56 protein-coding genes (1 of these 56 running past the window's edge) are annotated in these 56,213 nt (G+C 71.9%); 31 read left to right on the top strand and 25 right to left on the bottom strand.

Annotated elements, in window-relative coordinates; genetic code table 11:
• Window positions 1-9 carry the 3' portion of a hypothetical protein gene (locus ABD292_RS03425; RefSeq protein WP_344205109.1) on the top strand. It extends 315 nt beyond the left edge of the window, so 9 of the gene's 324 nt are visible here — the last part of the coding sequence; its start codon lies beyond the left edge, outside the window; its stop codon occupies window positions 7-9.
• Here the strand turns inward: ABD292_RS03425 and ABD292_RS03420 are convergent, their stop codons facing one another.
• Complete coding sequence (locus tag ABD292_RS03420) at window positions 10-672, bottom strand: NIPSNAP family protein (RefSeq protein WP_344205107.1); 663 nt, start codon at window positions 670-672, stop codon at window positions 10-12.
• Window positions 673-822: 150 nt separating this feature from the next.
• Between ABD292_RS03420 and ABD292_RS03415 the strand changes: the two genes are divergently transcribed.
• The 3 genes from ABD292_RS03415 to ABD292_RS03405 all read left to right on the top strand — a co-directional run bounded on the left by ABD292_RS03415 (window position 823) and on the right by ABD292_RS03405 (window position 2,261).
• The gene (locus ABD292_RS03415; RefSeq protein ID WP_344205105.1) at window positions 823-1,110 is read left to right on the top strand and encodes a hypothetical protein; all 288 of its coding nucleotides are present in this window, start codon (window positions 823-825) and stop codon (window positions 1,108-1,110) included.
• A 19-nt stretch (window positions 1,111-1,129) separates the two neighbouring features.
• Window positions 1,130-1,390: a hypothetical protein gene (locus tag ABD292_RS03410; protein WP_344205104.1), complete on the top strand. Its 261-nt coding sequence runs from the start codon at window positions 1,130-1,132 to the stop codon at window positions 1,388-1,390.
• A 70-nt stretch (window positions 1,391-1,460) separates the two neighbouring features.
• Complete coding sequence (locus ABD292_RS03405; protein WP_344205103.1) at window positions 1,461-2,261, top strand: ATP-grasp domain-containing protein; 801 nt, start codon at window positions 1,461-1,463, stop codon at window positions 2,259-2,261.
• Between the two features lie 26 nt (window positions 2,262-2,287).
• Here ABD292_RS03405 and ABD292_RS03400 read toward each other — a convergent pair whose 3' ends face one another.
• The 5 genes from ABD292_RS03400 to ABD292_RS03380 are packed head-to-tail and all read right to left on the bottom strand — an operon-like array spanning window position 2,288 to window position 6,855.
• Window positions 2,288-3,034, bottom strand: a complete 747-nt coding sequence (locus tag ABD292_RS03400; protein WP_344205102.1) for an SDR family oxidoreductase — start codon at window positions 3,032-3,034, stop codon at window positions 2,288-2,290.
• Window positions 3,035-3,065: 31 nt separating this feature from the next.
• A complete protein-coding gene (locus ABD292_RS03395; protein WP_344205101.1) occupies window positions 3,066-4,373 on the bottom strand; it encodes a DUF2252 domain-containing protein in 1,308 nt (435 codons plus the stop codon).
• Between the two features lie 45 nt (window positions 4,374-4,418).
• The gene (locus ABD292_RS03390) at window positions 4,419-5,192 is read right to left on the bottom strand and encodes an SDR family oxidoreductase (RefSeq protein WP_344205100.1); all 774 of its coding nucleotides are present in this window, start codon (window positions 5,190-5,192) and stop codon (window positions 4,419-4,421) included.
• Window positions 5,193-5,203: 11 nt separating this feature from the next.
• Window positions 5,204-6,352, bottom strand: a complete 1,149-nt coding sequence (locus ABD292_RS03385) for an acyl-CoA dehydrogenase family protein (RefSeq protein WP_344205098.1) — start codon at window positions 6,350-6,352, stop codon at window positions 5,204-5,206.
• Window positions 6,349-6,855 carry a flavin reductase family protein gene (locus tag ABD292_RS03380; RefSeq protein ID WP_344205096.1) on the bottom strand — a complete coding sequence of 169 codons (507 nt, stop codon included), beginning with the start codon at window positions 6,853-6,855 and terminating at the stop codon, window positions 6,349-6,351. The genes ABD292_RS03385 and ABD292_RS03380 overlap by 4 nt, the downstream gene beginning before the upstream one ends.
• A 243-nt stretch (window positions 6,856-7,098) precedes the next feature.
• On the opposite strand from ABD292_RS03380, the gene ABD292_RS03375 reads away from it, so the two are divergent.
• From ABD292_RS03375 to ABD292_RS03355, 5 genes are all read left to right on the top strand, one after another.
• Window positions 7,099-8,262, top strand: coding sequence for a thiolase C-terminal domain-containing protein (locus ABD292_RS03375; RefSeq protein WP_344205095.1), 1,164 nt, complete (start codon window positions 7,099-7,101; stop codon window positions 8,260-8,262).
• Window positions 8,262-8,657, top strand: a complete 396-nt coding sequence (locus ABD292_RS03370; protein WP_344205094.1) for a Zn-ribbon domain-containing OB-fold protein — start codon at window positions 8,262-8,264, stop codon at window positions 8,655-8,657. Before ABD292_RS03375 ends, ABD292_RS03370 begins: the two co-directional genes overlap by 1 nt.
• Window positions 8,658-9,498: 841 nt before the next feature.
• On the top strand, window positions 9,499-10,254 hold the full coding sequence (locus ABD292_RS03365) for a GntR family transcriptional regulator (RefSeq protein WP_344205093.1): 756 nt from the start codon (window positions 9,499-9,501) through the stop codon (window positions 10,252-10,254).
• 208 nt (window positions 10,255-10,462) lie between these two features.
• Entirely contained in the window at window positions 10,463-11,068 is a 606-nt protein-coding gene (locus ABD292_RS03360; RefSeq protein ID WP_344205091.1) for a GNAT family N-acetyltransferase, read from the top strand.
• Window positions 11,069-11,179: 111 nt separating this feature from the next.
• Window positions 11,180-11,860 (top strand): copper homeostasis protein CutC, encoded by a 681-nt coding sequence (locus ABD292_RS03355; protein ID WP_344205089.1) that lies wholly within the window; start codon window positions 11,180-11,182, stop codon window positions 11,858-11,860.
• Between the two features lie 120 nt (window positions 11,861-11,980).
• Here ABD292_RS03355 and ABD292_RS03350 read toward each other — a convergent pair whose 3' ends face one another.
• From ABD292_RS03350 to ABD292_RS03330, 5 genes are all read right to left on the bottom strand, one after another.
• Window positions 11,981-13,135: a DUF6986 family protein gene (locus ABD292_RS03350; protein WP_344205088.1), complete on the bottom strand. Its 1,155-nt coding sequence runs from the start codon at window positions 13,133-13,135 to the stop codon at window positions 11,981-11,983.
• Complete coding sequence (locus ABD292_RS03345) at window positions 13,119-14,423, bottom strand: FAD-dependent oxidoreductase (protein ID WP_344205087.1); 1,305 nt, start codon at window positions 14,421-14,423, stop codon at window positions 13,119-13,121. The genes ABD292_RS03350 and ABD292_RS03345 overlap by 17 nt, the downstream gene beginning before the upstream one ends.
• A 187-nt stretch (window positions 14,424-14,610) precedes the next feature.
• Window positions 14,611-16,113 carry an AMP-binding protein gene (locus ABD292_RS03340; RefSeq protein ID WP_344205086.1) on the bottom strand — a complete coding sequence of 501 codons (1,503 nt, stop codon included), beginning with the start codon at window positions 16,111-16,113 and terminating at the stop codon, window positions 14,611-14,613.
• Window positions 16,114-16,187: 74 nt separating this feature from the next.
• Window positions 16,188-17,243, bottom strand: coding sequence for a hypothetical protein (locus tag ABD292_RS03335; protein WP_344205085.1), 1,056 nt, complete (start codon window positions 17,241-17,243; stop codon window positions 16,188-16,190).
• The gene (locus ABD292_RS03330; RefSeq protein ID WP_344205084.1) at window positions 17,243-18,310 is read right to left on the bottom strand and encodes an LLM class flavin-dependent oxidoreductase; all 1,068 of its coding nucleotides are present in this window, start codon (window positions 18,308-18,310) and stop codon (window positions 17,243-17,245) included. Before ABD292_RS03330 ends, ABD292_RS03335 begins: the two co-directional genes overlap by 1 nt.
• A gap of 94 nt (window positions 18,311-18,404) precedes the next feature.
• Between ABD292_RS03330 and ABD292_RS03325 the strand changes: the two genes are divergently transcribed.
• Window positions 18,405-18,890, top strand: coding sequence for a hypothetical protein (locus ABD292_RS03325; RefSeq protein ID WP_344205083.1), 486 nt, complete (start codon window positions 18,405-18,407; stop codon window positions 18,888-18,890).
• Window positions 18,891-18,898: 8 nt separating this feature from the next.
• Here ABD292_RS03325 and ABD292_RS03320 read toward each other — a convergent pair whose 3' ends face one another.
• Entirely contained in the window at window positions 18,899-19,837 is a 939-nt protein-coding gene (locus ABD292_RS03320; RefSeq protein WP_344205082.1) for an acyl-CoA dehydrogenase family protein, read from the bottom strand.
• 135 nt (window positions 19,838-19,972) lie between these two features.
• Between ABD292_RS03320 and ABD292_RS03315 the strand changes: the two genes are divergently transcribed.
• Together ABD292_RS03315 and ABD292_RS03310 are read left to right on the top strand one after the other, a co-directional pair.
• On the top strand, window positions 19,973-20,647 hold the full coding sequence (locus ABD292_RS03315) for a hypothetical protein (protein WP_344205080.1): 675 nt from the start codon (window positions 19,973-19,975) through the stop codon (window positions 20,645-20,647).
• Between the two features lie 86 nt (window positions 20,648-20,733).
• Entirely contained in the window at window positions 20,734-22,479 is a 1,746-nt protein-coding gene (locus ABD292_RS03310) for a proline--tRNA ligase (RefSeq protein WP_344205079.1), read from the top strand.
• 37 nt (window positions 22,480-22,516) lie between these two features.
• On the opposite strand, the gene ABD292_RS03305 is transcribed toward ABD292_RS03310, so the two are convergent.
• Window positions 22,517-22,975: a ferritin-like domain-containing protein gene (locus ABD292_RS03305; protein ID WP_344205078.1), complete on the bottom strand. Its 459-nt coding sequence runs from the start codon at window positions 22,973-22,975 to the stop codon at window positions 22,517-22,519.
• Window positions 22,976-23,001: 26 nt separating this feature from the next.
• A complete protein-coding gene (locus ABD292_RS03300; protein ID WP_344205076.1) occupies window positions 23,002-23,505 on the bottom strand; it encodes a hypothetical protein in 504 nt (167 codons plus the stop codon).
• A gap of 222 nt (window positions 23,506-23,727) precedes the next feature.
• On the opposite strand from ABD292_RS03300, the gene rimP reads away from it, so the two are divergent.
• From rimP to truB, 8 genes are all read left to right on the top strand, one after another.
• Window positions 23,728-24,213, top strand: coding sequence for a ribosome maturation factor RimP (gene rimP / locus ABD292_RS03295; protein WP_344205075.1), 486 nt, complete (start codon window positions 23,728-23,730; stop codon window positions 24,211-24,213).
• Window positions 24,214-24,225: 12 nt separating this feature from the next.
• Window positions 24,226-25,230 carry a transcription termination factor NusA gene (nusA, locus tag ABD292_RS03290; protein WP_091092351.1) on the top strand — a complete coding sequence of 335 codons (1,005 nt, stop codon included), beginning with the start codon at window positions 24,226-24,228 and terminating at the stop codon, window positions 25,228-25,230.
• Window positions 25,214-25,522: a YlxR family protein gene (locus ABD292_RS03285; protein WP_344205074.1), complete on the top strand. Its 309-nt coding sequence runs from the start codon at window positions 25,214-25,216 to the stop codon at window positions 25,520-25,522. Before nusA ends, ABD292_RS03285 begins: the two co-directional genes overlap by 17 nt.
• A 112-nt stretch (window positions 25,523-25,634) precedes the next feature.
• Entirely contained in the window at window positions 25,635-28,766 is a 3,132-nt protein-coding gene (gene infB, locus ABD292_RS03280; protein ID WP_344205073.1) for a translation initiation factor IF-2, read from the top strand.
• A gap of 120 nt (window positions 28,767-28,886) precedes the next feature.
• Complete coding sequence (locus ABD292_RS03275) at window positions 28,887-29,183, top strand: DUF503 domain-containing protein (RefSeq protein WP_329583269.1); 297 nt, start codon at window positions 28,887-28,889, stop codon at window positions 29,181-29,183.
• 40 nt (window positions 29,184-29,223) lie between these two features.
• Entirely contained in the window at window positions 29,224-29,709 is a 486-nt protein-coding gene (gene rbfA, locus ABD292_RS03270; RefSeq protein ID WP_344205071.1) for a 30S ribosome-binding factor RbfA, read from the top strand.
• On the top strand, window positions 29,706-30,737 hold the full coding sequence (locus ABD292_RS03265; protein WP_344205070.1) for a DHH family phosphoesterase: 1,032 nt from the start codon (window positions 29,706-29,708) through the stop codon (window positions 30,735-30,737). Before rbfA ends, ABD292_RS03265 begins: the two co-directional genes overlap by 4 nt.
• Window positions 30,738-31,607 (top strand): tRNA pseudouridine(55) synthase TruB, encoded by an 870-nt coding sequence (truB, locus tag ABD292_RS03260; protein ID WP_344205068.1) that lies wholly within the window; start codon window positions 30,738-30,740, stop codon window positions 31,605-31,607.
• Window positions 31,608-31,618: 11 nt separating this feature from the next.
• On the opposite strand, the gene ABD292_RS03255 is transcribed toward truB, so the two are convergent.
• On the bottom strand, window positions 31,619-32,650 hold the full coding sequence (locus ABD292_RS03255) for a TRM11 family SAM-dependent methyltransferase (protein WP_344205066.1): 1,032 nt from the start codon (window positions 32,648-32,650) through the stop codon (window positions 31,619-31,621).
• A gap of 81 nt (window positions 32,651-32,731) precedes the next feature.
• On the opposite strand from ABD292_RS03255, the gene ABD292_RS03250 reads away from it, so the two are divergent.
• From ABD292_RS03250 to ABD292_RS03225, 6 genes are all read left to right on the top strand, one after another.
• A complete protein-coding gene (locus ABD292_RS03250) occupies window positions 32,732-33,658 on the top strand; it encodes a bifunctional riboflavin kinase/FAD synthetase (RefSeq protein WP_344205065.1) in 927 nt (308 codons plus the stop codon).
• 180 nt (window positions 33,659-33,838) lie between these two features.
• Window positions 33,839-34,108, top strand: a complete 270-nt coding sequence (gene rpsO, locus ABD292_RS03245) for a 30S ribosomal protein S15 (RefSeq protein ID WP_091092336.1) — start codon at window positions 33,839-33,841, stop codon at window positions 34,106-34,108.
• 292 nt (window positions 34,109-34,400) lie between these two features.
• The gene (locus tag ABD292_RS03240) at window positions 34,401-36,749 is read left to right on the top strand and encodes a polyribonucleotide nucleotidyltransferase (protein ID WP_344205063.1); all 2,349 of its coding nucleotides are present in this window, start codon (window positions 34,401-34,403) and stop codon (window positions 36,747-36,749) included.
• On the top strand, window positions 36,746-38,056 hold the full coding sequence (locus ABD292_RS03235; protein ID WP_344205061.1) for a M16 family metallopeptidase: 1,311 nt from the start codon (window positions 36,746-36,748) through the stop codon (window positions 38,054-38,056). The genes ABD292_RS03240 and ABD292_RS03235 overlap by 4 nt, the downstream gene beginning before the upstream one ends.
• Before the next feature lie 88 nt (window positions 38,057-38,144).
• Window positions 38,145-38,882, top strand: a complete 738-nt coding sequence (dapB, locus tag ABD292_RS03230; protein ID WP_344205060.1) for a 4-hydroxy-tetrahydrodipicolinate reductase — start codon at window positions 38,145-38,147, stop codon at window positions 38,880-38,882.
• A gap of 180 nt (window positions 38,883-39,062) precedes the next feature.
• On the top strand, window positions 39,063-39,545 hold the full coding sequence (locus ABD292_RS03225) for a GNAT family N-acetyltransferase (protein WP_344205059.1): 483 nt from the start codon (window positions 39,063-39,065) through the stop codon (window positions 39,543-39,545).
• Between the two features lie 271 nt (window positions 39,546-39,816).
• Here the strand turns inward: ABD292_RS03225 and ABD292_RS03220 are convergent, their stop codons facing one another.
• Window positions 39,817-40,539 carry an AAC(3) family N-acetyltransferase gene (locus ABD292_RS03220; RefSeq protein WP_344205058.1) on the bottom strand — a complete coding sequence of 241 codons (723 nt, stop codon included), beginning with the start codon at window positions 40,537-40,539 and terminating at the stop codon, window positions 39,817-39,819.
• Between the two features lie 410 nt (window positions 40,540-40,949).
• Between ABD292_RS03220 and ABD292_RS03215 the strand changes: the two genes are divergently transcribed.
• Window positions 40,950-42,233, top strand: a complete 1,284-nt coding sequence (locus ABD292_RS03215; RefSeq protein ID WP_344205056.1) for an MFS transporter — start codon at window positions 40,950-40,952, stop codon at window positions 42,231-42,233.
• Between the two features lie 51 nt (window positions 42,234-42,284).
• On the opposite strand, the gene fxsA is transcribed toward ABD292_RS03215, so the two are convergent.
• Window positions 42,285-42,470, bottom strand: a complete 186-nt coding sequence (fxsA, locus tag ABD292_RS03210; RefSeq protein WP_344205055.1) for an FxSxx-COOH cyclophane-containing RiPP peptide — start codon at window positions 42,468-42,470, stop codon at window positions 42,285-42,287.
• A gap of 162 nt (window positions 42,471-42,632) precedes the next feature.
• Here fxsA and fxsT point away from each other — a divergent pair, with 162 nt between their 5' ends.
• Window positions 42,633-45,146 carry an FxSxx-COOH system tetratricopeptide repeat protein gene (fxsT, locus tag ABD292_RS03205; RefSeq protein ID WP_344205053.1) on the top strand — a complete coding sequence of 838 codons (2,514 nt, stop codon included), beginning with the start codon at window positions 42,633-42,635 and terminating at the stop codon, window positions 45,144-45,146.
• 6 nt (window positions 45,147-45,152) lie between these two features.
• Here the strand turns inward: fxsT and ABD292_RS03200 are convergent, their stop codons facing one another.
• The 8 genes from ABD292_RS03200 to ABD292_RS03165 all read right to left on the bottom strand — a co-directional run bounded on the left by ABD292_RS03200 (window position 45,153) and on the right by ABD292_RS03165 (window position 53,151).
• Window positions 45,153-46,397 carry an aKG-HExxH-type peptide beta-hydroxylase gene (locus ABD292_RS03200; RefSeq protein ID WP_344205052.1) on the bottom strand — a complete coding sequence of 415 codons (1,245 nt, stop codon included), beginning with the start codon at window positions 46,395-46,397 and terminating at the stop codon, window positions 45,153-45,155.
• Window positions 46,394-47,626: an FxsB family cyclophane-forming radical SAM/SPASM peptide maturase gene (locus ABD292_RS03195; RefSeq protein ID WP_344205050.1), complete on the bottom strand. Its 1,233-nt coding sequence runs from the start codon at window positions 47,624-47,626 to the stop codon at window positions 46,394-46,396. Before ABD292_RS03195 ends, ABD292_RS03200 begins: the two co-directional genes overlap by 4 nt.
• A gap of 157 nt (window positions 47,627-47,783) precedes the next feature.
• Window positions 47,784-48,479, bottom strand: a complete 696-nt coding sequence (locus tag ABD292_RS03190; RefSeq protein ID WP_344205049.1) for a GAF and ANTAR domain-containing protein — start codon at window positions 48,477-48,479, stop codon at window positions 47,784-47,786.
• A gap of 99 nt (window positions 48,480-48,578) precedes the next feature.
• Window positions 48,579-49,589, bottom strand: a complete 1,011-nt coding sequence (locus tag ABD292_RS03185) for an adenosine deaminase (RefSeq protein ID WP_344205047.1) — start codon at window positions 49,587-49,589, stop codon at window positions 48,579-48,581.
• 23 nt (window positions 49,590-49,612) lie between these two features.
• A complete protein-coding gene (locus ABD292_RS03180) occupies window positions 49,613-50,488 on the bottom strand; it encodes a 1,4-dihydroxy-2-naphthoate polyprenyltransferase (RefSeq protein ID WP_344205046.1) in 876 nt (291 codons plus the stop codon).
• A gap of 21 nt (window positions 50,489-50,509) precedes the next feature.
• Entirely contained in the window at window positions 50,510-50,998 is a 489-nt protein-coding gene (locus tag ABD292_RS03175) for a GNAT family N-acetyltransferase (protein ID WP_020545748.1), read from the bottom strand.
• Between the two features lie 164 nt (window positions 50,999-51,162).
• Entirely contained in the window at window positions 51,163-51,678 is a 516-nt protein-coding gene (locus ABD292_RS03170; RefSeq protein WP_091092310.1) for a CGNR zinc finger domain-containing protein, read from the bottom strand.
• Window positions 51,679-51,744: 66 nt separating this feature from the next.
• Entirely contained in the window at window positions 51,745-53,151 is a 1,407-nt protein-coding gene (locus tag ABD292_RS03165; RefSeq protein WP_344205044.1) for an aminotransferase-like domain-containing protein, read from the bottom strand.
• A 181-nt stretch (window positions 53,152-53,332) separates the two neighbouring features.
• Here ABD292_RS03165 and ABD292_RS03160 point away from each other — a divergent pair, with 181 nt between their 5' ends.
• Genes ABD292_RS03160 through ABD292_RS03150 form a run of 3 tightly spaced genes read left to right on the top strand, consistent with a single transcriptional unit; the run spans window position 53,333 to window position 55,807 of the window.
• Entirely contained in the window at window positions 53,333-54,307 is a 975-nt protein-coding gene (locus tag ABD292_RS03160; RefSeq protein ID WP_344205042.1) for a DMT family transporter, read from the top strand.
• A 48-nt stretch (window positions 54,308-54,355) separates the two neighbouring features.
• Window positions 54,356-55,378 (top strand): hypothetical protein, encoded by a 1,023-nt coding sequence (locus tag ABD292_RS03155; RefSeq protein ID WP_344205040.1) that lies wholly within the window; start codon window positions 54,356-54,358, stop codon window positions 55,376-55,378.
• 27 nt (window positions 55,379-55,405) lie between these two features.
• Window positions 55,406-55,807 (top strand): ASCH domain-containing protein, encoded by a 402-nt coding sequence (locus ABD292_RS03150; RefSeq protein WP_344205039.1) that lies wholly within the window; start codon window positions 55,406-55,408, stop codon window positions 55,805-55,807.
• The last annotated feature ends 406 nt before the right edge of the window (window positions 55,808-56,213 follow it).

Raw genomic sequence — 56,213 nt, 5'->3', positions numbered from 1 at the left:
CGAGGATGATCAGCGCATGGCGGAGCGTGCCGTGGGGCGCAGCCGGAGCCGCTGGGGCGCCGCCGTCAGCCGCGACTCCACCAGCGGCAGGTCCACGGCCGCGAGGTCCGGCACGTCCGCGTCCCGCTCCCACCGGGCGAGCCACACCAGGACGTTCTCCCCGCTCCGCACCGGCAGCCGGGGGAAGGTGTTCTCGGCGTGCTCGGTGACGAACGACGCGACCGGCGGCGCCCCGGCCTCCGTCAGCGCGGGCGCGACCACGGTGGCGAAATGCGCGGCGAGGTCGCCGTCCACGGGGTAGATCGTGGCGACGTACGCGGCCGGAGGCGGCGCGACGGCCCCCACCGGCGGCCGTGACCCCGGCGCGGGCTCGGTGAGCGCCCGCAGCAGCAGCACGTCGTCGGAGTCGAGCATCGTGGCGTTGGCCTCCTCCCGGTGGGCGAGCCACACCGGCCCCGAGTAGAAGGTCTCCAGCGCCGTCCTCCTCGCCGTCATGTCGGGAAAGCCGCGCAGCCAGGTGAAGGTGTCGGGCGCGTCCGGGTCGCGGAAGGTGCCGGACACGCGCATGCCGGCGGCCTCCTGCGGCTCGACGAACTCCCGCTCGAACAGCTCGATGAGGGCGTCGCGCCGCCCGGGGCGCAGGGTGTAGCGCCGCAGTTCGTAGATCGTCATGGCAGGCGACGGTAGGGCCGGGTCACTGACAGCCCATGTCAGTGACCCGTCTGCCCCGAACAAAATTCTGACTACTTTCAGCTACTCTTCGGCAACTGTGAGTTATAGGGTCGCCAGGAGAACGCTTCCCCCAACGGTGAAGGAGCCGAGTTGATCCGAAGATGGTGCGCCGCCGCGGCAGTGGTGACAGCGGTCGCCGGCGGCGCTTTCCTTGCTCTCACCGCGGCTGTCCCCGCGCACGCCGACGTCTGGCCCGGCGGCTGGTCCTGGGTCAGGAACGGCAGCGCCAACAGTGACTCCTCCCAGTCCGGCAACACCTTCGGCGACGTCGCCACGGCCAACCGCGGCCAGGGCGCCTCGACGAACGTCAACAACGTCAACGGCATCGCCTCGACGGCCGCGCACGGCGGCATCGTCGTCACCTACGTCTTCGACTGATCGAAAGGACCTCCACCCGATGAAGAAGCTCTGCGTGACCGGTGTCCTCGTGGCGGCCGCGGCGGGTGCCGCCTTCCTGTCGGCCCCCGCCCACGCCGACACCAACGCCGGCAACGCCAGCAGGAACACCAACGCCTCCCAGTCCGGCAACAACTTCGGCAACGTGGGCAACCGCAACGTCGCCGGCGCGAGCGCCACCAGCGTCAACGCCGTCAACGGCAACGCCGTGACGACGGCCCACCGCAGCGGCGCCTACGTCGACGACGTCGTCGACTGGTAGTCGGCGCTCACCCCGTCACGCACGAGCCAGGCCGGAAACGGCCTGGCTCGTGCCGTATTAGCATCTCTGGGTGACTATCTGTGCGTATGCCACTTTTGACGGCCTGGACAGCGACGACGAGCTCGACCTGGTCCTCGCGGCCTGGCGCGCGGCCGGCGTCGAGGGCCGCGCCGAGCGCTGGGACGACCCCGCCGCCGACTGGAGCGCCTACGACGCGGTCGTCGTCCGCTCGGTGTGGGACTACGTGCCCCGGCGCGCGGAGTTCCTGGCCTGGGCCCGCCACGTGGAGTCGGTCAGCCGGCTGCTCAACCCGGCCGCCGTGATCGCCGCCAACACCGACAAGACCTACCTGCGCGACCTGCCGTCGGTGCCCACGCACTGGTCGTCCGAGGACCTGCCGCACTGGCCCGAATACGTCGTCAAGCCCGCGATCTCGGCGGGCGCCCGCGACACCGTACGCACCCGCGACCGCGGCGAGGCCGTCGCCTTGGCCGCCGCGCTGGAGGCCGACGGGCGCACGCCGATGGTGCAGCCCTACCTCGACATGGTGGAGACCGAGGGCGAGACCTCGCTGCTCTACTTCAACCGCCGCCTCAGCCACGCCGTGCGCCGCAACCCGATGCTGGCGGGCGGCGCCGCCGACGCCTCGCTGGCCGAGGCCCGCACGCCCGCCGCAGACCAGGTCGAGCTGGCCGAGCGGGTGCTCGCCACGGTGCAGGGCCCGCTGCTGTACGCCCGCGTGGACCTGGTCCGGCTGCCCGGCGGCGAGCCCGCGGTCATCGAGCTGGAGCTGACCGAGCCCTACCTGTTCCTGCGCCACGACCCCGGCGCTCCGCAGGCGTTCGCCAAGGCCCTGGTCGAGCTGCTGTAGTCAGGCGGTGTGGTCAGGCGGTGCAGTCAGGCGGTGATCCCGCCGTCCACCGGGATGACCGTCCCCGTCAGATACGCCCCCGCCCGCGAGGCCAGGAAGATCGCCGTGCCCGCCATGTCGTCGGGCCGGCCGATGCGCCCGAGCGGCACACTGGTCTCGATGGACTCCCGGGTGCCGGGGTCGTCGAGGGCGAAGGCCATCATCTTCGACTCGAACGGCCCCGGCGCGATGGCGTTGACCGTGATGTGCTCCTTCGCCAGGTGCCGGGCCAGATGCCGGGTGAGCATGTGCACCGCCGACTTGGTGGAGGAGTAGGCGTACGTCGGCAGCACCGGCACCCGGATGCCGTCCACCGAGCCCACGTTGATCACCCGGGCCGGGTCGTCAGGCCCTGCGGCCTGCCTGAGCTGCGGCAGGAACCGCTGGGTCAGCGCGAACACGCCCTTGACGTTGATGTTCCAGAGCTTGTCGAAGGCGGACTCGGGATATTCCTCCAGCGGCGCGCCCCAGGTCGCGCCAGCGTTGTTGATCAGCACGTGCAGCGGCCCGTCCACGGCCGCGGCGAGGCTCTCGCGCCCCTCGGCCGTGGACAGGTCGGCGGGCACGGCCCGGCAGCCCAGTTCGGCGGCCGTCTTCTCGACCTCGGCCGTCTTGCGCGCCGAGATGTAGACGTTCGCGCCCGCCGCCACGAACCCCGCCGCGATCATCCGGCCGATGCCCCGCGAGCCGCCGGTCACCACGACCGTCTTGCCTTCCACCGAGAACAGAGTCATGTTCCGGAGCATGCCATACCGGCCGGTCGGTTCACACCCCGGGCAGGAGGCCGTTGCGGAACACGTCCACGAACCGCTGGTGGTCGCCGCGGGCCTGGGCGCCGTACCGGTGGGCGAACTCCACGAGCATCGCCGTGAACCCCGCCCTGTCCTCGCCGATCACCGCCACGATCGCCTCCTCCGTCGAGAAGTCGACCAGGTCGTGGCTGGACTCGTCGTCGGCCACCGAGTGCATGCGCGCCACCGCGCGCCCCAGGTCGCGCATGATCGAGCGCAGCTCGCCCGGCTCGTTGACGTCGTCCCAGTCCAGGTCCGCCGAGTACGGCGACACCTCGGCGACGAGCTGCCCGATCCCGTACAGCGTGGTGTAACCGAGCCACGGATCGGCGTACGCCTGCAGCGCCCGCTGCGACTCGGCCGTGCGGTGCCCCTGGTGCAGGAAGTACGACGCCACCTTCTCGTCGGCGACGTGCCTGGCCACCGCCGGCGCCGCCGCCTGCTTCATGTAGAGGATCACGTCGTTCTCCAGCGCCTGCGAACGCCCCTCCAGCAGCAGGTTGTACGACGGCAGCCCCGCCGACCCGATGCCCACGCCCTTGCGCAGCGCCACGTCCTTGACCACGTGCTCGACCGCCCGCTCGGCCGATGCGTCGTGGCCGGGCAGCGTCGTCAGGTAACCGGCGAACGCGGCCAGCACCGCCTCCCGCGTGTCCCCGTCCACCGGCTCGCGCCCGTCCATGAGCGCGAAGCGGCGGTCGTAGTCGTCGATCACGGTCTCCACGTCCAGCAGCGCCACCCGCGTGCTGAGCCGGGCGGTCTGGAGCACCCGGTGCAGCACGCCCGTGGTGGTGCCCAGGGTGAGCGAGCCGATCGCGTCGTCGCCGCCCGCCGCGATCGCGGTCAGCTCCTCCACGTACGCGCCCGCGAAGTCGGCCACCAGCCCGCCGATCGCCTCGTCCGACAGCGCCTTGGCGTAGCCGAGCAGCGCCACGCTGGCCGCGAAGCGCTTGAGGTCCCAGACGTACGGCCCCACGTACGCCTCGTCGAAGTCGTTGACGTTGAACACCAGCTCGCCGGAGGCGTTCATGTACGTGCCGAAGTTCTCGGCGTGCAGGTCGCCGTGGATCCAGACGCGCCCGGTCGGCTCGTCGAGATAGGCGTCGTCGGCGTACGGACCGGTCATGTCCGCGTAGAACAGGCACGCGCTGCCCCGGTAGAAGGCGAACGGCGAGGCCGCCATCTTGCGGAACTTGCGGCGGAAGGCGGCCGGATCGCGGGCGATCGAGTCGCCGAACTCGGTCATGAGGACGTCGAGCAGGAAGGTGGTGCGTGAGCCCATGCCACGGACGGTAACCCCGCGAGCCCCTCGCCGCCTACCCCGGGCTCAGGGATGCTGCGACGACACCGACACGACCTCGCCCGTCATGTACGAGGAGTAGTCGCTGGCCAGGAAGACGATCACGTTGGCCACCTCCCACGGCTCCGCCGACCGCCCGAACGCCTCCCGTGCCGCCAGCTCCGCCAGCAGCTCCTCGCCGGTGACCTTGGCCAGGAACGGGTGCACCGCCAGCGACGGCGCCACGGCGTTGACCCGAACCCCGTGCTCGGCCGCCTCCAGCGCCACGCACCGGGTGAGCGCCATCACCCCGGCCTTGGCCGCGGCGTAGTGCGCCTGGCCGCGCTGCGCCCGCCAGCCGACCACGGAGGCGTTGTTGACGATGACGCCGGAGCCCTGGGCGTACATCTGCCGCAGGGCGGCCCTGGTGCAGCGCATGGTGCCGTTGAGCGTGACGTCGAGGACCGCGTGCCACTGCTCGTCGGTCATCCCGGCCAGCTGCGCCGTGCCGCCGAGCCCGGCGTTGTTGACCACCACGTCGAGCCGGCCGTGCGCCTCGGCCACCGCGTCGAACAGCGCCAGCACCTGCGGCTCGGACGTCACGTCGCACGGCACGGCGAGCGGCCTGACGCCGGTGAGGTCGGTCAGCGCGTCGGCGGCGGCGGCGAGGCGGCGCTCGTGCCGGTCGGACAGGACGATCGTGGCGCCCTCCTCGGCGCAGCGGCGCGCGGTCGCGTAGCCGATGCCCGCGCCCGCGGCGGCCGTCACCAGCGTCACCTTGCCGTCGAGCAGTCCGTGTGCCTTGGGGGGCGGCGGGAGCATCGGTTCTCCAATCAGCGGGGGAGCCCCAGGGTGCGCTCGGCGATGATGTTGCGCTGGATCTCGCTGGAGCCGGCGTAGATCGTGTCGGCCCGGCTGAACAGGTAGAGCCGCTGGAGCTCGTTCAGCTCGCCCACCGGCCCGGCCTTCACCAGTCCCGCCTTCCCCTGGACGGCCTGGGCCAGCTCGCCGAGCCGCCGGTGCCACTCCGACCAGTACAGCTTGGCGATCGACGCCTCGGGCCCCGGGTCAGGGCCCAGCATGCGCAGCGCGTTGAGCCGCATGACCTCCAGCTCCAGCCAGGCCCGTACCAGCCGGTCGCGCAGGACCGGGTCGCCGGCGGCGCCGGTCCGGCGGGCGGTCTCGACGACCGCGGCCAGCTCGCGGCGGAAGCCGAGCTGCTGGCCGAGCGTGGACGCGCCGCGCTCGTGCCGCAGGGTGGCCATCGCGACCCGCCAGCCGTCGCCGGGCGCGCCCAGCACGTTCCCCGCCGCGGTGCGCGCGCCGTCGAAGAACACCTCGTTGAACTCCGACGTCCCGGTGAGCTGGGTGATCGGCCGGACCGTGACGCCCGGCCCGCGCATCGGGACCAGCAGGTACGACAGCCCGTGATGCCGCCGCGACCCCGGCTCGGTGCGGCACAGGACGAAGCACCAGTCGGCGACGTGCGCGAGCGACGTCCACACCTTCTGCCCGGTGACCACCCAGTCGCCGCCCTCCAGCCGGGCGCTGGTCCGGACGGCGGCGAGATCGGAGCCGGCGTCCGGCTCGGAGTAGCCCTGGCACCACAGCTCCTCGCCCCGGCGGATCGGGGGCAGGAAGCGCTCCTTCTGCTCCTCGCTGCCGAACTCCAGGACGGTGGGGCCGACCAGGGTCTCACCGATGTGGCCGACCCTGGCGGGGGCGTCGGCCCGCGCGTACTCCTCGTGGAAGGCCATCTGGTCGGCGAGGGAGGCGGCGCGGCCGCCGTACCGTCCGGGCCAGCCGAGGCAGGTCCAGCCGTGCGCGCCGAGGTGCCGCTCCCATGCCAGGCGCAGGTCGTGGCCCTCGTGCTCGCGGCCGGGGCCGCCGAGGCCGCGGGCCGCGGCGAACTCGCCGCGGAGCGCCTCCTCCAGCCAGGCCCGCGCCTGCTCGCGGAAGCCGGGGGTCTCCCCAGGGATCAACGGAAGCCGCCGTAGCCGCCCTGGAAGAACACCAGCGGGCCGCCGTCGGCGTGCGTGTCGAGCTGCAGCACCCTGGCCACCACGATGGTGTGGTCGCCGGCCGGGTGCTCGGCCTCGACCACGCAGTCGAGCCAGGCGAGCGCGCCCTCCAGCACCGGGTTGCCGCCGGGTGAGCCGGTCCACTCCAGCCCGGCGAACTTGTCGCCGCCGCGCGACGCCAGCTGCGCGCACACCTCCCGCTGGTGCTCGGCGAGGACGTTCACGGTGACGACGCGGGCGCCGCGCACCCGTGGCCAGCTCGTGCTGGTGTGGGCCACGCAGAAGGCGACGAGCGGCGGGTCGAGCGAGACCGAGGTGAAGGAGTTGGCGGCCAGGCCGCAGGGTTGCCCGTCGCGGGGGTCGAGCGCGGTGATCGCCACCACGCCGGTGGCGAAGCGGCCGAGGACCTGCCGGAAGCGGCGGCTGTCGAGGTGGCCGTTCGCGGGGGTCGGTCCCGTCGGCATGGTGGCTCCGTTGCGAATCCTGCGCTGAGGTGGCGTCGGAAGGCCGCGACAGCTCTCCGGCGCGACGAGCCGGGCAGCGTGTGTGCTCATGGGGGTCCGCCTCCTAGTCCACCGGCTGCGCCCTACTATACCAAGCGCTTGCTTGGACGGTAGGGGGAAGCCGGAAAAGGTGTCAAGTTGCCCGGCCGGACGCGCGGGAGCCCGCGTTGACATGCGTGAAACGTCCGGCCTACCGTGCTGGTTGTGGCCAAGCGCTTGCTTGAATTCCGGAACGCTACGGCGATCGCCGGCGTCGGATACACCCCCTTCACCAAGAACTCCGGGGTCAGCACGCTGACCCTGGCCTGCCGCGCGGTGCTGGCCGCCCTCGCCGACGCCGGGCTCACCGCGGACGACGTGGACGGCCTCGCCACCCACCGCGTCGGCGACTCGGCCCCGCCGACCCTGGTCGGCCCCGCGCTCGGCCTCGCCGACCTGTCCTGGCACCTCGACCAGTTCGGCGGGGGCAGCGTCTCGCACGCCGTCGTCGGCCAGGCCGCGCTGGCGGTCGCGACAGGGATGGCCGAGACCGTCGTCTGCTACCGGGCCATCAACGCCCGCTCCGAGTTCCGCATGGGCGGCACCGGGCGCGCCCTTCCGGTCAGCCCCGAAGTGCAGTACCAGGCCCCGTACGGCTACGTCGCCCCGCCCCAGCAGTACGCCATGTACGCCCGCGCCCACATGCTCAGGTACGGCACCACCGCCGAGCACTTCGGGACGCTCGCGGTCACCCAGCGCGCCAACGCCGCCAAGAACCCCCGCGCCCTCATGCGCACGCCCATCACCCTGGACGACTACCTCACCAGCCGGTGGATCGCCGAGCCGTTCCGGCTGCTGGACTGCTGCCTGGAGACCGACGGCGCCTGCGCCGTGGTGGTCACCACCGCCGAACGCGCCCGCGAGCTGCGCCGCCCGCCGGTGCTGATCTCCGCGGCGGCCTGGGGCGGCGGCCAGTCCCACCTGTCGGGAGGCGACCCGACGGTCACGGCCGCCGCCGGGCTGGCCCCGCGCCTGTACGCCCAGGCCGGCCTCGGGCCCGAGGACGTGGACGTGGCCGAGGTCTACGACTGCTTCACGTACTCGGTGATCGTCCAACTGGAGGACTACGGGTTCTGTCCCAAGGGGGAGGGCGGACCGTACGTCGCCTCCGGGGCCACCGCGCTCGACGGCCCCCTGCCGGTCAACACGCACGGCGGCTTCCTGTCCGAGGGCTACGTGCATGGCGTCAACCACATCGCCGAGGCGGTGTCCCAGCTCCGGGGGGAGGCGGGGGACCGGCAGGTGCGGGGCGCGGAGGTGGCGCTGTCCACGGCGCAACCGGGATACATCCTCCCGGCCACGTCGGCGCTGATCCTCAGGAGGGCGTGATGACCGTCCACCGGCCCGAGCCGGACCGGGACTCGCGCGAGTGGTGGGAGCGATTGGCCCGGGGCGAGTTCGCGGTCCAGCGGTGCGCGGGCTGCGGCACGGACCGCTTCCCCGCGCGGGCGTTCTGCCCGGTGTGCCGGAGCGAGGAGTGGCAGTGGCGGGCGGTGCCGCCCGAGGGCCGGGTGGAGAGCTGGATCGTCAGCCGTCAGCCGTTCGTGCCGGGGCTCGCGACGCCGTACGTGGTCGTCATGGTGGGCCTCGCGGCGGTGCCCGGCTGCCTGGTGCACGGGAACTGGCGGGGAGGGCGGGAGCCCCGGGGCGGGGAGCGGGTGCGCGGGGTGTTCAGGCGCGTGGACGCGGACCTGACGCTCGTGGACTGGGAGCCGGCCGGATAAGGAACCCGTTCGGTGTGGATCCGTCCCCACCGACCCCACGAGTCCCACAAGGCAGAAGCCGCCCCACGGCCCGCGCGAGAAGGTCGATGATGAGTCTGTAGACGTCAGCGCGGACGATACGGACGGGACGGCGCACGTGAGCGGAACCGGCTCGGCGGCGGCGGGGCGGCCACAGGCCGCGCTCGCGCCTGCTGTCGGACTGGCCGTCCGGCTGTGCCCCCGGGCACGGCCGCCGCCTTGGGCGGCGGTGGGTCGAGAGGTTGTTGCGTTCCACATGACGGTCCCCCTCAAGAGGAAAGCGCGCCCTGGCGGGCGTGGGGGACCCGCCAGGACGCGCTTCCTGCCCCGTGAGCGGCGGCGCCAGGACTCCGGCGAGGGATGGAGTCCTAGGCCGCGAGATCGCTCGCGGAGTCGATGGGGGAGTGTGAAGGCTCCTGCTGCCGGCAACGTGCGGCGATGCGTCGAGCTGCACCGACCGGGTCATCGATGGAGCGCGTGACGGGGGCGCCACCCTCCTCAACTGCGACTAAGGATCCGTCTTCGCGCTCCGCGGTCAGCTCAGTGGACGCCGAGTGCACGGACGCGCCATGCCGGTTGCTCTGGTAGGTGTGGGTGAAACCCTGGCGCGGCAACGCGTAACGCAGTAAACGTGTTGCTTCGCCAAGGTCTTTCCAGGGCAGGTACGACTCACCCGTGCTGACCGGCGGCATTGGCCTTCACCCCCTCACCGGCCTTTAGATGGATTTGTACCAACGAATGGATGATGGGCCGATCGAGGGGGTTCGGTCAAGGGGTTGTGGCCTGCTAGAACCAGATCGTCTAAATTGTTGGAACAAAAGGGGTGAAAGTGGCAAGGTCGGTGCTGTATCAGCAGGTGGCTGCGGAGTTGCGTCGAGCCATCTACTCGGGTGTCCTCGGCCCCGGGGCGCAGCTTCCGACCGAGGCACAACTCATGGAAGACCATGGGGTGAGCAGGAACACCGTCAGACTGGCCCTCGGAGAGCTCGTCAACGAGGGGCTCGTCACGCGCACGCCGCGACGCGGAACCGTGGTCAGGGACCGGCGGCCGCTGCTCATCTATCCCCAGCGCGAGCTTGAGCCGCGCTCGCGCGGTGAACTGCGCGAGGCATTCGCCTACGCCGTGGCGCAGGAGGGCCGCGAGCCGAGCCAGTACATCGAGGTGCTGACGGTGTCTCCCGTCGAGGAGATCGCCAGCAGGCTGGAGTTGGCCGACGGGGAGTTGGCCGTGGTGAGACGCCGTCTGAGGTTCGTGGACGGACAGCCGTACAACACCAACGACTCCTACTTCCCGCGTGATCTCGTGGCCGACTCCGAGATCGCCAGGCCCGGCGACATCGCCCGAGGGGCGAACCGGGTGCTGGAGGAGCTGGGTCACGCCCAGGTGCGCGTCGTCGACGACATCTGGGCGCGCATGCCCAACCAGGAGGAGGCCGAACGCCTCCAGCTAGAACTCGGCACACCAGTAATGGTCTACGTCCGAGTGGGGTACGACGGGGCCGACATGCCTGTGCGTGTCGCCGTGTCGGTGTTGCCAGCCGACAAACATTTGATCAGATACGAGCTCGATAGCCGCTAGAGAGCTCGTAAGAAGGGGTGATCCCGCCGGCCGGGTGCAGCGAGAATTAGCCGCCTCGCTGGCCTGGGGGAGTCGTGCATACTCCCTCAAATCGCCTTAAGTCCCATATATCGGATATATCGGCTTAAGGCACCAAATCACCCTTACGCGACAACGCGTCATCACTGTGCGCGTGCGCGTGAACGCCCAATGCAACGGGAGTTTTACTATGCACACCAACACGCTGCTTCACCCGCTCGCCCTCCGCCGTGCCGAGCCCGGCGACCTTCCCGGCGTTCTGCGGCTGTTCGCCGACACCTCGGAATGGCTGCACCGGCAGGGGGTGCGGCAGTGGCCCCGCCAGGGCTTCGGGCCTGAGCGGATCATGCCGCTGATCGAGGAGCGCGTGCTCTACCTGCTCGACGACGAACTGCGCTATCTCGACCCGGACCTCGCGGCGCCTCCTGTGGCCACCATAGCCCTCGACGGGCACGCCGACCCGGAGTTCTGGACACCCGCCGACGAACCCGGGGCGGCGCTGTACGTCCACAAGCTGGCCGTGGCCCGGCCGTGGTCCGGCAGCGGCCTCGGCGACGCCCTCCTGGACTGGGCGGGGGCCGCCGCCTTCGCGGCCGGGCTGCCGTACGTGCGGCTCGACTGCGCCAAGGCCAACCCGCGCCTGCAGCACTACTACCGCAGCCGCGGCTTCCAGCACGTCCGCACGGTGGACCTGCCGCACCGCGCCAGCGGCGCCCTCTTCCAGCGCCGGTCGGAGGATCTCGTCACGATGGCCTTCCGCGACCTGACCCTCGCCGAGCTGATCACCGCCGCCTGACCGCCCGGCCGCCCGGCCTCCCCTCGTGGAGGCCGGGCCACCCGGGGTTCTGCGCAGGTGGGAGGCCAGTTTGGGGCGCAACGGTACAGAGCGCCATATAACCTCTGCAGCATGACCGGATCCCTGCTCGAGGTGATCGCGCTCGACGTACGCGACGCCGTGGCCGCCGAACAGGGCGGAGCCGACCGGCTGGAGGTCGTCGCCGACATGGCGGCCGACGGGCTGACCCCCTCACCGGAGACGGTCGCCGCGATCGCGGCCGAGTGCCCGCTCCCGCAGATGGTGATGCTCCGCCGCGACGCCACCTTCACCGCCGGCCCGGAGACGCTCGACCGGCTGGCCCGCGACGCCAAGGCGCTGGCCCAGGCCGGGGCCGCCGGGTTCGTGTTCGGCTTCCTCGACGGCGCGGGAGCGGTCGACCTGGCCGCCACCGAGGCCCTGATCCACGCCGTGTCCCCCCTGCCGTGGACGTTCCACCGCGCCGTGGACCACGCGGCCGACGTCCACGCGGCCTGGCGCGCGGTGCGGCTGCTGCCCAACCTGGCGACCGTGCTCACCTCGGGCGCCCCCACCGGGGTCGGCGACGGCCTGGGGGTGCTGCGCTCGCGCGCGGAGGCGGGCGACGGCTCGATCATCCTGGCCGGCGGCGGCCTGCGCCCGCCCCACGTGCCGATGCTCCTCGACCAGGGCATCCGCGCCTTCCACATCGGCTCGGCGGCCCGCGCGAGCTGGTCCGACCCGGTGGAGTGGCGCCTGGTCCGCCGCTGGCGCTCTTTGGTCGAACGCGACTGACACCGCTTCACGGGGACCCGCCGGATGCCCCTGCACGGCCCTGGTCCGCCGCCTGCGGCCCGATCGGCCCCCTCGGCTGCCTAGGGGTGAGGGGAGGCCGGAGCGCCCGGCGTGCCGTCGTCAGGGCATTGCGGCGTCGGCCCTGCGCAGTGCGGCGGCGAGGGTGCGGATCGTGGCGGGCTCGTCCATGACCCCGCCCCCGGCCTCCCGCCGCTCCTCCCACGCCCGCACCCGCTCCCGATAGGCGTCGTAGTCGGCGAGGTGGAAGGCGTACACGGTGGCGAAGCGGCTGACCAGATGCGACGGGTGCATGTCCCAGCCCTGGTGGAAGCCGTGCCGCAGCGAGTGCCGTACGAGCTCGGCGTGCCGCCGCCACAGCGCGTGCACGTCCCCGGCCCGCCCGGAGGCGGGCGAGGCGGCGAGCGAGCCGTCGGAGAGCTCAACCCCCGTGCCCGCGAACGCCGTCTGCATGACGTGCCGGGCGTGGTCGCAGGCCGGATGGTCGAGCCGCTGCTCGTGCGGCGGCAGCCCGAGCGCGGCCGTGTAGTCGAACACCCCGAAGTGCGCCGCCGCGAGCCGCCCGTCCAGCGCCTCGGCCAGCTCGGCCCGCAGGAACGGCAGCGTCTGCGGCGCCTCCACCTGCATCTCGAACCGCAGCCGCGTCCCCAGCCCGGCCTCCAGACAGGCCAGCACCTCCGCGAACTGCCGCAGGTAGTCCTCCATGAGCACCTTGGGGAACGTCACCGTGAACCCGCCCGGCAGCTCGCCGGTCCGCTTCGTCACCCCGCGCACGAGCCCGGCGAGCGTCCTGATCGAGCGCTCGGGGTCGCCGTCGGCGAACGACTTCACCCGCGGCCCCCAGCGGCGCGGCAGCGCGCCCGCGGCGTGCAGCGCGGCCACGGCCTCGGCCGCCTGCTCGACGTGCCCGTCCTCGACCGCGTCCGGCCGGACGCCGTAGCCGTCCTCGAAGTCGATCCGCAGGTCCTCGACGGGCTCGCGGCCGAGCTTGACCAGCAGCTTGGCGTGCACGGCCGCGGCCATGGCGTGCGGGACGTCGAACACCTCGGCCAGCTCGCCCGGCCCGGCCAGATGGGCGTGGACCAGCCCCAGGGCCTCGTCCCGCCACGCGTCCACGGTCGTGGCCGAGAACCGGTCGGCGGGCACGTACACGGTGTGGACCGGCTGCCGGCCGGAGAGGCCGGGGAAGCGCGCCCGCTGGGCGCGGTAGGTCGCGGCGAACCCCGCCGGGACCGGCGGGTCAGGGACGGCAGGCACGGAGCATGGCCTCCAGCCCGACGAGCTTGACCCGGTCGCCGCGGCCGAGCGACTTGGCCAGCTCGGTCTCGGCCGCCTCGATCGCCTGCCACTCGTCGTACGTGATCGGCCGCACGCCCCGCTGGGCCAGCAGCGCGTCGATCGTGGCCGTCGCGGGCGCCCGTTCGCGGCCCTCCAGGTCGGCCAGCAGGGTGCGCACGGTCTCGGCGGCGTCGGACTTGTTCGTGCCGATGACGCCGGTGGGGCCGCGTTTGAGCCAGCCCGCGACGTATTCGCGCTCACGCACCCGCCCCGCCTGGTTGGGCACGGTCATGGTGTCCTCGGAGAACGGCACCCCCGGCAGCGGCACGCTCTGGTAGCCCACCGACCGCAGCACCATGCCGACCGGCAGCGTCTCGAACTCGCCCGTGCCGACCACGCGCCCCTCCGGCGACAGCCGGGTGCGCTCCAGGCGCAGCCCCTCGACCCGCTCGGCGCCGAGGATCTCCACCGGCCGCAGCCAGAAGCGCACGTCGAGGCGGCGGGCCCGGCCGACCGGCTCGCGGGCCGCCCACGACCTGATGACGTCCACGTTGCCCTGCACCTGACGGGAGAAGCCCGAGCCGAGCACCTGGGCCTCGTCGGGCCGCACCACGACGTCGGCGTTGTCCAGCTCGCCCAGCTCGCGCAGCTCCTTGAGGGTGAACTTGGCGTGCTCGGGCCCACGCCTGCCGATCATGTGGATGGCCTTGACCTGGCTCTCGGACAGCCGCTGGAGCACGTCGTGGGGCACGTCGGTGCGGCTCAGCTCGTCGGCGGTCTTGGCGAGGATGCGTACGACGTCGACGGCCACGTTCCCGACGCCGATCACCGCGACCTCGGGGCTGTCGAGCGTGAAGCGCGAGGGGTCCACGTCGGGATGGCCGCAGTACCAGTTGACGAAGTCCGTGGCGGCCACGCTGCCCGGCAGGTCCTCGCCGGGGATGCCGAGCCGCCGGTCCACCATCGCGCCCGTGCAGTAGACCACGGCGTCGTAGTGCCGCAGCAGGTCGGCGACCGACAGGTGCTCGCCCAGCGTGACGCCGCCGAGGAAGCGCACCTCGGGCAGCTCCAGCACCCGCTTCAGGTAGTTCGCGATCGACTTGATCGAGGTGTGGTCGGGGGCGACCCCGTATCTCACCAGCCCGTACGGGGTGGGCAGGCGTTCGAGCACGTCCACCCGCGCCGCTCCGGCCGACTGCTTGACCAGCGCCTCGGCCGTGTAGATGCCGGCGGGTCCCGATCCGATGACCGCCACACGCAACGCCACGCTGCCTCCTCAGAGCCGGCCGTCCGGGGCCCTCACCAGGCCCCATTAGACGTAACCGGCCGGTGTGATCGATGTATCCCCGATCGCCGGCGCGGGCGAACCCCATTTCGGCGAGAACAGCTTGATCCGTGCTCCTGCCAACGTAACCGCTCACGCCCGCCGCCGGGCGGAGAAACACCCCGCGCGGCTACCCGGACGCCCGCTCCCGCAGCGCCCGCTTGTCGATCTTGCCGTTGACGTTCGCCGGCAGGGCGTCCACGACCACCACCCGCTTCGGGACCTTGTAGTCGGACATGTTGGCCCGCGCCCAGGCGATCAGCTCCTCGGGGACCACCCGCGCGCCCGGCCTCGGCACCACGAACGCCACCCCGGCCTCGCCCGCCGACGCGTCCGGCACCCCGACCACGGCGACCTGGGCCGGCGACCCCTCGCGCAGCAGCAGCGACTCGACCTCGGCGGGCGAGACGTTGAAGCCGTTGACGATGTAGAGCTCCTTCAAGCGGTCCACGACGGCGAGGTTGCCCCGCTCGTCCAGCACGCCGATGTCGCCGGTGTGCAGCCAGCCGTCGGCGTCCACGGCCTCGGCGGTCCGCTCGGGGTCGTCCCAGTAGCCGCGCATGACGCCGTAGCCGCGCTGCAGGATCTCGCCGCGCTCGCCGGGCGCGACCTCCTTGCCGTCGCCGTCCACGATCCTGACCTCGATGCCGGGCACGGGCCTGCCGGTGGTCTCCGCGACGACCTCGATCGGGTCGCCGGCCCGGGTCATGGAGACGACCGTGCCCTCCATCAGCCCGTACGCGTTGATCATCCGTTCCAGCCCGACCCGCTCGACCAGCCGGGTGATCAGGGACGCGGGCACGGCGGCGGCGCCGCAGATGGCCACGCGCAGCGAGGAGACGTCCCAGGAGCCGCGTTCCAGCTCGTCCAGGATGCGGTGGAAGAGCGTGGGCGGCCCGGCGAGCACGGTGACCCGCTCGCGGGAGATCAGCGACATGAGCGCGTCCGGGCTGAAGGCCGGGATCGGCAGCATCGTGGCCCGGCGCAGCACGCAGGCCACGAGCCCGGCGTTCAGCCCGAACCCGTGACTGAACGGGGCGATCACCGGATAACGGTCGTGCTCGTCGAGGGTGACGATCTCCGACCAGTCCCAGTAGCCGCGCAGGACCTGGGAGTGGTCCAGCATGACGCCCTTGGGCGTGCCCGTGGTGCCGGAGGTGGACATGATCTCGCACAGGTCGCCGGGCCGGACGGCGAGCGCCCGCTCCTCGGCCTCGCGTACGGGCACCCGCTCCCCGAGCGCGCGCAGCTCCGCGGCTGGCGGGACGATCGTGTGCCGCAGGCCGGGCAGCGGCGGGAGCAGCCCGGCGAGCCCGGCGCCCGCAGGGCCGTCACCCGTGATCAGCACCTTCGCGCCGGTCCTCGTGACGACCTCGGCGGCCTCGATGCCCTTGAAGCGCGGCGACAGCGGCACGACGACCGCGCCCGCGTCCCAGACGCCGAGCACGTGCTCCACCCAGTACGCCGAGTTCACCCCCCACAGCGCCACCCGGTCGCCGGGCTCGACGCCGAGCGCGACGAGGCCGCGGGCGACCGCCGAGGCGGCCTCGCGCAGCCCGGCGAGCGTGCCGTGCCCGCCGCGCCCGGCCACGACCGTGTCGCCGGGGTGCCGTTCGGCCTGGTCGCGCAGCATGCGGGGGAGTGTCCCCCAGTCCGGCATCGGTGCTCCGCCCATCGGTGCCCCGCCCATCGGTGCCATGCCCACCCCTAGGTGACGAGCGCCCGGTCCCTGCCCAGATGGTGGCCGCGCAGGTCGGTCACCGTGCCCGGCCGCGGCCCCTCGGCCGCCTCCGGGGCGATCTCCACACTGATCGAGACCGGCGTCAGCGCCCGCACGGCCTCCTGGATCCGCGAGCGCCACATGGGGTTGCCGACGAGGCTCTCGCGGCCGAACGTCACGGTGAGCACGGCGGAGTCCAGCGTGCCGGGACGGCTGATCGTCAGGTCCCAGCCGGCCACGCCGTCGATCTTCGCGAGCGCCTTCTCCAGGCGGGGCAGCGCCAGCCACACGCCTCTGACCAGCACGTGCTCGCCCACCGTGTGGGCGGGGGCGGAGAGTCCTCCGCCGCGTACGACGTGGCCGGTCCTCAGCGTCGCGTCGCCGAGCGTGGCGTGCCCGCGCGGGGTGACGACCAGCTCGGCCACGGGGGCGCCGGGGTCGGCGGGGGCGTCCTTGGCCAGGGCGGCCAGGCCCAGCAGATCGTCAGCGAGCGGCGTGAGCGGGTCCTCCTCGGCGGCCCGCCAGGCCAGCGCGGTGCCGCCGAACGGGCTCGCGTAAACCTCGGTGACCCGCGCGCCGAACTCGCCGGCCAGGTGCCCCAGCGTGCTCCTGGAGGCGATCTCGCCGGTCAGGACGATGTGGGCGAGCCCGAGGTCCAGCGGGTCCAGCAGGAACTCCAGGTGCAGGCGCGCCAGGAGGTCCATCGCGCCGGTCGGCGTGGTGACCAGCGTCGTGGCCCGCAGCGCCGACAGCGCGTGGTGCAGCCGCATGCGCCCGCGCGGCCCGAGCCCGGCGGCGGCCTGGGCGACCTCGGCCGCGGCCGCGGCCCACAGGGAGCCGGCCGGCTCGGCGAGGGCCACCGCGACCCGGTCCCGCTCGCCCACGCCGGCCGCGCGCAGGGCCGCCGCGGTCAGCCCGGCGGCGGCCCGCCGGTCCTCGGGGCCGAGCGGGAAGGCGCAGGACGCGTCGGGGGAGACCAGCAGGAGCCCGGCGGCCGAGCCCGCGGCGGCTCCGAGGTCGTCCCGCGTCAGCCACCGGCCCATCAGCGCACCACCTCGGTCATGAACAGCGTCATCGACTCGCACACCCGCTCGTGCGCGAGCCCGCCGACCTGGGCCTGGATGATGAGGTCGGTCGCCCCGGCCTCGGCGATCCTGGCCAGGGCCTTGCGCGAGCCCGCCACGTCGTCCACCACGACCATGAGGTGCTCGCGCAGCGTGGCCATCGCCTCCTCGGGCGGCAGCCCGGCGGCGAGCTGGCCGAGCACGCGGTGGGTGGCGTGGCGGGCGTCGTAGTAGTCGGGCGGGGTGACCAGGTTGACCTGGCGGCGGATGTACCACAGGACGGGGTCGGCGGCCGTGGCCGTCGCGGCCTCGCGGGTGGGGGCGACGTACCAGGGGATCATGAGGGCGACCCGGCGGGTGTCGGGGTCGAAGCCGTGCTCGGCCAGGCACTCGCGGTAGCGCGCGATGTCGGCGGCCACGTCGTCGATGCCCTTGAGCATGGTCATGCCGAGCAGGTTGTAGCCGTGCCTGGCGGCGGCGAGATAGCCGTCCAGCGAGGTGGAGGCCACCCACACCGGCGGGTGCGGGTGCTGGGCCGGGCGCGGGTAGACGGCGACGTCGGGGATCTCGAAGAACTCGGTCGAGCGGCTGACCGGCTCGCCGTCGGCGTTCCAGATCGCGAGCACGGCCTCCAGCGAGTCCTCCCAGATCCGCCGGGACTGCTCGAACGGCCGCTGGAACGCCTGGTACTCCAGGGGCGAGGCGCCGCGGCCGGTGCCGAACTCGACCCGGCCGCCGCTGAGCACGTCCAGGGTGGCGACGCGCTCGGCCGTGCGGATCGGCGACTGGAACGGCAGCAGCACCACGCCGAGCCCCAGGTGGATGCGCTCGGTCCGCTGGGAGATGGCCGCGAGGACCAGGTCGGGGGCCGAGGAGTGGGAGAAGCCCCTGGTGAAGTGGTGCTCCACGAACCAGGCGGTGTCGAACCCCAGCCGGTCGCCCAGCACGACCTGCTCGACCACGTTGTGGAACGCCTGCTGCTCGACGTCGCGGGTGCGGCCGCGGACCTCCAGCTCGTACCCCAGGCTGATCCGTAGGGACGTCATCGCGCCTCCGGCACAGTAGGAAACCAAGCGCTCGCTTGGTAGAGCGTATCAGCGGCGGGGACTTGCGGGAAGGGCGCGGGCGCGATCAGAGTGGATGCTCGTGAAGCGAAAGCACGCGCTGAGACGGCCGAAGGACGCCGAAGATCCCGGCCTCGACGGTGGCGACCTCTCGCTCACGAGCGCCCGCCGCTACGAGGCGTTCGGACGGGTCATGGCGGCGCTGGCGTCCGAGGCCGACTTCATGGAGTCGTGCCGCGACCTGACCTGGTGGCGCGGGGGCGACCACACCTGGCACATCGAGTGGCGCGACGGGCCCTACGCCTCCGAGGTGGCCGGCCTGCTGGCCGAGCGGGTCCTCGACCCGGACCACGAAGGGCCGCTCGTCACCGAGGCCGGTCCCGGCGGGGCCGCCACGGCGGTCCTCGACGTGATGGGCGTCCGCGTCGAGCTGCGCGCCATCGACCCCATGGGACGCGCCCGCACCCACGCCAGGCCCGGCTTCTGGCGGCTCGCCGAGGCGCTCGACACCACCCGCCGCACCAACACCCGCCACCCCTGGGAAGAGCTGCTCGGCGGCTGAGCCCGGGCTCACTCGCCGAAGACCACCGGGGCGAGGCGGGCGCGGTGCGCCTGGGGCGGGCCGAAGAGCTGGGCGTCGGAGGTGGCCCGCTTGAAGTAGCGATGCGCGGGATGCTCCCAGGTGATCCCGATCCCTCCGTGGACCTGGATGTTCTCGCCCGCCGCCGCCAGGTACGCCTCCGTGCAGTACGACCCCGCGACCGCCGCCGCCACCTCATCCTCGGCCGCCGCGCGGGCCGCCGACCGGGCCGACTCCACCAGCAGCAGCACGTCCGCCAGCTTGTGCTTGACCGCCTGGAAGGCCCCGATCGGCCGGCCGAACTGCACCCGCGTCCGCGCGTACGCGACCGCCATGTCCAGGCACCGCTGCGCCCCGCCCACCTGCTCGGCGGCGAGGGCCGCGATCCCGAGGTCGCGCACCCGCCCCGCCGACGTCCCGTCGCCGAGCCGCCGTACGGGCACGTCCTCGAAGGTCAGCCGCTCCAGCGGCCGGCTCTCGTCCATCGTCAGGTACGCCTCCCGCCGCGTCGGCGCGGCCTCCACGAGCTGCCCGCCCGCGTAGAGCAGCACCAGCTCGCCCGCGAGGACGTACGGCGCCACCCCGCTGAGCCGCCCGCCCGCCAGCCGCAGCTCCGCGTCCCCCGGCAGCACCACGGTCGCGGTCGTGCCGCCGTCGGCGACGGTCTTCAGCAGGTCGCCGGCCCCGCAGGCGGTCGCGGCGGTCACCGCCATGACCGCGGTCTGCAGGAAGGGGTGCGGCGAGAGCGCGCCTCCCATCTCCTCGGCCACGGCGGCCAGCTCGGCGGGGCCGCAGCCCGCGCCCCCGTGCTCCTCGGGCACGAGCAGCCCGGCCACCCCCACGTCCCGCGCGAGCTCCGCCCAGGACGCGCCGGGGCGGGCGGCGAGGTGTTCGCGGACGAGGGCGCCGAGCTCTTCGGGAAGCGACACGCCGCCATGCTAACCAATCACTTGCTTGAGTTGGTAGAGGAATGACCGATTTTTGCCTTTTGTGTAGGTTCACATAATCTGAAACAGGTCAATTCCGGAAGGTTCTGGGGGAGGGGTTGACCTGGGGAAAGGGACATGAACAACACCACGATCGACTACGCCGACTTCGCCGAATACGACCGGCGTCAACGCGGCATCGAGCGCCACCTGGTCGCGGCCTTCCTCGGAGGACTGGTCGTCGGCCTCGTCGGCGTGCTCATCTCCGGTCGTGGACCCCTCTGGATCGGCCAGCTCTACGAGCCCTACGCCTACCTCGCCCTGTCGCTGGCCGTCGGCGCGACGGCCACGGGGTTCGGATGGGCGCTGGTGACCACGTTCCTGGCGGCGGTCTCGACCCTGGTCGCGGCCATGGGCGCGAGCGCCTTCCGCGGCGACCTGGCCCTCGCCGACCTCGGCGGCGGCGGCGCGGCCGGGCTCAACTGGGTCCTCGCCCTGCTCGTGGGGCTCGGCCTGCTGGCCTACGTCACCCGCAGGGACGACAGGTGGGGCGACCTGGCCGCGGGCGGCGTCGGCGCGGCGCTCATCGCCGACGTCGTGGACCGCGCCACGCCGGGCTTCATCGGCGTCGAGGGCTCCTTCTGGCCGGGCCCGGCCCTGCTGGTCGGCGTGCTGTCGGTCGCCCTAGTGCTCGCGCTGCGCAGGAACGCCCGCTCCCGCCTGCGCGCCCTCGCCCTCTCCACGCTCTTCTCCGGGCTGTTCACGGTGTGGCTCGCGGTGTTCGTGACGGGCTGGCTCCCGGCCCTCGCCTGAGTGCCGGGGACTTAAGCCCGAGCGGACGGCCGCGTCGAGTCGATAGCCTGTAAGCCTTCACATCCGGGTTCGAGCAAGGAGTAGCCGTGTTGCTGCGCATGTCGTCGTTGTTTCTTCGCACCCTGCGGGACGACCCGGCAGACGCGGAAGTGCCGAGCCACAAGCTGCTGGTCCGCGCCGGTTATGTCCGCCGCGTGGCCCCCGGCATCTACTCCTGGCTGCCGCTCGGCAAACTGGTGCTGGAGAACGTCACCAGGATCGTCCGCGAGGAGATGAACCGGATGGGCGCCCAGGAGGTGCTCTTCCCCGCCCTGCTGCCCCGCGAATACTACGAGGCCACCGGCCGCTGGACCGAATACGGCGACACGCTCTTCCGCCTCCAGGACCGCAAGGGCGCCGACTACCTCCTCGGCCCCACGCACGAGGAGCTCTTCACCGACATGGTCAAGGGCGAGTACTCCTCTTACAAGGACTATCCGGTCACGCTCTACCAGATCCAGACGAAATACCGCGACGAGGCCCGTCCCCGGGCCGGCATCCTGCGCGGCCGGGAGTTCCTGATGAAGGACTCCTACTCCTTCGACCTCGACGACGACGGCCTCAAGCACTCCTACGAGCAGCACCGCGAGGCCTACATCCGCACCTTCGACCGGCTCGGCATCAACTACAAGATCGTCTTCGCCCAGTCGGGCGCCATGGGCGGCTCGGCCTCCGAGGAGTTCCTGGCCCCCACGCCCACCGGCGAGGACACCTTCGTGGCCTGCCACTCCTGCGGCTACGCCGCCAACGCCGAGGCCGTCACCACGACCGCGCCCGCCGCCCGCGCCTACGACGACCTGCCCCCGCTCGCCGTCATGGACACGCCCGACACCCCGACCATCGAGTCGCTGGTGTCGTACGTCAACGAGCACCACGGCCTCTCCGTCACCGCCGCCGACACCCTGAAGAACGTCGTCGTCAAGGTCACCACCCCCGGCTCCGACAAGACCGAGACGCTCGTCATCGGCGTCCCCGGCGACCGCGAGGTCGACTTCAAGCGCCTGGAGGCCGCGCTCGCCCCCGGCGAGCCCGCCATCTTCGAGGCCGGCGACTTCGCCAAGCACCCCGGCCTCGTCCGCGGCTACATCGGCCCGCAGATCCTGCGCGAGCTCGGCATCCGCTACCTCGTCGACCCGCGCGTGGCCACCGGCACCTCCTGGGTGACCGGCGCCAACGAGCCCGGCAAGCACGCCGCCAACGTCGTCGCGGGCCGCGACTTCACCCCCGACGGCACCATCGAGGCCGCCGAGATCCGCGCCGGCGACCCCTGCCCCCGCTGCGGCGCCGAGCTGTCCATCGACCGCGGCATCGAGATCGGCCACATCTTCCAGCTCGGCCGCAAATACGCCGACGCCGCCGGCCTCGACGCCCTCGGCCCCGACGGCAAGCCCATCCGCATCACCATGGGCTCCTACGGCATCGGCGTCTCGCGCGCCGTCGCCGTCATCGCCGAGCAGGCCCACGACCAGCTCGGCCTGGTCTGGCCGCGCGAGGTGGCGCCCGCCGACGTGCACATCGTCGGCACCGGCAAGGACAACCAGGTGGAGGCCGCCCTGGAGCTGGCCGGCGAGCTGGAGTCGCGCGGCCTGCGCGTGCTCGTGGACGACCGGCCGCAGGTCTCGCCCGGCGTCAAGTTCAAGGACGCCGAGCTGCTGGGCGTCCCGACCATCGTGGTCATCGGCCGCGGCCTCGCCCAGGGCGTCATCGAGCTGCGCGACCGCGTGAGCGGCGAGAAGGCGGAGATCCCCCTCGCCGAGGCCGCCGACCGCATCGTCGCGACCGCCACCGCCTGACCGTCGCCGTGAGGTGCCCTGCCGGTCAGGGCACCTCTCAGCTGCCGCCCTGGGCGGTGGGAGTGGCGGGCGCGGGAGCCGCCGGCATGCCGGGGAACGCGGCCGGCTGGGCCGGGCGGAAGGCGTACGAACGGGTGACGGCCTGCTGCATGGCCAGGGCGGCGAACCTGCGCAGCGCGGCGTCCTCGGCCGCCACCAGTTCGAGGTAGGCGGCCGTCACCCCGCCTTCGAGGTGTTCCGCCAGCCTGGCCGCCAGCTTGGCGTCCGAGGGGAAGAACGGCAGCGCGTACGACGCCTCCGCCTCCACCGGCTTGCCGCCGCGCGCCGTGATGAGCGAGCGGACCTGGTCGCGCCGCGCCCGATGGGCGTCGTAGGCCGCGCTCATCCGCTCCCTGAGCTCCCCCGACGTCCGCGCCCCCAGCAGCCCGTACGCGAACAGCGCGGCGTGCTCGGCCGCCAGCGCCTTGCGCAGCTTCTCCAGATCGTCCCCGTGCACCGCCACCCCCTTCACCGCGACCCCGTTCACAGCGACTTCGGCAGGGCGACGACGTGCGCGGCCTCGCAGGCGCCGATGCTGGCGATGAGCTGCGCCATCCCGGGGGAGATGCCCGCGAGCTGCTTGGGCCGCAGCGCCGCCGCCTTGCGCTCCAGCTCGCGCAGCCGCGACAGCGACGGCTTGTCCGGCTCGGCCGAGCCGGAGGGAGCGGGCGAGCCCGAGGGGGCGGGGGAGCCGGACGGGCCAGGGGGCGAAGAGCCGAGGCTGGTGACGTGCTTGCGCAGCTCGTCCAGGTGCGCCTGGTGACGGTCGCGGAAGGGCGTGAGCCGCTCGCCGCCGTCGGCGATCACCGCCGAGTAGAGCGCGATCGTCCGCTCCTTCTCCGCGATCAACTGCTTCACGAGAACCGTCTCGGGCGAGTCGGGGGCGGGCGTGGCCGGCTGCCGGGCCGGCCCGGAGGCGCTGCAGCCGGCGAGCGCGGCCACTCCGCCCGCCAGCAGGCCACGACGGGAGAGGTGACGCGGGCGCACGAGCGGGAACCTCCTGTTGTCACTGACGCAGATAGCATCGTACGGTCTGAGCCCGCGAACGCCGCCAGGCGACGCTCCGCCATTCGGCCGTGACGAGTGGCGCTCTTTCTGTGCCCTCGTACGGATAGGGTGTCAACTGTCGTCGCTGGCCCGAGCGGCCGGGCGACGGGGAGCCAGTGGCGAGGTCCGCCCGGCTGAGACTTGACAATAGGGGAGGTCGATATGGGCAGCGCATCACCCCGCGACCACCTGATGAAGCTCCTGGAGCCCGTGGTCAGCGCGGAGGGCCTCGATCTGGAGGACATCACGGTCACCCAGGCGGGCAGGAGACGCGTGCTGCGTGTGATCGTCGACCGCGACGGCGGCGTGAGCCTCGACGACATCGCCGACGTGAGCCAGGCCGTCTCCGAGGCGCTGGACGACGACGACGCGATGGGGCAGGCGGCGTACACGCTGGAGGTCTCCTCGCCGGGCGTCGACCGCCCCCTCACCGAGCCGCGCCACTGGCGTCGCGCGGCCAGGCGTCTGGTGAAGGCGGAGCTGCGCGACGGCAGCGTGGTGGAGGGCCGGATCACGGCCGCGGACGACGCCGGCGTCGATCTCGACGTCGAGGGCGCGCCGCGCCGGCTTGAGTACGAGGACCTGGCCCGCGGACGGGTGCAGGTGGAGTTCCGCCGCATCGACGACGTCGACGGCGACGAAGGCTAAGGGGGAGCCGCCGTGGACATCGACATGAGCGTCCTGCGCAGCCTCGAACGGGAGAAGGACATCTCCTTCGACCTGGTGGTCAAGGCGATCGAGGACGCGTTGCTGATCGCGTACTTCCGGACCGAGGGCGCGGCCTCGAAGGCGCGGGCCGAGCTCGACCGCGCCAGCGGTCACGTCACGATCTGGGCCGCGGAGCTCGGCGACGAGGGCGAGGTGGTCAGGGAGTTCGACGACACCCCTGGCAACTTCAGCAGGATCGCCGCCACCACCGCCAAGCAGGTCATCCTGCAGCAGCTCCGCGACGCCGAGGACGAGATCAACTTCGGCGAGTTCGCCAGCCGTGAGGGCGAGCTGGTCTCGGGCGTCATCCAGCAGGGCAAGGACCCTCGCGTGGTGCTGGTCGACCTCGGCAAGATCGAGGCCGTCCTGCCGCACGCCGAGCAGGTGCCCGGCGAGGACTACGTGCACGGCGAGCGCATCCGCGCCTACGTCGTGCAGGTGAAGAAGGGCCACAAGGGCCCCTCCGTCACCCTCTCGCGCACGCACCCCGGCCTGGTGAAGAAGCTGTTCGCGCTGGAGGTGCCGGAGATCGCCGACGGCACCGTGGAGATCGCCGCCGTGGCCCGGGAGGCCGGCCACCGCACCAAGATCGCGGTACGGTCGCGCAAGCCCGGCGTCAACGCCAAGGGCGCCTGCATCGGCCCGATGGGCTCGCGGGTGCGCAACGTGATGACCGAGCTCCACGGCGAGAAGATCGACATCATCGACTGGTCCGAAGATCCCGCCGAGTTCGTGGGGAATGCCCTGTCTCCCGCGCGTGTTTCCCATGTCGAGGTTCTCGATCTCGACGGCCGGGTCGCGCGGGTGACCGTGCCCGACTACCAGCTTTCCCTGGCCATCGGCAAAGAGGGGCAGAACGCCCGGCTCGCGGCGAGGCTCACGGGCTGGCGGATCGACATCCGGCCTGACACCCAGGCGGAGGATGCCGCCGGTTCCGTAGATGCGTCAAAGCGGTAAGCTGGAATATGGTGGCCGTAGGGGTCCTCAGCGCACGTGTGTGGGCTGCAGGGTTCGCACGGCCAAGTCCGAGCTGCTCCGCCTGGTGCTGGACGGAGACCACGTGGTCCCCGACCTGCGAGGACGGCTTCCAGGCCGAGGTGCGTCGCTGCATCCGGCCTTGAGCTGTCTGGAGCTCGCCGAGCGGCGGCGGGCGTTCCTGCGCGCGTTTCGCGTGCCGGGTCCGCTCGACGTCTCGCCCGTGCGGGCACACCTGGAGGAGAACCCCATGTCATGTAGGACGCCGAGTTGATGGGCGGAGTCAGATTGCTATGAGCGCCTGATGAGCACGCGGCGATGAAGACGTCAAGGTAGCGACGGTCCGGACGGCACAGCCAGCCTCCCGGGCCGAGTAAGGGAGTGCAGTGGCGAAGGTCCGGGTATACGAGCTCGCTAAGGAGTTCGGCGTCGAGAGCAAGGTCGTCATGGCCAAGCTCCAGGAGATGGGGGAGTTCGTCCGTTCGGCGTCCTCCACCATCGAGGCGCCGGTGGTCCGCAGGCTCACCGAAGCTCTGGGCGCATCGAAGGGTGGGCCCTCCAGGGGCGGCGGACAGCCGTCCAACAGGCCGCAGCCGCCAAGGGCTGCGCACCGGCCGGCCGAAGGCCAGGCCGGCAACGGCACGGGGCAGGCTCCGGTGCCTGCTCCTCCGCGTCCGGGCCCGCGGCCCGGTCCGCGTCCGGGTCCGCAGAGCGGCCCGCAGGTTCCTCAGGCTCCGCAGGGGCCCCAGGGTCCGCAGGGCCCGCAAGGCCCTCAGGGCGGACAGCCCCGCCCGCCGGTTCCCATGCCTCACCAGCAGCAGCCGCAGGCCGCGCGCGGTGAGGCGTCCCAGGCTCCGCAGGCGCGCTTCGAGAGCGGCGCTCCGGCTCGGCCGACCCCGGGTCCGCGTCCCGGCCCGGCTCCGCGCCCGGCCCCCGGCCCCAAGCCGGGTCCGCGTCCCGCCCAGCAGGGCGGTGGCGGTGCGCAGGCGCCGCGTCCCGGCGCGCCCGCAGGCGGCGGCCCGCGTCCCGGCCCCAAGCCGGGCCCGCGCGGCCCGCGTCCCGGCAACAACCCGTTCTCGTCCAACGCCAGCGGCATGGGCCAGGCGCCCAGGCCGCCGCGTCCGGGCGGCGGCCAGCGTGACGGGGGCCCCGGCCCGCGTGGCGACCGCCGTGACGGCCCGCCGCGCGACGGCGCGATGCCGCGTCCCCCGCAGGGCCGCGGCGGCGACCGGCCCACTCCCGGCCCGCGTCCCGGTCCGCCCCCCGGCGGTCCGCGTCCGGGTCCCGGCGCCGGTGGCGCCGGTGGTCCGCGTCCCGGTGGTCCGCGTCCCAACCCGATGATGATGCCGCAGGGCCGTCCTGCCGGTCCCGGCGCGGGCCGTCCCGGCGGTGGCCCTGGTGGCGGCGGCGGTCGTCCCGGTGGCGGCGGTGGCCGTCCCGGTGGTGGCGGCGGTCGTCCCGGCGGCGGCGGGTTCGCCGGCCGTCCCGGCGGCGGTGGCGCGGGTCCGCGCACCGGCACCGGTGGTCCCGGTGGCGGCGGCGGTGGCTTCGGCGGCCGTCCCGGCGGCGGTGGCCGTGGTCGTGGCGGCGGCACCGCTGGTGCCTTCGGCCGTCCCGGTGGCCGTCCGGCCCGCGGGCGCAAGTCGAAGCGGCAGAGGCGCCAGGAGTTCGACAACATGTCGGCGCCGTCGATCGGCGGCGTGCAGGTCGCGCGCGGCAACGGCGCGACGATCCGCCTCCCGCGCGGCGCGTCGCTGTCCGACTTCGCCGACCGCATCGGCGCCAACCCCGCCTCGCTCGTGCAGATCATGCTGCACCTCGGCGAGATGGTGACCGCCACGCAGTCGGTCAACGAGGAGACGCTGCAGCTGCTCGGCGCCGAGCTCGACTACGACATCCAGGTCGTGAGCCCGGAGGAGGAGGACCGCGAGCTTCTCGAGGCCTTCGACATCGAGTTCGGCGAGAACGAGGGCGACGAGGACGACCTCGCCGCGCGTCCGCCGGTCGTGACCGTCATGGGTCACGTCGACCACGGTAAGACCAAGCTGCTCGACGCCATCCGCAACACGAACGTGGTGGCGCGCGAGGCGGGTGGCATCACCCAGCACATCGGTGCTTACCAGGTCGCCGCCGAGCACGAGGGCGAAGAGCGCAAGATCACCTTCATCGACACCCCGGGTCACGAGGCGTTCACCGCCATGCGTGCCCGAGGCGCGAAGTCGACCGACATCGCGGTGCTGGTGGTCGCGGCCGACGACGGCGTCAAGCCGCAGACGATCGAGGCGCTCAACCACGCCCAGGCGGCCGACGTGCCGGTCGTGGTCGCGGTCAACAAGGTCGACAAGGAGGGGGCCGACCCCAACAAGGTGCGGGCCCAGCTCACCGAATACGGCCTGGTCGCCGAGGAATACGGCGGCAGCACGCTGTTCGTCGACATCTCGGCGAAGAACGGCACCGGCATCGAGAACCTCCTCGAGGCGATCCTGCTGACCGCCGACGCCGAGCTCGACCTGCGGGCCAACCCGACGATGGACGCCCAGGGCATCGCCATCGAGGCGCACCTCGACAAGGGCCGCGGCCCGGTCGCGACCGTCCTGGTCCAGCGCGGCACGCTGCGCGTCGGCGACTCGATCGTCTGTGGCGAGGCCTTCGGCCGCGTCCGGGCGATGCTCGACGACACCGGCGAGCCGGTCGACGAGGCCACGCCGTCGCGTCCGGTCCTGGTGATGGGTCTGACGGCCGTGCCGAGCGCCGGTGACAACTTCATCGTCGTCACCGACGACCGGATGGCCCGGCAGATCGCCCAGCAGCGCGCGGCGCGCAAGCGCAGCGCCGAGATGGCGAAGTCGAGCCGTCGCCGCACCCTCGAGGAGCTGTTCAGCGACCTCGAGAAGGGCCGCGTCGACGAGCTCAAGCTCATCATCAAGGGTGACGTGTCCGGTTCGGTGGAGGCCCTGGAAGACGCCCTGCTCAAGATCGACGTCGGCGACGAGGTCAGGCTCCGTGTCCTGCACCGCGCGGTCGGCGCCATCACCGAGTACGACGTCAACCTGGCGGTCGCCGACGACAACGCGGTCATCATCGGCTTCAACGTGCGGCCCGAGCCGCGGGCACGCGACCTGGCCGAGCGCGAGGGCGTCGACATCCGCTACTACTCGGTCATCTACCAGGCGATCGAGGAGATCGAGGCGGCCCTCAAGGGCATGCTCAAGCCGGAGTTCGAAGAGGTCCAGATGGGCACCGCCGAAGTCCGCGAGGTCTTCAAGGTGCCGAAGATCGGCAACATCGCCGGTGCTCTGGTCCGCTCCGGTCTGATCGTCCGCAACAGCAAGGCCAGGGTGATCCGCGATGGCGTCGTCATCGCCGACAACCTGACCGTCTCGTCCCTGCGTCGCTTCAAGGATGACGCGACCGAGGTCCGCGAGGGCTTCGAGTGCGGCATCGGTGTCGGCTACAACGACATCAGGATCGACGACGTGATCGAGACGTTCGAGATGCGGGAGAAGCCGCGCGTGTGACACGCGGCCGGGCGCCCGGCGGGACCTCCGCCGGGCGCCTCTCGCGCGCCCTGGCCTGCTCCCCACCGCAGCAGGACGGGCGCGCGCTCAGCACACCAGGCCAAGCGGTGGTGACCAACGATGTATGTGGGTGCTCTGACCCTGGACATCCTGCTCGGCGACGTACGCTCGCTGAAGCAGAAGCGCTCCGTCGTACGGCCGCTGATCGCCGAGCTGCGACGCCGTTACCCCGCCATCGCGGTCGCCGAGACCGGGTGCCACGATCTTCATCGCAGAGCCGAGGTCGGCATAGCGGTGCTTTCCGCCTCCGCGGGTAACTGCAAAGAGGTGATGGACGCCTGCGAGCGGATGGTGGCCTTCCGTCCGGAGATCGAGCTGCTGTCGGCCAGGCAGCGTCTGTACCACGACGAGGATTGAACGACTAGCACGGCCAGATCGTGCGTGAGGGGGAGCCAACATGGTGGATGCCGCACGAGCGCGCAAGCTCGCCGACCGCATCCAGCAGATCGTCGCCGAGATGCTGGAGCGACGGATCAAGGACCCGCGTCTCGGCTTCGTCACCGTGACCGACACGCGCGTCACCGCTGACCTGCGCGAGGCGACGGTCTTCTACACGGTCTTCGGCTCCGAGGCCGAGCGGGCCGACAGCGCGGCCGCCCTGGAGAGCGCCAAGGGGATCATCCGTTCCGAGGTGGGCCGCCAGACCGGTGTGCGCTTCGCCCCGACGCTGACCTTCAAGCACGACCCGCTGCCCGACAGCGCCCGCCACCTGGACGACCTCATCAACGCGGCGCGGGCGCGCGACGCCGAGGTGGCCAGGCAGGCGCAGGGCGCCTCCTACGCCGGCGAGCCCGACCCCTACCGCAAGCCCGAGGAGGAGGACGACGACGAGCTCGCCGACCTCCAGGGGAGCGAGCGCGCGGCCGGGGACGACCAGGCGTGACGCCGGACGTACGCGACCGGGCCGAGCGGCCGCCGCGGGCCCGGGCGGGCGCGGGCCACGGCATCCCCGAGAGCGCGTGGAAGCGCGCGCTGCGGCTGATCGACTCGGCCGACGAGATCGGGCTGGCCTGCCACGTCACGCCCGACGGCGACGCGCTCGGCTCCATGCTGGCCGTGGCGTTCACGCTGCGCGCGATGGGCAAGCGGGTGCGGGCGTCGTTCGGCGACCGGCACTTCGCGGTGCCGCGCCTGCTGCGGTTCCTGCCGGGGCAGGAGATGCTGGTGCCGCCGGCCGAGTTCCCTGCCGCGCCCGAGCTGGTGATCACCTTCGACTCCTCGACGTTCGAGCGGCTGGGGCTGCTCAGCGGCAACACCGCGCGGGCGGCCGAGGTCATCGTGGTCGACCACCATCCGGCCGGCGCCGGGTTCGGCACGCTGGGGCTCATCGACGCCCACGCGGCCGCCACGGCGATGCTGGCCGAGCAGCTCATCTACCGGCTCGGCGGGCGGCTCGACCGCGACATCGCCACGTGCCTCTACGCCGGCCTGGTCACCGACACCGGCTCGTTCCGCTACTCCTCCACGACGCCCGCCGTGCACGAGATGGCGGCCCGGCTGGTGGCGACGGGGCTGCGCACCGATGAGATCGCCCGCGAGCTGTGGGACCGCTCGCCGTTCGGCTACCTCAAGGTGCTGGCGGCGGCGCTCGACCGGGTGCGGCTGGAGGACGGCCTGGTCTGGACATACGTCACGCGGGTCGACCGGGCCGCGCACGGCCTCCCGTACGCCGAGATCGAGGGCATCATCGACGTCGTGCGCCGCACCGACGAGGCCGAGGTGGCGGTCGTGCTCAAGGAGGACGACGAGGGCGCCTGGCAGGTGTCCACCAGATCCAAGGGCGCCGTCGACGTGGGCGCCGCGTGCGCGGCCCTGGGCGGCGGCGGCCATCACAACGCGGCCGGCTACACCTCGCACGACGGCGTCGAGGACACCATGGCCGCACTCAGGAGAGAGCTGGGAAAGGCGTAGATGGCCGAGAGCGGTCTGATCATCGTCGACAAGCCGGGCGAGTGGACCTCGCACGACGTGGTGGCCAGGATGCGGCGCCTCGCGGGCACCCGCCGCGTGGGCCACGCCGGCACGCTCGACCCCATGGCGACGGGCGTGCTGGTGGTCGGCGTGGAGAAGGCCACCCGGCTGCTCGGCCACCTGACGCTGACCGAGAAGGTGTACGAGGCCACCATCAGGCTCGGCGTCACCACCAACACCGACGACGCCGAGGGCGAGGTCACCGCGACCGCCTCGGCGGCCGGCGTCACCGCCGAGGAGATCCGCAAGGGCGTCGAGGCGCTGACGGGCGCCATCATGCAGGTGCCGCCGCAGGTCAGCGCCATCAAGGTCAACGGGCAGCGGGCCTACAAGAAGGCCCGCGCGGGCGAGGAGGTCGAGCTGGCCGCCCGGCCCGTCACGGTGCGGGCCTTCGACGTGCTCGGCGTGCACGCCCACGACGACGTGGTGGACGTGCACGCCGTCGTCACCTGCTCCAGCGGCACCTACATCCGCTCGCTGGCCCGCGACCTCGGGGCCGCGCTCGGCGTAGGCGGCCACCTGACGCGGCTGCGCCGCACCCGCGTCGGCCCGTACGACCTGTCGCTGGCCAGGACACTCGACGAGCTCGCCGAGCGGTGCGTGATCCTGCCCATCGGGGAGGCGGTCGCCGCGGCGTTCCCGCGCCGGGACGTCACAGCCGAGGAGGCGAGGATCATCGGCCACGGCGGCCGGCTGCCCGCGGCCGGGCTGGGGGAGGGGCCGATCGGCGTGTTCGGCCCGGACGGCACGCTGCTGGCGCTGGTCGAGGAGCAGGGCCGCACGGCCAGGCCGCTCGCGGTCTTCGTCTAGGTCGGCTGCGTCTAGGCGGGCTTGCTCGCGACGATGACGTCGCGCACGATCGCCTGGTCCACCCAGTGCTCGAAGTCGGGGTAGTCCACGACCTCCAGGCCGGCGGCGGTCAGGACGGCGGCGAGCTCCTCGCGCTTGCCGCCGTAGGTGTTCCAGGCGATGCCCATGGCCCCGCCGGGCCGCAGCAGCTCCGCCCAGATCGGCACCGCCCGGCGCAGCAGCTCCAGCGGGCTGCGCGACAGCCCCGAGCCGCCCTTGCTGCCGTGCTGGACGCCGTAGGGCGCGTCGGTCACCACCAGGTCGAACGAGTGCGGCTTGAAGAACTCCCTGCTGCGCAGCGTGTCGCCGTTGACCACGGCGAGGTGCTGCACGTCGCCGGCCTTGACCGCCTCCTTCGACGTCCCGAACGTGACGTTGAGCCGCCGCCCGGCGAGCGCCCGCTCCCGGCGCACCGGCACGGTCTCGGCGGTGTGCTTGAGCCGCTTGTTGCGCAGCCAGGTCTTGATGAATCCCGTGTAGGCCTCGAAGTCCTTGGCGTCGACGTCGAGGCCGTAGGCGTCGTAGCCGTACATGAGGGCCTGGTTGAGCGTGGTCCCCCGGCCGCAGAGCGGGTCGAACACCGACAGCCGCTCGCCGAGGCCCTTGCCCGAGGCCAGCGCGGTGACGTTGAGCAGCAGCTTGGTGAAGTGCTCGTTGGTCTTGCCGGCGTATTTCTGGATGGTGATGAGGTCGCTGCTCAGCCGGTCGAGCGGCCGTACGGGCAGCGGGCGCAGCAGCGGCTCCTCGCCCTCACCTTCGACGCCGAAGAGCGCGTAGACCGACGACAGGTTGGACAGCAGCGCCACGTCCCGCTCCGCCAGCGGCGCGGCCGTCTCGAACGTCACGTAGGGGACGCCGCCGAACACGTGCTCCTCGCTCCCGGAGAGCTCCGCCCGCAGTCCGCGCGCGCCGAAGACGGCCAGCTCGCTCCTCGTCAGCCGGACGGAGCTGTCGGCGTAGACCCGGTTGAACGCAGGCAGGATCAGAAGCGCGTATCGAGGCATGATGGCCGAGTGTAGCCCCCTCGATTGGAGGTCACGGCCAGGCGCGTGGCAGGCTTGTGTGGTTCGATCCGCGACGAGCGAATGGGGTCCGGCGTGCAGGGTTCGGGTAGGTCTGTCGTCACCGTCGGCGTGTACGACGGAGTGCACCGGGGCCACCAGCGTGTCCTCGGGCGGGCCGTCGCCGTCGCGCGCGAGCGGGGGCTGCCCGCCGTGGCCGTCACCTTCGAGCCGCATCCCGACGAGGTCGTGCGTCCCGGCACGCACCCGGCCCGGCTGACCGGTCCCCGGCGGCGCGCCGAGCTGCTGCGCGCGCTCGGCGTGGACGAGGTCGAGGTCCTGCCGTTCACGCTGGAGCTGTCGCGCGCCGACGCGGCCGAGTTCGCGCGGACGGTGCTGGCCGAGCGGCTGCGGGCGGCGGCCGTGATCGTGGGGGAGGGGTTCGCCTTCGGGCGGGACGCCGGTGGCGATGTCGAGACATTGCGGGCGCTGGGCGACAAGTACGACTTCACGGTGGAGGTCCTGCCCCCGGTGGCCGGGGTGTCCTCGACCGCCGTCCGCGAGCACATCGTGGCAGGGGACGTCGAGGGCGCGGCGGCGCTGCTCGGCCGGCCGCACCGGGTGGAGGGCGTGGTCGTGCGCGGCTACCAGCGCGGCCGCCAGCTCGGCTTCCCCACCGCCAACGTCGAGACGCCCCCGCACACCGCGATCCCGGCCGACGGCGTCTACGCCGGCTGGCTGGAGTGCGTGCCCGTGGCCAACCTGCCCGCCCTTTACCCCGGCGAGCGGTGGCCCGCGGCCATCTCGGTCGGCACCAACCCGACGTTCGAGGGGGTGCCGCGCACGGTGGAGGCGTACGCGCTGGACCGCGACGACCTGGAGCTCTACGGCGCGCACGTGGCGGTCGACTTCGCCGCCCGGCTGCGCGGCAACACCCGCTTCGAGTCGATCGAGGCGCTGATCGAGCAGATCCAGGCCGACGTCGAGGCCGCCCGCCGGCTGACCGCGTGAGGCCCCGGCGCGGCGCTCGCCCGAGCACCGCGCGTGGGATGGTAACCTTGCATGTCGGCTCTGTGACGGCAGCGCTTTCGCGCCTTCGCCCACGTCGGCCATTCTCGCGGCGACTGTAGGCACGCACGGTCGTTCGCGCTTTTGTCACATCCACGCGTGTCCGTAGTCAGAAGGAGAGCCGTGTCCCTCGACACCGCTGCCAAGAAGAACATCATCAGCGAGTACGCCACCGCCGAAGGCGACACCGGCTCGCCCGAGGTGCAGATCGCGCTGCTCAGCAAGCGCATCAGCGAGCTGACCGAGCACCTCAAGACGCACAAGCACGACCACCACAGCCGCCGCGGCCTGCTGCTGCTCGTCGGCCGCCGCCGTCGTCTGCTGAAGTACCTGCAGAAGGTCGACATCCAGCGCTACCGGACGCTCATCGAGCGCCTCGGTCTGCGCCGATAACATGGAAAGGGAGCGGCGCAGGCCGCTCCCTTCTTCATATGGGTAGAGCAACGGCGTGAGGCGCGTGGCGAGATGAAATCAGCCCCGCGCCTGACGTACAACTGAAGATCCGAGACACACAGCCCCCGCGTCCGCTCAGCACCATGCGACCCGCGACGCCTGCGGGCCGGTCCTCGGTAGTGGCTTCCGGTAAGAACGCACGTGACCGGGCGCTTCGATCGAAGACCGGCGCTGCACCTAACGAGGGTGCCGGTGAAAAGGGCGCGGGAGACCGACCACAAGGAGGTCCCCCGTGGAGGGTGTCCACACCGCTGAAGCCGTCATCGACAACGGCTCTTTCGGCACGCGCACGATCCGGTTCGAGACCGGTCGTCTGGCGCGGCAGGCGGCCGGTTCCGCGGTCGCCTATCTCGACAACGAGACCATGGTCCTGTCGGCCACCACGGCTTCCAAGACCCCCAAGGAGCAGTTCGACTTCTTCCCGCTGACGGTGGACGTCGAGGAGCGCATGTACGCGGCGGGCCGCATCCCCGGCTCGTTCTTCCGCCGTGAGGGCCGGCCGTCCGAGGACGCCATCCTCACCTGCCGCCTCATCGACCGGCCGCTGCGCCCGTCGTTCGTCAAGGGCCTGCGCAACGAGGTGCAGGTCGTCGCCACCGTCATGGCGCTGCACCCCGACCACCTCTACGACGTGGTCGCCATCAACGCCGCGTCGCTGTCCACGCAGCTCGCCGGGCTGCCGTTCTCCGGCCCGATCGGCGGCGTGCGCGTCGCGCTGATCGACGGCCAGTGGGTGGCCTTCCCGACGCACCCCGAGCTGGAGCGGGCCACGTTCGACATGGTCGTGGCCGGCCGGGTGCTGGCCGACGGCGACGTCGCCATCATGATGGTCGAGGCCGAGTCCACCAAGGACACGCTCAAGCTGGTCTCCGAGGGCGCGGTCGCGCCCACCGAGGAGGCCGTGGCGCAGGGCCTGGAGGCCGCGAAGCCGTTCATCAAGGTGCTGTGCGAGGCGCAGTCGCGCATCGCGCAGGTCGCGGCCAAGGAGACGGCCGAATACCCGGTCTTCCTCGACTACCAGGACGACACCTACGCCGCCGTCGAGGCCGCGATCAAGACCGAGCTGGCCGCCGCGCTCACCATCGCCGGCAAGCAGGAGCGCGAGAACGAGCTCGACAAGGTCAAGGCGCTGGCCGCGGAGAAGCTGCTGCCCGAGTTCGAGGGCCGCGAGAAGGAGATCAGCGCCGCCTTCCGCGCCGTGATGAAGAAGCTCATGCGCGCCCGTGTCATCAGCGAGGGCGTACGCATCGACGGCCGCGGCACCAAGGACATCCGCGAGCTGTCCGCCGAGGTCCACGTGGTGCCGCGGGTGCACGGCTCGGCGCTGTTCGAGCGTGGCGAGACCCAGATCATGGGCATCACCACCCTCAACATGCTGCGCATGGAGCAGGTCATCGACACGCTCAACCCCGACCGCACCAAGCGCTACATGCACAACTACAACTTCCCGCCCTACTCCACCGGCGAGACCGGCCGCGTGGGCTCGCCCAAGCGGCGCGAGATCGGCCACGGCGCGCTGGCCGAGCGGGCGCTGATCCCCGTGCTCCCCACGCGCGAGGAGTTCCCCTACGCCATCCGCCAGGTCTCCGAGGCGCTCGGCTCCAACGGCTCGACCTCGATGGGCTCGGTCTGCGCCTCGACGATGTCGCTGCTGGACGCCGGCGTGCCGCTCAAGGAGATGGTCGCGGGCATCGCGATGGGCCTGATCGGCGAGGGCGACGACTACGTCACCCTGACCGACATCCTCGGCGCCGAGGACGCCATGGGCGACATGGACTTCAAGGTCGCCGGCACCCGTGACGTCATCACCGCCCTGCAGCTCGACACCAAGCTCGACGGCATCCCCGCCTCCGTGCTGGCCGCCGCGCTCAAGCAGGCAAAGGGCGCCCGCCTGGCGATCCTCGACGTCATGCAGGAGGCCATCGACCGGCCGGCCGAGATGAACCCGACCGCGCCGCGCATCATCACGATCAAGGTCCCGGTCGACAAGATCGGCGAGGTCATCGGCCCGAAGGGCAAGATGATCAACCAGATCCAGGACGACACGGGCGCCGAGATCACCATCGAGGACGACGGCACGATCTACATCGGCGCCACCGACGGCCCGTCCGCCGAGGCCGCCCGGTCGGCGATCAACGCCATCGCCAACCCGCACATGCCGGAGGTCGGCGAGCGCTACCTGGGCACGGTCGTCAAGATCGCCGCCTTCGGCGCGTTCGTCTCGCTCATGCCCGGCAAGGACGGCCTGCTGCACGTCTCGCAGATCCGCAAGCTGCACGGCGGCAAGCGGATCGAGAACGTCGAGGACGTCATGGGCGTCGGCGAGAAGATCCAGGTCGAGATCGCCGAGATCGACGGCCGGGGCAAGCTGTCCCTGGTGCCGGTCGAGGTCATCGAGAAGGAGGCCGCCGAGCGCGAGGCCAAGGCCGCCACGGCCGGCGAGGGCGACGAGGGCGATGCCCCGCAGGCCGACGCCGACGCCGCGCCCGCCGAGGAGCGTTCGGAGCGCCCGCGCCGCACCCGCACCCGTGTGCGCACCCGCGGCTCGGCCAACGGCGAGGGGGACGACCGCAACTCGTGAACACCACGACGCTGCACCCCGGTAAGGACGGAGCCGGGGAAGTCAAGCGCACCGTCCTCCCCGGTGGGCTGCGTGTGGTGACCGAGACCATGCCGACCGTGCGTAGCGTCGCGGTCGGCATGTGGGTCGGCATCGGCTCGCGGGACGAGGCCCCCGAGCACATGGGCGCCACCCACTTCCTCGAACACCTGCTGTTCAAGGGCACCCCCACGCGGGACGCGATGGAGATCTCGGCCTCCGTCGAGGGCATCGGCGGCGAGATCAACGCCTTCACCGCGAAGGAATACACCTGCTACTACGCGCGGGTGCTCGACGAGGACCTGTCGATCGCGGTCGACGTCCTCGCCGACGTGGTGACCAGCTCGCTGGTGACCGAGGACGACGTGGAGTCCGAGCGCGGCGTGATCCTGGAGGAGATCGCCATGCACGACGACGACCCGTCGGACGTCGTGCACGAGCAGTTCGCCGCGGCGCTCTACGGCGACTCGCCGATCGGCCGGCCCATCCTCGGCACGGTCGAGTCGATCAACGCGCTCGGGCGCGAGCGCATCGCCGAGTACTACCACCGCTACTACCGGCCGCGCCGGACCGTCGTCTCCGTCGCCGGCAACGTCCGGCACGAGGAGGTCGTCGAGCTGGTCGCGCGGGCGTACGAGCGGGCCGGCGCGCTGAGCGGCCCCGCCGAGTACGAACCGCCGCGCACCAGCGGCCCCGGCGCCGGGCCGCGTCCCGGCGTCCGGGTGCTCGACCGGCCCACCGAGCAGGCCAACCTGGTGCTCGGCACCACCGGCCTGTCCCGCACCGACGACCGCCGCTTCGCGCTGGGCGTGCTCAACGCGGCGCTCGGCGGCGGCATGTCGTCGCGGCTGTTCCAGGAGATCAGGGAGAAGCGCGGGCTGGCGTACTCCGCCTACAGCTACACCTCCGCCTACGCCGACACCGGGCAGTTCGGCATCTACGTCGGCTGCCTGCCGACGAAGATCGACGACGTGCTCAAGATCTGCCGGGACGAGGTGGCCCGGGTGGTCGCCGAAGGGCTGAGCGAGGAGGAGATCGGGCGCGGCAAGGGCCAGATGCGCGGCGGCCTCGTGCTCGGGCTGGAGGACACCGGCTCGCGCATGTCCAGGATCGGCAAGAACGAGCTCGTCTACGAGGAGCTCATGTCGGTGGACGAGGTGCTGGCGCGCATCGAGGCGGTCACCTCCGAGGAGATCGACGAGATCGCCCGCGACGTGCTCAACCGGCCGCTCACGCTCGCCGTGATCGGCCCCTACGGTGACAAGGACTTCACCGAAGCGATCCGCTGAACGGCGGCCTGACGGCGGCTTGACGGCGGTGGACGGCCCTCGCGCCCGGCGCGGGGGCCGTTCGCGTGCCTTGGGATAGGGTTGCCCTGTGATCAGGGTAGGTGTGCTGGGCGCGCTCGGGCGCGTGGGCGTCGAGGTGTGCAAGGCGGTCGAGGCGGCTCCCGACATGGAGCTGGTGGCCGCGCTGGACAAGGACGATCCCCTCGAAGGGCTCACGGGCGCGGAGGTGGTGGTCGACTTCACCCATCCCGACGTCGTCATGGACAACCTCGAATGGGCGATCTCGCACGGCATCCATCCCGTGGTGGGCACGACGGGGTTCGACGAGGGGCGGCTGGCGACCGTACGCGCTTGGCTGGGGGAGAACCCCGGCACCAACTGCCTGATCGCCCCCAACTTCGGCATCGCCGCGGTGCTCATGATGCACTTCGCGCAGCAGGCGGCCCGCTACTTCGAGTCGGTCGAGATCGTCGAGCTGCACCATCCCAACAAGGCCGACGCCCCGTCCGGCACCGCCCGCCGTACGGCGGAGCTGGTGGCCGAGGCCCGGGCCAAGGCCGGGGCGGGCGCGATGCCCGACGCGACCAGCACCTCTCTTGAGGGCGCCCGTGGGGCCGACGTCGGCGGCGTGCACGTCCACGCGGTGCGCCTGGCCGGCCTGATCGCCCACCAGGAGGTCCTGCTGGGCGGTGACGGCGAGATCCTCACGATCCGGCACGACACGATGAGCCGGTCGGCGTTCACGCCGGGGGTTCTGCTGGGCGTGCGCCGGGTGCGCGAGCTTCCCGGCCTCACGATCGGCCTGGAGCCCCTGCTCGACCTGTGACCAGCTCGACCTGTGATCGGCTCGACCTTGTGATCGGCACGGCCGCACGACGTGCCCACCAGGCGGTGGGCCGGTGGGCACGCCGTGAGGAGAGGGTCCCGGCTCCGCACAGCCGGGCCTACGATCACCCACACTAATAACGGCGTGCGCGATCGGCCCGAAGGATGAGATCGTGTCGGCGTGGTGCGATGGGCTGATCCTGAAGAACTCCCCGGTCTCGTGGCGGTCGAGCTGGCGGCCGACCGGCTCTTCGAGCAGGTCGGCATCACGTTCCCGCCGGGCACGACGATGATCGAGGAGGCCGGCGATCCCGGACTGGTCCTGGTCGAGGGCGAGCCGCCGGCCGGGTTCGCGCTGATGGGCCAGGTGGACGGGCACCTCCATCTCGACCAGCTCGCCGTGCATCCTGAGAGCATGCGCCGTGGCATCGGCGGCAGGCTCGTGACGGCCGTCCTCGACCACGCCCGCGCCGTCGGAGTTCCGCGCGTGACGCTGACCACCTATCGCGACGTCCCGTGGAACGCCCCCTGGTACGCCCGTCACGGCTTCGCCGCCCTTCCGCCGGAGGAGTGGGGGCCGGAGCTGCGCGCGCTGGTGGAGCACGAGCGCGCGCTGGGCCTGGAGGTCGCGCCGCGCGTGGTGATGAGCGCCGCCACTGGCTGAGTGCCGCGGGCGCGTGATGGCGGGCGTTTCATGGCTGGGCCGAGGGTGTCTGGCGGCGAGGCCGGTGGATCTGACGGCGGGCGGGTGGGGCCTGAAGGCGGGTTGGTAGGGCCTGACGGCGGGCCGGTGGGATCTGACGGCAGGCCGGTGGGGCCTAACGGTGACCCCGTGGCGTGGGCCCCTGACACTGACGTTCGTAGGCCCTGACGGTGGCGTCCCGTGGGCGTCCGAGGATGGGAGCGGCGGGACCTGCGGCGACGGCCGTGGCCGTCTAAGGGCGGGGGCGGTGGGTGGCGAGCCAGTCGGTGGCGTGGTCCACGGCGGCTCGTAGGGAGAACAGGCGCGCCTCGGCCGCCCCCACCCGTCCCCGTCGCACGGCGCCCGTCTGCTCGAACGCGGTCCCCAGCGCGGGGAAGTCGCTCGCGTCCAATTGCACGTCCTCGAACTCGGTCCACCGTCGCCCGTCCCCGTCGTCCACCACCGCCCGGTAGGTGCGCCGCGGCGGACGGTCGGCGCAGCGGTACTCGGCCAGGTGGAAGGCGGTGCACCGGTCGTAGCCGACGCCGAGCAGCAGGACCTGGGCGTCGGCGTCGTACAGGCGGGCGAGAGGGGAGCGCTCGCCGAGCAGGCAGTCCCGTGCGTGCCCGTCGGTGATCTCTGCCGCCCTGGCCCCGACGGCGGCGATCGAGGTGTGCGGGTGGGCGCTGCGCCGCGCTCCCGGCAGCGTGCGTACGTGCTCGGCGATCACCCCCATCCCCTGCGACGGGGTGGTGGCGGGATCGAAGGCCGGCATGCGCTCGCGGTAGGCGGTGACCTCCTCGGGCGTCATCCCGGCCACGGCCGCGCGGTAGAGGGGGGAGGTGTCGGAGTTCCCGGCGGTGCCGGCGGGGACGGCGAGCGTGCCGTCGTCGCCGAGCACCTCGCGCAGGGCCGCGACCACGGTGGCGGCGCCGCCTTCGGTGGGGCCGACCTGGCGCAGCGAGGAGTGCAGCATCACCACCTGGCCGCAAGCCACACCAAGAGCTGAAAAATCACGACTCAAGGCATTAAAGGTGTATATCGGGCACTTAAGGCTCTTAGTCGTCACAAGATCATCCGATCAGGCGCAGGGGGTACTGTCGAGGCTCTTCAGTCATTCTTCGCCGTTCTGTTGATCATGGCGGCATAAATGCCACGCCGACGACGGTATAGTGACGGACCAGAAAGAGTGCCGGATGCGTATGCCAGGGTGTTGTCCCCTATACTGCAACGGGTCGCGGCTGGTAAATACCTGGTAAGTAGTCCCATCCCCCACGTAAGAGGCGGCTTGTGTCATGCTCGACCGCTTATGACCGAAAGGTCGGGTTCGAAAAGGCAGGGGGCGTGGACGAGACGGCTGACCACACGCGGCTTAAAGCGGCAAAAATGCCGATAAAGGCCGGGTTTGGTCCGATCTGGGCTGGTTCGGCCATTTCGACAGTCGGCACGCGCACGCTCGGCGTCGCCTATCCGCTTCTCGCCCTGGTGCAGACGTCCTCACCCGCCGCCGCAGGCTGGGCCGGGTTCGCGCTCACCCTCCCCATCCTGCTCTTCTACGTGCCCGGCGGCTTTCTGGTCGACCGGATCTCGCCTCGCCGGGTGATCCTGTGGGTGGAGGCCGGTCGCCTGCTCAGCGTGGCCTCCGTGCTCGTCGCCATGATGTTCGGCGGGCCGTCGCTCACGCATCTCCTGCTGGCCGCCGCGGTCGAGGGCAGCCTCTGGGTGCTCTACACCCTGGCGGAGTCGGCCCTGCTGCCCGCGATGGTGCAACCGGCCAGGATGCACAGCGCGCTCGCCAAGAGCGAGGCCGCGAGCCACTTCGCCTCGCTGGCCGGCCGGCCGCTCGGTGGCTATCTGTTCGGGGTCGGCCGGTTCGTTCCCTTCGTGGTCAACTCGGTCCTCTTCGCGATCTCCTACGCCCTGTTCTTCGGCTGGGGGCGTGACACGGGCCGGCACCCCAACCGGCCGTCACGGCTGCGGGACCTGGCCGAGGGCTTCCGCGAGCTCACCAAGCTGCCGTTCCTGGGCGGCTCGATCGTGGTGACGACCTTCACCAACCTCATGGTCAACACCCTGATCATGATCTACGTCGCCGGGTCGGGAGACATGTCCTCGCTCAAGGTCGGGATCGTGCTCGCGGCGGGAGGGGTGGGAGGCGTGCTGGGCTCGGCCCTGTCGTTCGTCCTGCCGCCCGTGCGCGGCGTGCTGCGGCTGCACCTGTGGATCTGGGCGTTCGCGCTCGTGCTGGCGGCGTTCGGCACGTACGTGAGCCTGCCGTCCTATTTCTTCGCCCTGGCCCTGGTGGCCACGGGCATCGGCGGCGCGCTGAGCAACGTCGCGATCAGGTCGGTGGAGGTCCACAAGGTCGATCCGGCGACCCTGGCCAGGGTCGTCGGCGTGTCGCGCCTGTCCTCGTACGGCGCGTTCTGCTTCGCCGCGCCCCTGGGCGGCTTCATGGTGGCCTGGGGCGACGTGCAGGGCGGCTCGGCGGTGCTGTGCCTGCTCATGCTGGCCGCGGCGGGGCTGAGCTTCTGGCCGCCGATAGGCACGCGGCTGACCCCGCTGCTGCCGCCCGACCTGCCGAGGCCCGAACTGCCGAGACTGCCGAGGATGCTCGGGGCGCACCGCCTGTCCCGGGACCTCGTGCCCTCACCCGGCGTTGAAAGGTGAGTTTCGCGGCCATTCATCAGGAAAGGCCGGTTGCGACAATTTCGCGTGCCGTCATCGTCCGTGGCGGTCGGTGGACAGCCCCGCCAGGGAGTTGCCGAAGGCCGCGACGTCTCCTCCCTCGTCGAGACAGGACGTCATCGCCGCCCGGAGCGCCGCGCTTTCCACCGACAGCATGTCCGCCAAGGAAAGAGCGCTGACATCGATCAACGTGCCCTGCTTCTGATGCCCGTCACGCATGGCGCACTCCATCCGTTTCGGTCGCCCGCATATGAACCGATGCGCGAGCGCGTTCTTCATTGTGGCTATTTAGCATTCTGTGACAGCGCGGTGCGCTAATCAACCTCTAGTATGGAGTTCTACGGTTGCCTCACCTCTTCGGATATGAAGCGGAGGACCGACGTGACGGAGAATTTCCTGCCGCCGCAGAGCTCGCAGGTCTGGGAACGCGTGCCCAATCGCAATCCGAACTTCACCGGCCGCAAGGACCTCCTCACGGCGCTGAGAAAAAGCATCAACACCGTCACGGCGGTCGTCGCGCAGCCGCGGGCGCTGCAGGGACTCGGCGGCGTCGGCAAGACGCAGCTGGCCATCGAGTACGCCTGGCAATACCGCGCCCACTACGACCTGGTCCTCTGGGTCTCCGCCGACCAGCCCCTGCTGGTGCCCTCGACGCTGGCGGACATGGCGCCGAAGCTCGGCCTGCCCCCCGCGAGCAGCACCGGCGTGGAGAAGACCGCCCAGGAGGTCATCCGCGCGCTGGAGAGCGGGTCGCCGTACCGCGGCTGGCTGGTGATCTTCGACAACGCGGAGGAGCCCGAATACGTCAAGGAGTTCATCCCGCGAGGCCCCGGCCACGTCATCATCACCTCGCGCAACTCGCGCTGGAGCGACCACGAGCCCACCATCCAGGTGGACGTGTTCAGGCGCGAGGAGAGCGTGGCCTTCCTCCGCAGGCGGCTGAGCGAGACGGTCAGCCTCGACGAGGCCGACCGCATCGCCGAGCAGCTCGGAGACCTGCCGATCGCGCTCGAACAGGCCGCGGCCCTGCTGGTCCGCACCCTGATGCCGGTCGAGGACTACCTGGAGCTGCTGCAGGAGCAGACCAGCAGGCTGCTGGAGCTGGAGAAGTCGCCCACCTACCCGACCTCCATGACGGCGGCCTGGCGCCTGTCGGTCGACCAGCTGCAGAAGACCCTTCCCGCGGCTGTCGAGGTGCTGCGCTGCTGCGCGTTCTTCGGCCCCGAGCCCATCCCGCGCGACGTCTTCCGCCGGGGCAACCGGGCGGTCGGCCCGCGTCTCGGGCCCATCCTCTCCGACCCGATCACGCTCACCAACGCGCTGAGCCAGCTGGAGCGGCTGGCCCTGGTCAAGGTGGAGCCGTCCGTACGCACCCTCCAGGTCCACCGGCTCAACCAGGCTTTGCTGCGTGACGAGACCCCGGAGAAGGACCGCGCCGAGCTGCGCCACGAGGTCCACCTGCTGCTGTCGGGCACCGCTCCCGCCGATCCCGACGACACGGTCAACTGGCCCCGCTACGAGGAGCTGGCCGCGCACCTGGAGCCGTCCGGGCTGATCGACTGCACGGTGCCGACCGTCCGCAGGTTCGCCCTCGACCTGGTGCGCTACCTGTACGTACGCGGCAGCTACCGCCAGGCGCAGGCGCTGATCAACGAGTACGTCACCAAGTGGACGCAGGTCGACGGCGTCGACCACAAGGACGTGCTGGTCGCCCGCGTCCACCTGTCCAACGTCTATTTGCAGCTCGCCCAGTACACCAAGGCCGTCCAGCTCGTCTCCGAGACCTTCGGCCTGATGACCGACACGCTCGGCCCCGACCACTCCGAGACGTTGTGGGCCAAGATCGGTTACGCCGGAGCCCTGCGCGGCCGGGGCGAGTTCTCCCAGGCTCAGAAACTGGACGCGGAGGCGTCCGAAACCTACGAGCGCCTCTACGGCGACAGCGACCCGCTGACCCTGCGCGCCCGCCACAGCCTCGCCCTCGACTACACCCTGACCAGCGACTACGGCCGGGCCAGCGAGCTGCTCCAGGACGTCTATCTCAAGCAGAGCAGCATGGAGGGCATCGGCCGCCGGGTGCTGCTGCTCACGTGGACCAACCTCAGCCGGGCCGTCCGGCTGAACGGCCAGTTCGAGGTGGCCACCGACCTGGCCGAGGAGGCCTACTCCTACGGCGTGGCGAGCCTGGGCGAGGACCACCCGAGCACGCTGCTCGCGGCCAAGGACTTCGCGGTCTGCCTGCGCCGCGTGGGCCGGCTGCCCGAGGCCCTGCAGCTCATGCGCGACACCTACATCCGCTCGCGCCGCCTGTTCGGCGAGGAGCACGCCTACACCCTGGCCGCCGCCTTCGGCCTGGCCAACGTGCTGCGCGCCGTCGGGGAGCTGGACGAGGCGCTGGAGATCACCGAGCGGGCCCTGCGGCTCTACCCGGCGGTGTTCGGCGACGAGCACCCCTTCACCCAGGCGGCGCGGATCAACCAAGCCCTCCTCCTGCGCCTCACGGGCGACCCCGAGGCGGCGCTCGCGCTGGACGAGCGGGCGCTGGCCGGGCTCACCGCCCGGGTCGGCCGCGACCACGACTACACCGTGAGCTGCGCGATCAACCTGCAGAACGACCTCGCCGCCCTCGGCAGGCACGAGGACGCACGCGCCGTCGGCGAGGAGAACCTGCGGGTCATCCAGGCCGGCTTCTCCGCCGACCACTACCTCAGCCTTATCTGCGCCGCCAACCTCTGCCTCGACCTGGAGGCGGTCGGCGCGAGCGAGGAGTCCAAACGGCTGCTCGCCGAGACGACGCAGCGCTTCGAGCTGGCCATGGGGCGCGAGCACCCCGACGCGCTGGGGCTGCTCGCGGGCGAGCGGCTCAACTGCGACTTCGACCCGCCGCCCATCTGACCCGCCTCATCCGGGGCTGTGGGACCGCCGGTGTGCCTCGGCCATCAGGCGGGCCCGCTCGGCCGCGCCCGCGCTCACCGGCTGGCCGTCCAGGCTAGCGAGCGTGTCGCGCAGCGTGCCGACGAAGCGCGTCCCCTCCTCGGTGAGGCCGCCGCTGTCCAGCAGCGTCGCCGTGACCTGCGTGGACGCCTCGCGCCAGCGGGCGAACTCCACCTCGGCCTTCGCCCCGTGCTCCGGGTCGGCGAGGTGCCGCCGCCAGAAGGCCGCGACGGCGGCATGCGCGTACGCGCCGTGCAGCAGCCCGTGCAGCGGGCGCGGATCGGGCCGCCAGGGGGCGTAGAAGCGGCGGCCGTCGTCCGGCAGGGTGAGCGTGACGAGGTCGGTCAGCGCGTACAGCTTGATGTGCTGGAGCTCGTGCGCCAGGGTGAGGGCCATGCCGATCCCGTCCACGGGGTCGGACAGGGCGATCGTGCCGAAGAGGTCGCGCGCGGAGGCGCTGCGCTGCTCCACGGCGGTGCCGAGGATCGGCGTGAGCACCGAGACGGCCGCGCGGACTTCCTCGGCCACGGTCGCGTGGCGTGTCCGCAGGATCTCCCACGCCTGGCCGAGGCAGGTGCTCCAGCGCCGCCGCCGCGCCGGGGGCAGGCGGCCGGCCACGTCGTCGCCCAGCCACCGATGGGGGTCGAGGTCGTCCACGGTCATGGTGGTGTCCGGGCCGAACGACATCCGGTGCAGGGCCTGCCAGCCCTGCCCGTCGCGGCCGGGGCGCACCAGGAAGGCCCGCCCCCCGGCGTGGATGCGCGCGCCGCCGTCCGCCGGCTCGACGGTGGCCATGACCCGTTCCTGGCCGTCGGGCGGCAGGGTCAGCAGGCCGAGGGAGGGCAGCACGAGCCGGCTGCCGGGCACCGGGACCTCCAGCCGGCACGCCGCGCCGGCCCGCACCGCCGCGGCCAGCGCGACCGCCGCCAGCCGGCCGGGGTCGGCCTGGCCGCGGCAGGCCCGCAGCGCCCACGCGCCCACCGCGGGATGGCGCAGGCAGTCGCTCACCTCGCCGGGCGCGCCCGCCTCCAGCTCGGCCAGCGTCTCGTAGGCGCGGGCGGCGGTGCCGGACTCCTCGGCGGCCAGACGTACGAGGAGGCGGTGTTTGCTCGTCTGGGCGGCGCGCAGCTCGGCCAGGGCGGCCGCGCCGCCACCGCCCGTGGCCAGCTCGGCGAACGCGGCGGCGGACAGCCGGTGAGTGACGGGTCTCATCGCCCTGCTCTCAGCCGGGCCACGTCGCGCCCGCAGCGCGCCCCGATGTGGCTGATCAGCCGGTAGAGGTCGGGGCAGTAGACCGACGGCTCGGCGAAGCCGGTGAGCGGGCTGTAGCGGTGGGCGTACTGGCCGCCGCCGCAGACCGAGACGAGGTCGCAGCGGCGGCAGGTGGACGACAGCGCCAGCTCGCCGATCTGGCGGGCGGCGATGGCGGGCTGCAGCAGGGCGTGGTCCAGGGGATCGCGCAGCACGTGCAGCGGGGTCCTGGCGGCGCCCTGGAAGGCGCTCTTCAGGCTGTCGGACTGCTCGATGCCGCCGTCGGTCTCGATGACGACCATGCGCACCGGGGACAGGCCCACGTTCTCCGCGCGCGAGTGGCCGCCCATGAGCAGCCGCATGATCTCCCTGAACAGGCGTACGTCGGTTTGCAGCACCGGGCTGTCGTACCAGCGGTCGAAGATCTGGATCAGCCAGTCGGCGTAGGGGGTGGCGGGGGAGCCCGGCTCGCGGAACGGCGGAGGCTCGGCCCAGTTGCCGTGCGGCAGCAGGAAGTCGACCGCCGGCGGGTCGAACTCCAGCAGCGCCTCGTAGGTGCGGATCGGGTCGTTGCGCACGTCCACGGTGCAGAGGAGGCCGCTGAACAGATGGTGGTAGGGGCCCTCGCTCAGCCGCCGCAGCGACTCGCTGACCAGGGCGTGGCTGCCGCGTCCGTCGGCGAAGCGGCGGTGGCGGTCCTGGCCCTCCGCGTCGCCGTCCAGGCTGACCCCGATCCGGATCTCCAGCGACTCGAACAGGCGGAGGTAGTCGTCGTGCAACCGTACGCCGTTCGTCTGGATGTGGGCGTTGACCCGGGTGCCCGTGGCCACCGCGCCGCGCACCCCACGGACGATGCGGGAGATGAGCTCGGGGCCGGCCAGCAGCGGCTCGCCGCCGTGCAGGATGACGTCGATCTCGCCGAGGTCGTGGGCGGCGGCGTGCTCGGCGATGCGCTCGATCGCGCGGTCGGCGATCGCGTCGGACATCCTGCGCGGCTGCTCGCGCCAGCTCTGGTCGGCCATCTCGTACACGTAGCAGTGGCGGCAGGCCAGGTCGCAGCGGCTGTGGACCTTCAGGATGAACTGCTGGAAGGCGAGCGGGCGCCAGCCTCCGGCCAATAACGCGTCGACGTCGAGGAGGTCCGGGAACCCTGTGGCGTGCGAGAGTTCCGGCTCAGGGCTGAGTGACAACGGCTACCTCTTAGCGTCGTGATGCACCCCGCTCCATCTTTACCCACTTTGCGGCCGAGTCAAGATTCACGACGTCAAGAAAAGAATGTGGGCCGGGTTATGGCGCAATTTCCGGAAAAGCCGATAAATATCGTGGATTTTCGGGGCGGGGCGGTGGTCACCGCGTCCGGGGGCGCGCCCGCGGCGGCGGATCCTCGAAACGCGGTCGTTGTGGCGCCTCCCCGGTCACCTTCCGCACGATGCCCGCCGCCACCTGGTAGACCTTGACGTTGCGGTCCTGGGAGACGTGCCGCAGCATCTCGAACGCCTGCTGCGAGGTGCAGCGCCGCTGCGCCATCACGATGCCGAGCGCCTGGTCGATCACCGCCCGCGTGTTGAGCGCCTCCTTGAGCTGCGCGGCCACCTCCTTCAACCGGGCCGCGCCGAGAGCGGTGCGGAACAGCACCCCGATGTGCTCGGCCGTCACCCGGGCCGTCACGCGCGTCGCCTCTGCGAAGCCGCCGCGCTCGCCCGAATAGAGCGTCAGGACGCCCAGCAGCAGGCCCTCGGACTTCAGCGGCTCGGCGTGCAGGCTGCGCAGCCCGGCCTCGGCGCTGAACCGCGACCAGCGGGGATCGGCCGCCAGGTCGGCCGAGGTGACCGGCTCGCCCGTGTCGAGCGCGTCGACGCAGGGCCCCTGACCGGTGACCGACTGCAGCTCGTCGAGCAGCTCGGCGCGCGCGTCGGTGCAGGCGACCGTACGCAGCCCGCCCTCGGCGCGCAGCGCGATGCTCATCATGGGGGAATCGGGCATGGCGCGGGTGGCGATGGACAGGCAGTCGCCGAGCGCCCGTTCGAACTCCTCGATGTCCATGAGGACACTAGGCCGGTTCAACGAAGATCCCTCGCCCTCGGTTGTCCGGACCGTCCGCAACGATAAGACTGCCCTGCGGCAGGGGCGTTACGCCACCCTTCAGCGGGCCCGGGAGGCGAGATAGGCGTCCACTTCCGCGAGGTAGGCGTCCTTGACCGGACGGGGGAGCCAGGTCACCTCGAACGCGTTGCGCTCCAGCCCCGCCAGCTCCTCCTCGCTGAGCTGCAGCGCCTCCTGCAGCGCGATCAGGTTCTCCTGTACGTAGCCGTCGAAGTACGCCGGGTCGTCGGAGTTGACCGTCACCCGCACGCCCAGGTCCATCAGTTTGCGGATGCCCTCGGCCTTCATCGAGTCGGTGACGAACCCGTTGGAGATCGGGCAGCAGGTGAGCCCCATGCTCCGCGCCAGCACCAGCTCCACCAGCCGATGGTCCTCCAGGATGTTGACGCCGTGGTCGATCCGGTCGACGCCGATGTCCTCGATCGCCTGGCGGATGTGCTCGACCGCGTCGTCCTGGTCGACGTCGCAGTGCATGGTCAGCAGGTAGCCCTCCGCGCGGGCGCGGGCGTAGACCTCGGCGAACTTCGCCGGCGGGTTGCCCTTCTCGTCGGAGTCCAGGCCGACGCCGGCGATCCACTCCTTGTACGGCAGCGACTCCAGCAGCGTCGCCATCGCGTACTCGGCCTGGAAGTCGCGCAGGAAGCACATGATGAGCTGCGCCCGCACCCCGAGCCGCGCCTCGGCGTCCATCAGCGCCCGCCGCAGCCCCCGGATCACCACGTCGAACGGCACCCCGCGCCCGGTGTGCGCCTGCGGATCGAAGAAGATCTCCGCGTAGCGGACGTTCTGCGCGGCGGCCTTGCGGAGGTAGGCCATGGCCAGGTCGTAGAAGTCGGGCTCGGTGCGCAGCACCCGCATGCCCTCGTAGTAGACGGTGAGGAAGGACGGCAGGCTGTCGAAGGAGTAGGCCGCGCGCATCTCCTCGGCCGACGCGTAGGGCAGCGCGAGCCCGTTGCGGGCGGCCAGCTCGAACTTGAGCTCCGGCTCCAGCGTTCCTTCGATGTGCAGGTGGAGCTCGCACTTGGGCAGCCCGGCGATGAAGTCCTTCATCTGCCCAGACTAGAACGCCGGCCTCAGAAGACCAGAGCGAGACCCACCGCGAACAGCAACCCGTACGCCATCTGCAGCTTGCCCGTCTGCTGCAGCACCGCGATCAGCGCGGGCCCGACGGCCCTGCCCAGCACGGTACGGATCGGCGTCACCGCCAGCGGCGCCGCCAGCAGCGTCAGCGCCGCCCACGGAGTGACCACCGTCATGGCCAGCGCCACCACGAACGGCAGCACCTGGCAGGCCACGTACAGGGCCCGCGTGCGCTGCGCGCCCAGCACGACCGCCAGCGTCCGCTTGCCCGACTGCCCGTCGGTGCCCACGTCGCGCAGGTTGTTGACGACGAGCATCGAGCACGACAGCAGACCCACCGGGATCGACGCGAGCAGCGCCGCCCAGCTCAGCGACTCGGTCTGCACGTACGTCGTGCCCACCACCGGCACCACGCCGAAGAACACGAACACGGCCAGCTCGCCCAGCCCGCGGTAGCCGTACGGGCGTTTGCCGCCGGTGTAGAACCAGGCGGCGGCGATGCAGGCCGCGCCCACCAGCAGGATCCACCAGGCCCGGGTCACCACGACCAGCGCCAGCCCCAGCACCGCGGCGACGGCGAAGCAGCTCAGCGCGGCCGTCAGCACCTGGCGCGGGGTGGCCGCGCGCGAGCCCACGAGCCGCATCGGGCCGACCCGCTGGTCGTCGGTGCCGCGGATGCCGTCGCTGTAGTCGTTGGCGTAGTTGACGCCGATCTGCAGCGCGAGCGCCACGAACAGCGCCAGCACGGCCCGCCACCACACGAAGCCGCCCTCACCGATCGCCACGCCGGTGCCCACCATGACGGGGACGACGGCGTTGGGGAGTGTGCGGGGCCGCGCGCCGGCGATCCATTGGCCGGGTGTTGCCATGTCCTCTGCCTCGTCCTCTGCCTAACTGATGTCCGTGGTGAGCCTCACCATGCGGATGGGACGGCCCATGTCGAGAACGCGCTCCGCCATGTCCTCGCCCCAGCCGGCCGACTCCAGGAAGCCGAGCACCGCGTAGTTGTCGGCGAACACCCAGGTGACGATCTGCCGGAAGCCGTCATCGCGCAGGTAGTCGACGGTGGCGTTGAGCAGCCGGCTGCCGTGCCCGCGACGGACGAAGTCGGGGTCGACCAGCAGCGTCAGCATCTCGGCCACGACGCTGGGATCGAGGTCGGGGTCCTCGGCGGGGGCGTGCGAGGCCAGGCCGACCACGCGCTCGCCGCCGCGCGGCGTGACGAGCGCGGCACTGCCGCCCGCGCCCAGGGCGGGGAAGCCCTCGGTGTCGAGGATGGTCTCCACCGCGACCAGCACCCGGTGCATGGGGCTGGGCGGGGCGACGATCGCCTCGTCCCACTGGCGCAGCCACATCTTCTCGGCCGCGGGGCCCGTCATCTGCTCAAGCGGCCCCTCCGGGAGAAAGTCCCGGTAGCCGTAGCGCCAGGCGCGAACCTGACAATTCGCAACCTGGAGCACATCCTCGCGCCGGGCCGCCCGGACGCCTACGTCTGCCATCTCGGCCCGCTCCTTCGCCTGCCGTTCATGCCACAAGGCACGAGTTACACCGTATCGGTGTTTGAGGCTTGGAGACGACGCGAACCCCGCTTCCTCGCCCGGTAAGCCCGTGTCTTGGTGCGGTTGCCGCATACACGCATAGAACACCACGAGCGGGAACGGTTTCTGGACGAGTCGATGAACGCCCGCTGACACGTTCCCTCCGCGCACACCTTCAGCCGGTCCCACGCGGCGCCGAGCGTCGCGGCCGCGATCGCGGCCAGCCCGCCTGCGACGCCCGCCCCGGCCGGCACCAGCTCCGGCTCACCACTCGCCCCCACCCTGACCTGCAGCGGCAGGCCGGGCAGAGTGGCCGGCTCGCGCCGCAGCGCCGCCCGCATGCCCTCACGGAGGGCGTGCGCGGTGTGCAGGTCGTCGTCGGTGGCCCGCTCGCGCGGGCCGGTCAGGCCGCGCTCGCGCAGCCAGACGGCCAGCTCGGCGGGGGAGGACAGCTCGTCGGTGTCGGTTGCGACGTCGTAGGTGTTCACGAAGTCTCGGACGAGCTCCGCGGGGGACGACATGTCTCCACTCTAGCGGTCGATCATGAACCTCATGATCGCGCCTCCGTCCCGTACGAGGTCCTGGGGTCATGCGAGGTCCTGGAACGCCAGGCTCAGGCGGCGTACGCCCTCGTCCAGCTCCGCCAGGTGCGCCGCGGCGGCATGCGTCAGCCTGAGCCGCGGCCCCGGCGGCTCGGACGGGTAGTACATCCGCCCCGGGCTCACCAGCACGCCATGCCGCCGCGCGCCCTCCACCAGGGCGTCCTCGTCCAGACCGGCGGGCAGGCGCAGCCACAGGTGCATGCCGCCCGCGGGCATCAGGTGCAGCTCGGCGTCCTCCGGCAGGCGGGCGGCGAGCGCGGCGGCCAGAGCGTCCCTGCGCAGGCGCAGCTCGGCGTGGACGGCCGCCAGATGGCGCCGCCAGGCCGGCGAGCCCACCAGCTCCAGCGCCGTCTCCTGCAGCGGCCGGGCCACGAAGAACGACTCCACGAGCTGCCCGGCCCGCAGCCGGTGCGCGGCCGGGCCCCGGGCGATCACCCCGGCCACCCGCATGCTGGGGGAGAGGATCTTCGTCAGGGACCGGACATGCACCACCGTGCCGTGCTCGTCCATGGCGGCCAGCGTGGGCGGGGGCTGCTCGATGAGGTAATGGGCGTAATCGTCCTCGATCACGAACGCGCCCGCCGCCCGCGCCACCTCCAGCACCTGCCGGCGGCGTTCGGCAGGAAGGGTGGCGCCGGTCGGGTTGTGCAGCGTGGGCTGGCAGAAGAAGACGCGGGCCCCGGTCACCGCGAACGCCTCCGCCAGCAGCTCCGGACGGACGCCGGACGCGTCCACGGGCACGGCCGTCGCCCGCAGCCCCGCCGCCTTCACCGCGGCCAGCGCCCCCGGGTACGTCGGCGTCTCCACCAGCACCGGCGTCCCCGGAGCCGCCAGCGCGCGGAAGGCGTGCGTGAGCGCGGCCTGGCCGCCGCTGACGACCAGCGCATCGGCCGCGGTCACTTCGCCGCCCGTCTGGTCGGCGAACCAGCGCCGCAGCTCGGCGAGACCGGCGAGCGGCGGCTTGGCCCAGGCGTCCGGACGGCGTACGGCACGCGCCGCGGCCGCCGCGAGATGCCGGTCGGGGCGCAGGCCGGGCGGCAGGTAGCCGCCGGTCAGCGGGACCACGCCGTCGGGAGCCTCGGCCAGGAGCGCGGCGACGGGACCCTCGTCCACGACGCGGTCGCCGAGCGCGACCGTCTGCCAGGAGAGGTCCGCCGCCTCCCGGCCGCCGGCCGTCTTCTGAGGGTGGGCGACGAAGGCCCCGCTCCCCGGCCTGGTGACCACCCGGCCCTCGGCGGCCAGCTGGCCGATCGCGCGGGAGACGGTGACGGGGGAGACGTTGTGGGTGCGCATGATCTCCCGGCTGGAGGGGAGACGGGCGCCGGGGCCGAGGCGGGCGGCCTCTTCGCGCAGTATCGCGGCGATGTGGGCGATACTGCTATCGTTGGTCATGAAGAATGATGATAGCGCTACTGGTGCGGATGGAGTAGCGGTCTCCTCCGATGCGCCCGTTCTGCCAGGCGCATCGGCTGCTTCAGTGGTCGGTGGTTCTGGCGGCTCGCGCGTCGCCGCCGAGGTCTCCGGGAGGCCCGGCGTTCGGAGGTCCGGTGCTCCTGCGCCTGACACTCGGGGCGTGGACGCTCAGGGGGTGGACGCTCAGAACCTCAGCACTCGGAGCCTGGACATTCAAGACCCGGAGGCTCAGGACCTCGGCACTCGGGCCTCGGACGCTCGTCGGGCCCGCACCAGGGGTACGCTTCTGGCCTTCCTCGGCGTGCTCGCCTTCTCCGGCTCGTTCCCCGGCACCGTCTACGCCATGGAGGGCTTCAACCCGTGGCTGGTGGCCATCGGCCGGGCCGCCGTAGCCGGTCTGCTCGCCGTCGTCTGCCTGCGAGCCGCCCGCCGCCCCCTTCTTCCGCCGCGCCACCTCTGGGGCCCGTACGCGCTGATCTCCCTCGGCGTCGTCTTCGGCTTCCCCGTCTTCAGCGGCCTGGCCCTGGCCCTGGGCTCCAGCACGTCCCATGCCGCCGTGATCACCGCGCTCCTCCCGGCCGCCACCGCCGCCTGCGCCGTGCTGCGCGCCGGTGAACGCCCGCGCCGGCTGTTCTGGGCGGCCTGCCTGTCGGGCGCGGCCGCCGTGACCGCCTTCACCCTCCTCCAGCAGGAAGGTACGGCAGCCGCGGCCTGGCCCGACCTGCTCCTCCTGGCCGCGCTGGGCTCCGCCGCGATCGGCTACACCGAGGGCGGCCGGCTGGCCCGCGACACCCCCGGCTGGCAGGTGATCTCCCACGCCCTCGTTCTGTCCTTGCCCGTCACCGCCCCCGTCACGGCCGCGCTGACCGTGCTCACGCCCGTCACCATCACCCCCGGGGCGCTCGCCGGTTTCGCCTACGTCGCGGTCATCTCCATGTTCCTGGGCTTCTTCCCCTGGTACGCGGGCCTCGCCAAGGGTGGCATCGCCCGCGCCGGCCAGACCCAGCTCACCCAGCCGCTCCTCACCCTGATCTGGGCGTGGTTCCTCATGGGCGAACGATTCGGCCCGGTGACGGTGGCCGCCGCGCTCGCCGTACTCGTCTGTGTCGCCATCACCCAGCGCGCCCGTACTTGAAAGCCGTGACGCCTCCGCGCAGGATTGGAGGAGGAGGTGTCACAAACTATGGCGGACCTCACGATCCCTGAAGGCGGCTTCTGGCCCGCGCCGGAGATCCCGCAGCCCAACATCTATCCCATGGAGTGGCGCGTCGAGACGGAGAAACTCGCCGCGATCTACGAGAAGTCCAAGCGCATGGTCTGGAACCCGGCCGACCTGCCCTGGGACCAGCTCAAGCCCGAGGACTTCACCCGTGAGCAGCGCCTCGGGATCATGTACTGGTTCGCCGTCCTGGCCAACTTCGACGCCTCGGGGCCCGCCGTCTTCGCCCGCGCCACCATCAGCGCCTTCGAGAAGCACGAGGAAGACCCCGTCAGGAAGTGCTTCTTCTCGATCACCCGCGACGAGATGAACCACGAGGAGTGCTGCCAGCGCTCCATCGCCAAGCTCTGGCCCGGCGGCCCCCTCGACTGGACCCCGTCCGACGACCTTGAACACGCCGCCCACAACAACATCGGCTGGCTCTACCACAACGGCGGCCGCTACTGGAACGGCTACAACTCCGCTGTCGGCAAGTACTCGCTGCCGGTCCTGTTCACCAGCTTCATGATGGGGGAGATGGCCGCCTCGACCCTGTTCAGGGGCATGTCGTCGGGTACGCAGCACCCGGTCTTCAGCGAGATGTTCCAGCGCATCGGACGCGACGAGTCCCGCCATCTCCAGATCTGCATGACGATCCTGGAGAACGAATGGCCCGGCCTCACCGACGACACCCGCAGCCTCATCACGCGCCAGCTCCGGGCGGGCTTCGTCTTCCTCAGCATGATCCTCTGGGAGCCGCCCGGGGGCTTCTGGGAGCTGCCGCCGTACTTCCTGCACAACCACCGCGTCCTCATGGACTACGCGAGGGAGGCGGGGCTGGGGGTGCTGTCGTACGAGGAGCAGGCGGACAACTGGCGCGTCGCCATGGCCCACGTCCGCGCCATCGTCGAGCGGTGGGGCATCGCCTTTCCCGCCATCCCCGAACTGGACCTGGAGGGGGTCGAGGTCGACTTCCTCGACCCGGAGGACATCATCCCGGTCTTCTGACCGGTACGTTCCCGTACGTTGTTACCCATGTGGCCTCGACTCGACGGGCTCCGGACGCTCGAACTCGGCACTCCGGGCGAACTCCGCACCCGGCTCACCAACCTGGCTCTCATCGGCCGCAAGACCGCGACGGCCGGCCTCCTCGCCCTGGACTACGAAGCCGAGGGCGAGGAGGTCGAGCACGTCGGCGAACGCCTGATCCTGCTGACCGACGCCGGGGAGCGGGCGGCCGAACTGGAGGTCACCCGAGTCGACCTCGTACCGTTCGCGGAGGTCCCCTGGGACTTCGCCCACGCGGAAGGCGAGGGCTTCACCTCGATCGAGAACTGGCGTGAGGTCCACCGCGCCTACTGGGCGTCACAGGGCTTCGACGTCGATGACACCACCATCATCGTCTGCCTACGCTTCCATCTCGTCGACGCCCCGTAGACGAGCATCCCGCCGCAGCGGGCGCGCCGCCGGGAACGAGCACCGGTATGAGCGAGTACGGGGTGTGCGAGCGCGACATCGAAGCGACCGCGCTGTTGAAGCGAGCGCCGCTCCACAGGCCGCCAACGGCCCGCCACCACCGTCACGGTCACCGCCAGTGCCAAATGCCATCGGCAGTCGCCAGTGCCACGGGCACTGGCACTGGCCTAAAGAACCCGCGCCTCTCCTCGGTCCCCTCGCCCGTCCTGCATCCACCGACCACGGCGTCCACCGACCATGGCGTCCACCGACCATGGCGTCCACCGACCATGGCGTCCACCGACCATGGCGTCCACCGACCATGGCGTCCACCGACCATGGCGTCCACCGACCATGGCGTCCACCGACCATGGCGTCCACCGACCAT

The organism is Nonomuraea bangladeshensis, assembly GCF_039529455.1.
Taxonomy (GTDB): domain Bacteria; phylum Actinomycetota; class Actinomycetes; order Streptosporangiales; family Streptosporangiaceae; genus Nonomuraea; species Nonomuraea bangladeshensis.
The sequence above is the reverse complement of the archived record's forward strand: the minus strand, read 5'-3'. Positions and strand labels throughout refer to the sequence as shown.

Coding starts and splice junctions, on each gene's coding strand:
- ABD292_RS03420 (WP_344205107.1), bottom strand. CDS start 672: ATGACGATCTACGAACTGCGGCGCTACACCCTGCGCCCCGGGCGGCGC.
- ABD292_RS03410 (WP_344205104.1), top strand. CDS start 1,130: ATGAAGAAGCTCTGCGTGACCGGTGTCCTCGTGGCGGCCGCGGCGGGT.
- ABD292_RS03400 (WP_344205102.1), bottom strand. CDS start 3,034: ATGACTCTGTTCTCGGTGGAAGGCAAGACGGTCGTGGTGACCGGCGGC.
- ABD292_RS03395 (WP_344205101.1), bottom strand. CDS start 4,373: ATGGGCTCACGCACCACCTTCCTGCTCGACGTCCTCATGACCGAGTTC.
- ABD292_RS03390 (WP_344205100.1), bottom strand. CDS start 5,192: ATGCTCCCGCCGCCCCCCAAGGCACACGGACTGCTCGACGGCAAGGTG.
- ABD292_RS03380 (WP_344205096.1), bottom strand. CDS start 6,855: ATGCCGACGGGACCGACCCCCGCGAACGGCCACCTCGACAGCCGCCGC.
- ABD292_RS03370 (WP_344205094.1), top strand. CDS start 8,262: ATGACCGTCCACCGGCCCGAGCCGGACCGGGACTCGCGCGAGTGGTGG.
- ABD292_RS03360 (WP_344205091.1), top strand. CDS start 10,463: ATGCACACCAACACGCTGCTTCACCCGCTCGCCCTCCGCCGTGCCGAG.
- ABD292_RS03355 (WP_344205089.1), top strand. CDS start 11,180: ATGACCGGATCCCTGCTCGAGGTGATCGCGCTCGACGTACGCGACGCC.
- ABD292_RS03340 (WP_344205086.1), bottom strand. CDS start 16,113: ATGCTGCGCGACCAGGCCGAACGGCACCCCGGCGACACGGTCGTGGCC.
- ABD292_RS03335 (WP_344205085.1), bottom strand. CDS start 17,243: ATGGGCCGGTGGCTGACGCGGGACGACCTCGGAGCCGCCGCGGGCTCG.
- ABD292_RS03330 (WP_344205084.1), bottom strand. CDS start 18,310: ATGACGTCCCTACGGATCAGCCTGGGGTACGAGCTGGAGGTCCGCGGC.
- ABD292_RS03325 (WP_344205083.1), top strand. CDS start 18,405: ATGCTCGTGAAGCGAAAGCACGCGCTGAGACGGCCGAAGGACGCCGAA.
- ABD292_RS03315 (WP_344205080.1), top strand. CDS start 19,973: ATGAACAACACCACGATCGACTACGCCGACTTCGCCGAATACGACCGG.
- rimP (WP_344205075.1), top strand. CDS start 23,728: ATGGGCAGCGCATCACCCCGCGACCACCTGATGAAGCTCCTGGAGCCC.
- ABD292_RS03285 (WP_344205074.1), top strand. CDS start 25,214: ATGCGTCAAAGCGGTAAGCTGGAATATGGTGGCCGTAGGGGTCCTCAG.
- ABD292_RS03275 (WP_329583269.1), top strand. CDS start 28,887: ATGTATGTGGGTGCTCTGACCCTGGACATCCTGCTCGGCGACGTACGC.
- rbfA (WP_344205071.1), top strand. CDS start 29,224: ATGGTGGATGCCGCACGAGCGCGCAAGCTCGCCGACCGCATCCAGCAG.
- truB (WP_344205068.1), top strand. CDS start 30,738: ATGGCCGAGAGCGGTCTGATCATCGTCGACAAGCCGGGCGAGTGGACC.
- ABD292_RS03255 (WP_344205066.1), bottom strand. CDS start 32,650: ATGCCTCGATACGCGCTTCTGATCCTGCCTGCGTTCAACCGGGTCTAC.
- ABD292_RS03250 (WP_344205065.1), top strand. CDS start 32,732: ATGGGGTCCGGCGTGCAGGGTTCGGGTAGGTCTGTCGTCACCGTCGGC.
- ABD292_RS03220 (WP_344205058.1), bottom strand. CDS start 40,539: ATGCTGCACTCCTCGCTGCGCCAGGTCGGCCCCACCGAAGGCGGCGCC.
- ABD292_RS03215 (WP_344205056.1), top strand. CDS start 40,950: ATGCCGATAAAGGCCGGGTTTGGTCCGATCTGGGCTGGTTCGGCCATT.
- fxsA (WP_344205055.1), bottom strand. CDS start 42,470: ATGCGTGACGGGCATCAGAAGCAGGGCACGTTGATCGATGTCAGCGCT.
- ABD292_RS03200 (WP_344205052.1), bottom strand. CDS start 46,397: ATGAGACCCGTCACTCACCGGCTGTCCGCCGCCGCGTTCGCCGAGCTG.
- ABD292_RS03190 (WP_344205049.1), bottom strand. CDS start 48,479: ATGGACATCGAGGAGTTCGAACGGGCGCTCGGCGACTGCCTGTCCATC.
- ABD292_RS03185 (WP_344205047.1), bottom strand. CDS start 49,589: ATGAAGGACTTCATCGCCGGGCTGCCCAAGTGCGAGCTCCACCTGCAC.
- ABD292_RS03180 (WP_344205046.1), bottom strand. CDS start 50,488: ATGGCAACACCCGGCCAATGGATCGCCGGCGCGCGGCCCCGCACACTC.
- ABD292_RS03175 (WP_020545748.1), bottom strand. CDS start 50,998: ATGACGGGCCCCGCGGCCGAGAAGATGTGGCTGCGCCAGTGGGACGAG.
- ABD292_RS03170 (WP_091092310.1), bottom strand. CDS start 51,678: ATGTCGTCCCCCGCGGAGCTCGTCCGAGACTTCGTGAACACCTACGAC.
- ABD292_RS03165 (WP_344205044.1), bottom strand. CDS start 53,151: ATGACCAACGATAGCAGTATCGCCCACATCGCCGCGATACTGCGCGAA.
- ABD292_RS03155 (WP_344205040.1), top strand. CDS start 54,356: ATGGCGGACCTCACGATCCCTGAAGGCGGCTTCTGGCCCGCGCCGGAG.
- ABD292_RS03150 (WP_344205039.1), top strand. CDS start 55,406: ATGTGGCCTCGACTCGACGGGCTCCGGACGCTCGAACTCGGCACTCCG.